We start from the raw sequence: 56,658 nt of genomic DNA on the forward strand, positions 1-56,658 counted from the left end.
GCGCGGTGCGCGCGGTGGGGCGGTGGTACGGCGGGCTCCTGGTCCGGCGGGTCAGAAGCCGGCGGTGATCCGGGTGAACTCCCAGTCGGCCTGCGAGATGCCGCTGCAGTTGGACACGACGCCGCCGCCGGGGCACGGGCGGTCACGGTTGACGGCCCAGTAGGCGAGCCTGGTCAGGCCCTTGCCCTTGGCCCAGTCGCGGATCTGCGTCCACGTGGCCGGCGAGGTCAGCTCCTGCTGGTCGGACAGTCCGTTCATGCCGGAGATGCCCATGTGCGCGTACGCCTGGGAGTCGCTCCAGCCGAAGGCGTTCTTGAGGGCGTTCTTCAGGCCCTCGGAGGCGTTGACCGTGTCCTGGTAGATGTTGGTGCCGCCGAAGTCGAACGGCATGATCGTGTAGTTGTCGATCGGCACGCCGAGGGCCTTCGACTGGTTGATCAGCCGGACGCCGTGCGCGTTGGGACCGGCCTTGGTCGTGCCGAAGGTGACGACGACCTTGACGCTCGGGTTGTTCTGCTTGACGATCTTCAGGCCGTTCAGGATGCGATCCTGGACGGTGTAGTTCTCGAACTCGTCGGTGTTCTCGATGTCGAAGTCGACCACGGCGGGGCCGACGGCGTTGATGACCTGCTGCACCGCGCCCGCGAACGCCTGCGGCGTCGAGCAGTTCGGGCCGAGCTTGTTGCCCTGCCAGCCGCCGAAGGAGACCTGGACGCTGCCGCCCGCGGACTTGACGGCCGAGATGGCCTGCGCGTCGGCGCCGCCGGTCAGCGGGCGCTGCCCGTCCCACGCGGGGGTGCAGCCGCCGCTCGACAGGATGAACGCCATCGTGAACGACTTGACGCCGGTCGCGCTCATCACCGAGGCGGGGGCGGGCGGGTTGCCCCAGCCCATGTAGAGGTAGGGGGCGCCGGGCATCCTGGTGCCGCCGCCCGTGCAGCCGTTGGTGGTGCCCGTCACCGAGGCGCCGGCGGACTCGCCGGCCGAGTTGTAGGCGCGGACCGTGTACGTGTGCGTGGTGCAGGTGCCGAGCGAGCCGATCGTGGCCGAGGTGCCGGTGACCGTGGCGCGCACCGTGGAGCCCTCGTAGACGCGGTAGCCGGTGACGGTGCCGGTCGAGGCGGTCCAGGACAGGGCGATCGAGCTGTTGGTGGTCGAGGTCACCCGTGGGGAGCCGGGGGTGGAGGGGGCGCCGGGCGTGCCCGGGTCGCCGCCGGTGACGGGCTTCCACAGGGCCGGCACGATGGGCGGCTCCCAGCCGACCTGCGAGGTGTGGGCCTGGATGCACTCGTAGTCGACGCCGTTGTAGGTGACGCGGGCGCCGACGGCGTAGGAGACGTTCGGCTGCCACTGGGCGGCGAACGCCGCGGAAGTGCTCGGGACGGCGGTGGCGCCGGCGGCGGGCACCGACGTGGCGGCTCCGGCGCCGATCATGGCGACGGTGGCGAGTAAGGCGAGGAACATGCGACGGAATCTCATGGCATTTCCCTGGAAGTGCGGCTTCACGGGTTGGGGGGTGCGCACGGGTTGGGGGTGCGCGGGGCGCCCGGTCCGGCGCCTTCCGCCCGGGGTGCCGTACGGCTCGCACCGGGGGGTGAGAGCGCGAGCCGTACGGCACGGCCCGCACGGGTGGGGCGGGCTCCTGGAGAGGCGGGGTGGTGGCTCGCTGGGGCTGTCAGGTCAGGGCGGGGGGTGGCGGCGAGCGGGTCATGGCTCCCCGGTTCAAGATTTCTTTTAGGAAAGTTTCCTAAGAGTTGGGGTGATCGTAGCCTTGACACCCGGTCCTTACAAGACCCAAAGAAGGGGGACATGCGAAGGCGCCGCGGCCCGGTCGGCCACGGCGCCGGTGGTCCCGCGCCCCAGGGGATCAGGGGCGGCGGGTGATGCGGACGTCGTCCACGCCCGCCTCGACCAGCGAGGCGCCTGAGACGTCCGCCGCGTCGATCACGACGCGGACCGTCTGGCCGGCGAACGCCGTCACGTCCGCCGTCGCCGCGCTCCACGAGCCGTTGCGGTTGGCCGCCGCTCCCGCCTGCTGCAGGACGGTCGCGGTGGTGTCGCCCACCACCCGCACGCGCAGGTAGTCCGCGCTGGAGCTGTTGGAGCCGTGCGCGAGGTACCACGACAGCGACAGGCTCAGCGTGCCGCCCGAGGGCAGCGTGATCGGCGGCGACTGGATCGAGGTGACGCCGCCGTCGACGTCGTGGTCACCGGCGGCGGTGCCGGCGAGCCGGCCCGTCACCAGGTCGTTGGCGCCGCTGACGGTGGTGCCGAGCTGCTTGGCCCCGGACGAGGTGGTGTCCGCGGGGTCGCCGCGCTCCCACTGCCCGGCCGTGGCCGTGTCGGTGCCGGACGGGTCGGCGGTCCAGGCCGTGGCCGACTCGAACGTGTCGGAGTACACGGTCTCCCCCGGGGTGCCGGTGCCGCAGTACTGGGAGTCCTTGCCAATGATCCGGTAGACGCAGTCGGAGTACTCCAGGAAGCGGAGCACGGCCTCGCGGTTGCGGGTGGTCTGCGGGCCGATCTGCTCGTCGGGCGGGTAGAAGCCCGGGCTGGTGCCGGTCGGGTACATCTCGAAGGTGAAGCTGAAGATCTTGTAGACGCCCCACATCCAGTCGTCGATGGTGCCGTCGGTGATGTAGAGGTCGCTGGCCTGCTCGGGCGTGTAACCGTTGGAGGAGGTCATGCTCCTCCCCAGCGCCGCGTGGGCGTCCCGGTCGTCCTGGGTCAGGCCGGGCGCCGTGTCGGCGTAGGTGTAGCCGTACGGCCACAGCACCAGCTCGCTGTAGGTGTGCCAGTCGATGTGCGCCTTGATCTGCTGGACACCGCCCACGACCCGGCCGCGCACCCAGTCGGCGACCGCCCTCACCTCGGTGGCCGACTCTCCGGACGAGCCGCGGTACGTCTCGCTGGACGTGGAGCCGGACGAGCCGCCGCAGCAGCCCCAGTTGTAGGCCCAGTTGCGGTTGAGGTCGGTGCCCACGGCCGAGGAGCCGCCGTTCGGCTGCCGGTTCTTCCGCCAGGAACGGTAGGAGCCCGTCGCGATGTCGTACTCGCCGCCGTCGGGGTTGAGGTCCGGCATGATCCAGATCTCCCGGGTGTTCACCAGGTCGGTGATCCGGCTGTCACTGCCGTAGTTGTCGGCCAGCAGGTGCATGATGTACAGCGCCATCTCGACCGTGAGGTGCTCGCGGGCGTGCTGGTGGGCGGTGAAGAGCACCTCGGGCTCCGCCTCGTCCGTGCCCACGTTGTCGCTGATCTTGACACCGACGAGCTTCCTGCCCTCGTACGACGTCCCGTACGTGAACGTGCCGGCGATCCCGGGATGGGCGGCGACCAGCGCGTTCACGTCGGCGGTCATCTCGGCGTAGGTGTGGTAGCCGGAGTCCGACGGCGGGAAGTCGGCGGTCCCGGCGTCGGACCGGGGTGCGGGGCGCGGCATCTCCGTCACCCGGTAGCCGAGGCGCGTGATCGCGGTCACCTCGGCCTCCGTGGCCGTGACCAGGACCGAGTTCTTCGTCACCTCCTCGATCGCGGCGCCGGTGGCGGCGACGGCGCTGCGCTGCCGCGCGTCGGACGGGCCCTGTACGCGGTACTGCCGGTTCGGCGGCGGCTCGGCGGAGGCCCCCGCCCCGGTGGCGCCGGTCAGGCAGAGCAGTCCCAGGACGGCTAACAGGATGACAAAACGGCGTTGCACCTCGTCCTCCTCGGACGCGTGGGCTGGATGTTGACACGCGCCTGAACTGAGAGTGAGGACAGTCCCTTGCCAGGAGAAGGCCCAATTCTCCGCCCGGTGCCGCGCGCCTGCCGAAGCGGTGCGAGCATGGCAGACGCGCGGCGGCTGAGCCGGCGTCATTCCAAGAAGTTGACCGGTCAGAAGTCGTCGGCCGTCCGGATCCGGTCACGCACCCACACGCCCGCCGGCTTGAGCCGGGAGGTGCCGGTGAAGGGGCCGCTCGGGCAGGTGCCCTCGGTGAAGACCGCGCCGGAGCGCTCGTCGTCGGAGTAGTTCCAGTTGACCCAGCTGATCTTCTTCTGGGCCATCAGGTCGAGGTACTGCTGCACCCGGGTGAAGGTGTTCGAGCCGTCGCCGGAGGCCGTCTGCGTGCCGTACTCGGTGACGAACATCGGGATGCGGTCGGCGGCCCGGCCGCGAGTTCGAACGTTTGTACGTCACCCTGAGTACGGACGCGGTAACTTTCCGCCATGCCCACCGCAAAACACGAGGCACTCCATCGGATCTTCCGAGAGGACTCTTCGTTCTTCGCCCGCACGTTCAAGCTGCTGGACATCCCCTTCCCCTCCTCCTGCGCCGTCTCGGTCATGGACACCGATGTCACGGAGCTGGAGCCCATCACCCGGCGCGTCGACACGTTGCTGTACCTGGAGAGCGAGCAGGGAGACCACCTGCTGGTGATCGAGTCCCAGATGCAGGACGACCCGGACAAGACGAGCGCCTGGGCGTACTACATCGGCTACCTGCACGCCAAGCACGAGTGTCCGGTCATCCTGCTGGTCGTGTGCCAGGACCTGACCACCGCCCGCTGGGCGCGGCGCCCCAAGGGGATCGGGCTGGCCGACCGTCCGTCCCTGGTCGTCCACCCCATCGTCCTGGGACCGGACAACGTGCCCGCCGTCACGGACCTGGGCGAGGCGGCGGCCGACGTGGTCCTGACCGTGTTCTCGGCGCTCACACACGGGCGATCTCCGCAGGTCAGTGCGATACTGGAAGCACTTGCCGCAGCCCTGGACACCGTAGACACCCAAACCGCCGGATACTTCGCCGAGTTCACCGAGGTAGGCCTCGGTGACACCGACGCCCGATACCTGTGGAGAGACTTGATGTCCACCAAGACGTACCGCTACCAGTCCGAGTACGCCCAGCAGATCCGCGCCGAAGGTGTCGCCGTCGGCAAGGTCGAGGGCGAGGCCATGATGCTCATACGCGTCCTCGAAGCGCGGGCCGTGGAGGTCACGCCGGCCGTACGGGAGCGGATCATGAGCTGCACCGACACCGACGTCCTCGAAGCGTGGGCCGCACGCGCCGTGAGCGTCACCACCGCCGACGAGCTCTTCGACTGAGGGGTCAGCCCAGAGACGTGGTCGCCAGTTTGGCGCCGAAGCCGAGGAAGAGGGCGCCGACGCCGGAGGTGAGGCCGGCGCTGAGGCGACGGCGGGAGCGGAACTGGGCCGCCAGGAAGCTGCCGCCGAAGATCAGGGACGTCAGGTACAGCAGGCTGAAGACCTGGACGATCGCACCCAGGATGAGGAACGACAGCGCGGGCGTCCCGTAGTCCCGGTCCACGAACTGGATGAAGAACGAGACGAAGAAGAGGATGGCCTTCGGGTTCAGCAGGCTGATCGTCAGGGCCTTGCGGAAGGGGCGCGGACGCCGGTCCGCCCGCTCGGAGAGGGCGGCGGTGCCGGTGCCGGCACTGGCGGCGGCGGTCTCCGGGGTGGTGGGTGAGGAGGAGGCGCGCCAGGCCCGCCAGGCGCCGCGGAGCATCTGGAAGCCGATCCATGCCAGGTAGCCCGCCCCCGCGTACTTCACCACCGCGAACAGCACCGGGTTCGAGCGCAGCAGCGACGCCGCCCCGGCCGCCGCGAGGGTCATGAGCACCGTGTCGCCCACGAACACGCCAGCCGCCGCGCGGTACCCCTGCCTGACGCCCTGCTGCGCCGCGAGGCTGAGCACGTACAGGGAGTTGGGGCCGGGCAGGAGAACGATGAAGAACGCGCCGATGACGTAGGTCCAGACGTCGGTGATGCCGAAGAACATGCCGATGACTCCCGCGAGATGGTGACATATCACGGTATCGCGTGCTCAGCCGGTCGAGGGGCGCCGTGACGGTTACGGTGCCGCGTTCCGGATCGTGTACGTCCGGCCCGCCCGGGCGTCCCAGCTCAGGACGTCGCCGTCGCGGCGCGCGCCGGGTTCGTGGCCCCGCTCGTCGTGGACGCGGTGGCGCCCGGCGACGACGGACGACCTGACCTTGATCGGCCCGGTCCTGCCGGTCCGGACGGTGATCGTGTCGGGGGCGCCGTTCGTCCAGGTGGCGCCCACGGTGACGTCGCCGCGGGCGCGCAGTCCCGCCACCGAGCCGTCCTTCCACGCGGCGGGCAGCGCGGGCAGCACGTGGACCACGTCGTTCTGGCTCTGCACCAGCATCTCGGCGATCCCGGAGGTGGCGCCGAAGTTGCCGTCGAGCTGGAACGGCGGGTGGGTGTCCCACAGGTTGTCCAGGGTGGAGGTCTTCAGCTGCTCGACGAGCATCCGGTGGGCGTGGTCGCCGTCCAGCAGCCGGGCCCAGAAGTTGATCTTCCATGCCTTGCTCCAGCCGGTGCCGCCGTCGCCGCGCCCGGTCAGGGAGACCTCGGCCGCGCGGGCCTCCGGGGTGCCCGCGACGATCTGGTGTCCCGGGTGGAGGGCGTACAGGTGGGAGACGTGCCGGTGGGTGTCGGTCGTCGCGTCCCAGTCCTCCTTCCACTCCTGGAGCTGGCCCCAGGAGCCGATCCGGATGCCCGGGTCGAGCTTCGCCAGCGCGGCGACGGTCTCCGCCTGGAAGTCCTCGTCCACGCCGAGGGTCTTCGCCGAGGCCAGCGCGTTGGTGAGGAGCTCCCGCACGATCTGCTGGGACATCGACGCCCCGGCCGAGAAGTCGCCGTGCTCGGGCGAGTAGCTGGGCGAGACGACGAGCCTGCCGTCACGCGGGTCGGTGTGCAGGGAGTCCAGCCAGAACTCGGCCGCCCCCTTGATGACCGGATAGGCGATCTCGCGCAGGTAGTCCACGTCGCCGGTGAAGCGGTAGGTGTCGTAGAGGTGCTGGGTGGTCCAGGCGGCGGCCTCCGGGAACCAGAACGCGGTGGCCCAGTCGTGCACGCCTGTGAAGCCGAACGGGTTGGTCTCGTTGTGCACCACCCAGCCGCGCGCGCCGAACATCTCCCGCGCCGTCCTGCGCCCCGGCGCGACCAGGGCCGTGATGTAGCGGTCGTAGGGCATCGTGGTCTCGTGCAGGTTGGTCTGCTCGGCCGGCCAGTAGTTCATCTGCAGGTTGATGTTGAGGTGGTAGTCGGCCGACCAGGGCGGGCTCGTCGAGTCGTTCCACACACCTTGGAGGTTGGCGGGCAGCACGTCGTTCTCGCGGGAGGAGGAGATCAGCAGGTAGCGGCCGTAGGCGAAGAACAGCGCCTCCAGGGCCCGGTCGTCGGCGGAGGAACCGCCGGTGTAGTTCGCGCGGAGCCGGTCGGTGGGGATCGCCGGGGTGGCCTGACCGAGGTCCAGCCGCACCCGGTCGAACAGCTCTCGGTAGTCCGCGACGTGCGCGGCCCTGAGCTCGTCGTAGCTCCTGGCGGCGGCCGCGTCGACCGCCGCGGTGACCTTGGCGTGCGGGTCCTCACCGCGGTACGCCGGGTGGACGTCGGCGTAGTCGGTGCCGGCCGACAGCACGAACACCGCGCTGTCGGCGCCGGTGACGGTGATCCTGTCGCCCGCGTCCGTACGGGTGCCGCCCTCGGCGATCACCTGCACCTGGGCCTCGAACCTCATCCCGTTGTCCGGCAGCCTGCCGCGGATGGTGAGCCGGCCGCCGGAGGCGGTGACCGTCTTGTCGTGGTGGGGCGAGGTGTGGCGGAGCGTGAACGAGACGCCGCCGCCCCGGTCGGCCGAGAGGCGGCCGACGATCACGTTGCCCGGGTTGCCGGCGAAGTACTCGCGCGTATGGGTGACGCCGTCGGCGGTGTAGCCGACCCGGGCCACGGCCTCGCCCAGGCTGAGCTCGCGGCGGTAGCCGGTGTGGTTCCGGGGAGCGCCGGCGACGTCCAGGTACAGGTCGCCGAACGTCTGGTAGGCGCCGAACCCGGTCTTCGGCCGGCCGAGCGCGGCCGCCACCTCATCGGGCGTCACCCTGCCGTCGCGGTCGATCCGCCGCCGGACCTCCGCGACGGCGTCCGGGCGCGGGCTCGTCCAGTTGCCGGAGTCGTAGCCGCCGTGGCCCGGGCCGCCGGTCCACAACGTCTTCTCGTTGAACTGGATCCGCTCCGTGGCCACGCCGCCGAACACCATGGCGCCGAGCGGGCCGTTGCCGATGGGCAGGGCCTGGGTCTCCCAGTCGGTCGCGGGCTCGTCGTACCAGAGGGTCAGGCTTCCTGATGGGGGGTGGACCACTCCTAGGGAGTTAGCACCCCGAGGTGCCCCGCGGCAAGAGGCGGGAGTTCGAGGCCGAACGCGTCAAAAGAGGCGGTCCCATTCCGGTGCGTCAGGTACGGTAAGCCACCGGCGCCGGGTCGCGCGGCGCCGGGGTAAGCAGCAACTCACCCCGAACGGTCCATCCGGCACGCCTGGTCGCGCGAGGCGCGGGTAGTCGCCGGTCAACGGCCTACCTGCGGAGCAACCCGTGAACCATCCTGCGGTCACCCTGCCACGCCTCACCTCTCTGGCCCGCCAGGCAGTGCCCCGGCTGCTGGAGGGCGTGGTGGCGCCGCTCGCCGTGTTCTACGCGGCTCTGGCTCTGCTCGGGCTGACGGGCGCGCTGGTGGCGGCGGTGGCCTGGGTGTACCTGGGAGTCGCCTGGCGGCTGGTCCGCGGTGTCCGGGTGCCCGCCACGATGGTCCTCGCGGCCATCGCGATCACCGCGCGGGCCGCGGTGGGCCTCTGGACGGGGAGCTGGGTGGTGTACTTCATCCAGCCCGAGCTGGGCACGATCTGCATCAGCATGGCGTTCCTGGCCTCGGTGCGGCTCAACCGGCCGCTGGTGCAGAAGCTCACCCTCGACTACATCCACCTGCCGTCGGCCGTGCTCAAGCACGAGCGGATGCGCAGGTTCTTCGCCCGGATCACGCTGCTGTGGGGGTTCGTGCTGCTCGCCAACTCGACGGTGAGCATCTACCTGGCGCTGCACGAGTCGCTCGGCACGTTCATGCTGCTGCGCACCTCAGCCGTGGCCGCGATCAGCGGGCTGGCCGTCGCGTTCTCGATCTTCGCGTTCAAGCGGGTCCTCCGCCGCCTGCACGTGTCCCACGCCTGACCGCTCGGCCAGCAGGAACGCCCCGCACATCCCCATGACGAGACCTGTCAGCGTCTCGAACAGCTGCACCAGCCCGAGCGCGCCGCCGGGCTCCCCGCCGAGCGGGGCACCCGTGACCGTGATGATCATCGCGTACAGGCCCCAGCCGAACATCGTGCCGCTGCCGAGCCAGGCCATCGCCACGGGCCGCCAGATCGGGCCGCGCCCCCGCGCCCGGACGACGACGAGCAGCGCCACGCCCGCGCCGATGGCGAGCAGGCCCTTCAGCCCGTCCTGGACGGCGCCGACGAAGGAGCTGGGAGCGCCCGCCACGGCGGCCGGGAGCCCGGCGTCGCCACCGAACGCCCAGTACAGGCGCGCCCCGCCGAGCAGGACCGTCATTCCCAGCGCCCCCACGGCCACGACCCGCTGGAACGACGCCGACGGGCCGGCGTGACGCCGTAGGGCCGGCGCCGACAGCGGGTACGCCCAGCGGTCGCGGGCATACAGGGCGAACGCCGTCAGCAGGCAGACGCCCTGGCCGATGAACCCGCCGTACACCATGGCGTACACCCACGGCCGGATCGGGCCGCCGGTCTCCAGCAGGGACGGGCCCTCGACGAGGAGGGCGAGCGGCACCGTCGCGACGACGATGCCGAGCAGGCCGGACGCCACCCAGAGCGGCAGGAGCACCAGCCACGCGGGCAGACGCCTGCCCCAGCGCATGGTGAACGACAGGGCCAGCACCAGGGCGACGGCGTCCATGGCGAAGGTCATGGCGTTCAGCCCCACCATGGCCGGGTCGTCCAGGAACGCGGGGTCGTCGACGCCCACCGCACGGCCGGTCAGCCAGAGGGTCTTGATGGTCAGGTACGGCAGCGTGGCCGCCATGGCCACGATCGCGGCGGTGATCCGTCCGATCCCCGGCGTCCCGGGCCTTCCCGGCGCGCGGTGGTGATCGGTCGTGGGCTGTGTCATGGCCCCAGGCTCGCGGCCGGCGCGGGGCCGGACCTCCCGGTGTGAGGGGATCGCCCTCCCCCGCCCGGGGGAGCCGGTCAGATGAGGGGGAAGCCGCTCAGGGCAGCTTGACGGTCAGCTCGAAGCCGGTGTCCTCGCGGGGCCCGGCCGTGAGGGTGCCGCCCGCCAGCCGTACGCGCTCCCGCAGCCCCTCCAGGCCGAGGCCGCCCGGCACGGCGACGGGACGGGCCCGCGAGGGCCCGTTGCGCACGGTGACACGGCCGGGCGAGACCTCGACCGTCACCGGGGCGCCCGGCGCGTGCTTGGCCGCGTTCGTCAGGCCCTCCTGGACCACGGCGTGCGCCAGGGCGGGCGCCGCTCCCTCCGCCGGCCGCAGAGTGATCACCATGCCGGAGGCGCGGGCCCGCTCGACCAGCGCCGCCACATCCTCCCCCACGGGCGTCAGCGGCGGCGGCCCGGCGTCGTCGCCGAGCAGCCCGATGATCTGGCGCAGCCGCTCGGTGGCGTCGGCCGCCGCGACCCGCAGCTCGCCCGCCGCCCTGACCTGGGAGCCGTCCAGGCCGGGCGACATCTCCAGCCCCGCGGCCCGCACCGCGATGAGTGCCAGGTCGTGACCCAGCGAGTCGTGCATGTCACGGGCGATCCTGGCCCGCTCGCGCAGCCGGGCCTGCGCCGCGACCGACAGCGCCGCCTGCTCGCGCTGCTGGAGGAGCCGCCACCGCACCAGCCCCAGCGTGTACGGCAGGGCGTAGGTGCCGAGGAGCCCGCTGGCCATCGTGATCCACGTCGCCGCCCCGCTCCCCCGCGAGACCGCGAGCCCCGCGCCCACGAGCGCCACCACCGCGAACACGGCCAGGACGCGTCCCCGCCGCACCGGCCGCCGCCCGCACAGGTACGCGTACCCCATCACGAACGGCGAGGCCGTCACGAAGGGAAAGATCTTCACGCCCGGCAGCGCCAGCGGCCAGACGAGGTCGGAGGTGGCGAGCCCCTGCTCGAAGTGCCACGGCCCGAAGGGCAGCAGCAGCAGCACGGCGATCTCCGGCCGGCGCCTGCCGGCGGCCACGGCGAGCGCGGCGAGTGCCATCCGCGGCACGGTCCGGAGGGCGAACGCGCCCGCGTCCTCCAGCGGGTCGGGGCCCGCGGCGGCGAGCGCGACGGACAGCAGCGACCAGAGCAGCACGCAGGAGACGAGCCGGCGGCGGCTCTCGTGGCGCTGATCCTTCACGGGGACGACCGTACCCGCCGCGCCCGGGACGGCGGCCCCGCCGAAAGGCACGCGGGCCCCCTGACGAAGGTCGGGGTAGGGCGCGGGCCCCCGCGGGGGTGGGGCTGGCACCACCTCGGATCCGGATACCCACCCTGCTGTCCTCCCGCCTCCCGGCCGCTTTGATCGTAGGTGTCAGCGGCGGTCGCACCACCGACCCCCACGAAAGTCGGGGGCCTGGTGTGCCGATCGTCGGATGTGCCGTGACCTGCGGGCTTCCTATCGTGCCTGGGGTGCGGGCCCTACCCCGTCCCAGGGACATGCCCGCGCCGGACCGGGGGTTTCCCCGATGTCCCACGGCTCCTCCCGCCACCAGGCTGTGAGGCACGACGATCGGAGTCCCACGCATGTCGCACGCCATCCTCGACCTGGTCCAGCAGGCGATGTCCTCGCCCTGGCTGTACGCCGCGCTGTTCGCCCTGGCACTGCTCGACGGGTTCTTCCCGATCGTGCCCGCGGAGACGTCGGTGATCACCGCCGGGGTGTTCGCCGCGACGGGCGAGACGAACCTGGCCCTGGTCGTGCTGGTGTCCGCGCTGGGGGCTTTCGCCGGTGACCACGTGTCGTACCTGATCGGCAGCAGGGCCGCCGGCCGCCTGCGCGAGCGCAAGGCGCTCGTGTGGGCGCGGCGGGCGCTGGCCGAGCGGGGCGGGCTCGTGCTGGTGATCGCCCGGTACATCCCGGGTGGACGCACCGCGACCACGCTGACCATGGGAGCCGTACGGCACCCGTTGCGCTCGTTCACGTTCTTCGACGCGATCGCCGCCTCCTCCTGGGCGGTGTACTCCGCGCTGATCGGGTTCTTCGGCGGGATGGCGTTCGAGAACGACCCGGTCAAGGGGCTGCTGCTCGGCCTCGGGATCGCCCTGTCCGTCACCGGGGTGGTCGAGCTGGTGCGCTGGGCGCGGAAGCGACGCGCCATCCAGCCTTCCCCGGAACGCCTTCCGGTGGACACGTCCGTTTGACCCTGCCAAGTGACCATCCGAAGCGAGAGGTGAGGACATGACGCTGCTGGCCGCGGTGACAGCCCTGGTCGGTTCGCTGTTCTTCGCGCTGGGCGCCGCGCTCCAGCAGTTCGAGGCGGCCGGCGCGCCCGGCGCGCGAGGGCTGCTCGCGCTGCTGCGCAGGCCGCGCTGGCTGGCGGGCGGCGCGAGCATCCTGGTGGGCGGCGGCCTGCACATCGTGGCGCTCGGCCTCGGACCGCTGACCGTGGTCCAGCCCATGGGGGTGGCCAGCCTGCTGTTCGCGCTGCCCATCGCGGCCACCCTGCACGGCCGCCGGCCCTCGCGTGCCGAGCTGGGCGCCGCCGGCCTGGTGGCGGCGGGGCTCGTCGGCCTGGTGCTGCTGGTGCCGGAGTCGGCCGGGCCGACCGCGCTCAGCCCGGCCGGGGTGGTGACGCTGCTCGCGGTCTCCGGGCTGGCGGCGGCGCTGCTGTGGGCGGGCTCCCGGGTCGCCTCTCCGGCGGGCCGGGCCGCCCTGCTCGCCACCAGCTCCGGAGTCCTGTACGGCGCCACCGCCACGCTCATGCGGGTCCTGGTGGACGGCGCGTGGAACTGGTGGTACCTGCTCGCGCTCCCGGTGCCGGCGCTGCTGGCGCTGGCGATGCTCCAGCGGGCCTACGCCGTCGGCCACTTCGGCGTCTCGTTCGCCTCGTTGCAGATCGCCGACCCGCTCACCGCGGTGGCGTTCGGCGCGCTGCTGCTGGGCGAGCCGCTGCCGACGGGGCTCGCCCCGGTCGCCGCCGCCGCGCTGACCGCGGCGGGCACCGTCGCGCTGGCCAGGACCACCCCCCTGGAGGCGCGCCCCTGACGCACCTCGTCCCTGCCCTTCCTCCTTCCCTCCCTCGACGACCGTCCCCCCTGAAACGGAGCTCCTCCCCATGGCCATGCCCCTCTCCACCGCCGCCACCATCACCCACAGCGCCGACGTCGCCGAGGCCGGGCTCGCCCCCGTCGCCGAGCGGCCGCGCCGCGTCCTCATCTCCACCGACACCTATCCGCCCGACGTGAACGGCACGGCGTACTTCACCCACCGCCTGGCCACCGGCCTGGCCGCGCGCGGCAACGAGGTGCACGTGATCTGCCAGTCGGACGCCGGCCCCGCCGGCGCGGACGTGGTCGACGGCGTCATCGTCCACCGGCTGCGCTCCGCCCCGCTGGTCGTCCACCCCACGATGCGGGTCACGGTCCCCACACGCCTGGACCGGTTGATGGACTCCATCGACCCCGACGTGCTGCACAGCCAGGGCCATTTCGTGGTGGGCCGCGCCGCCATCGCCGCCGCCCGCCGCCGCGGGGTTCCCGTCGTCGCCACCAACCACTTCATGCCCGACAACCTCTTCCAGTTCGGCCACATCCCCACCGGGCTGCGCGAGCGCGCGGGCCGGCTCGCCTGGCGCGACTTCAACCGGGTCTTCCGCCGGGCCGACCGCGTCACCACGCCCACGCCGCTGGCCGCCGGGCTGCTGCGCGACCAGGGCTTCACGGGCGACGTCGAGCCGGTGTCGTGCGGCATCGACCTGGCCCGCTTCCACCCTCACAGCGAGCCGAAGCAGTGGGCGCGCAGGCTGTTCGACCTGCCGGACCGGCCCACCGTGCTGTTCGTCGGCCGCCTGGACGAGGAGAAGCACCTCGGCGAGCTGGTGCGGGCGCTGCCGCACGTGCTCAACACCACCGACGCGCAGGTGGCGCTGGTGGGCCGCGGCAACCAGCGGGAGGTGCTGGAGCGCCTGGCCGCGCGGATCGGCGTGGGCGAGCGGGTGCGCTTCCTCGGGTTCGTGCCCGACGAGAACATGCCGCAGGCGTTCGCGGCGGCCGACGTGTTCGCGATGCCGGGCGTGGCTGAGCTGCAGAGCATCGCGACGCTGGAGGCGATGGCCTCCGGGCTGCCCGTGGTCGCCGCGAACGCGATGGCGCTGCCGCACCTGGTGAACGGCAACGGCTACCTGTTCGAGCCCGGCGACGTCGTCGGGCTGGCGAGCCACCTGACCGCCGTCCTCACCGACGGCGAGCTGCGCGCCCGCCTCGGCCGGACCAGCCGCGAGCTCGCCCGGACGCACGACCACCAGGTGTCGCTGGCCCGCTTCGAGCAGATCTATGACGAGGTGACGCGATGAGCGAGCCGTCCCGGGCGACGCTCGGCGGAGCCGTGGCGGCCACGGTCGCCGCCGCCGGGGCGCTGGCCTACACGGAGGTGGCGCTGCCCGCGCAGCCGCTGGTCAGCGACTACGCCCTGGTGCCCGGAGGGACGATCCCGGTGCTGGGCGGCATGCTGGCCCTCGCCGTGGCCTGCGTCTTCCTGGCGTACGGGCTGGCGCAGCGCGAGCCGTCCCGCTCCGCCGCCGCCCGGGTGCTGCTGGTGGCCGCGGCGGGCGGCCTGATGCTGGGCGCGGTCTTCCCGACCGATCCGGCCGCCTCGGAGATCTCCTCGATGGCCGGCGAGATCCACCGGTGGGCGTCCGCCGTCGTCTTCACCGCCCTGCCGGTCGCCGGCTGGACCCTGGCCCGCGACGCCTCGGTGCCGCGCCGGCGCTCGGGCCCGCACGGCTCCGGCGCGTCCCGCTGGAACGCCGTCCGGGCCGTGAGCGTCACGTCCGCGCTGGTGCTGGCCGCGTTCCTGGCCGCCCACCCGGCCTCCTTCCTGTCTCCGCTGATCGGCGGCGACGCCTACTACGGGCTGCTCGAACGGGGGCTGGTGGTCTCGGAGATCGCCCTCGTCGCCCTCATGGCGGTAGCCGCGGCCCGCCGCGAGCGCACCGCCGTCCCGGACAACGCCTCCTCCCTGACCTCCTCACCGGCTGAGCCCACCCTTCCTGAGCCCGTCGTCCCCCGCGTCCCCGAGACCGGGCGTGATCGGGGCGGGAGCGTGGCGGCCTGACCTTCTCCGGCGCCCCCGGGCACGCGGCATGCTTCGGCCGTGGTCGAAGGATTCCGCGCCTAACGTGGAGCGCATGGTCATCACACGTCACGCCGAGGCCCGGGCAGTGCTCGCGGACACCCGGTACGTCCCGCCGCCCGTACGCCAGGACGCGCCGCCGTACACGCTGGGCTGGCTCAGGGCGCGGGTGTCGCGGTTCAGCAGCGGCGAGACGCACGCGGAGCGGCGCCGGGCCCTGGAGGACCGGCTGGCGGAGCTCGACCCGGCCGCGCTGCGGAGGCGGGCCCGCGAGGCGACGCTGGAGCGGGGCGGCGAGTGGAGGGGCGTGCCCACGCGGGTGCTGGCCGCCGCCCTCGGAGTCCGCGCACCGGTCCCGCTGGTGGAGGCGGTCGCCGCCGGCTACCTGTCCGGCGAGGAGAGCCCCGCGGCGGACGCGGCGGTGGCCGAGCTGGCCGGGCTGCTCGGCGACGGGCCGTCCGTGATCACGGACCTGACGTTGTTGCTCCAGGCCCACGCCGCCACCGAGGGACTCATCGCGAACACCCTCACCCACCGCGAACCCGCCGGCGTCGAAGGGCTGCTGCGCGAGACGCTGCGCCACGACCCGCCGCTCAGGGCGACCCGCCGGGTGGACCGGGCCACCGGTGAGGAGATCGTCATCGACCTCGTCGCCGCCAACCGCGACCCCGCCGTGTTCGCCGAGCCGGAGCGGTTCGACGCCGCCAGGGATGAGACCCCGCATCTGACGTTCGGCCACGGCGTGCGGCCCTGCCCGGCCTCGGCCCACGCGCTCGCGCTCGCGGCGGGCGTCCTCGACGCGCTCCGCCCCGCGCCCACCGCCCCGGCGGGGTCCCCGGCCCCGATGCCCGCTTCCGCGCCCAAGGAGAACTCGTGAGCTTCCATGACCTGCACCGGCCCGGCGACCCGCTGCTGCTCCCCAACGCCTGGGACTACGGCTCCGCCGCCGCGCTCGCCGCCCAGGGGTTCGCCGCGATCGGCACCACCAGCCTCGGCGTGGCCGCCGTGCACGGCCGGCCGGACGCCGCGGGCGCCACCCGGGCGGAGACCGTCGAGCTGGCCCAGCAGATGTCGGGCCTCGATGTCATGGTGACCGTGGACATCGAGGGCGGCTTCAGCGACGACCCGGCCCAGGTGTCGGACCTGGTGGCGTCGCTGGCGGCGCTCGGCGTGGCCGGGGTGAACCTGGAGGACGGCCGGCCCGACGGGACGCTCCGCCCCATGGCCCTCCAGCAGGAGATCATCGAGGCCGCGCTGGGTCACGGGGTGTTCGTCAACGCCCGTACCGACACCTGCTGGCTCAAGACGGGCGACACGCTGGAGCGCGTGCGCGCCTACGGGCACGCGGACGGCATCTTCGTCCCCGGGCTGGGCGACCCCGGCGAGATCGCCGAGGTGGTCGCCGCCACGCCGCTGCCGCTCAACGTCCTATACCAGCCCGGCGGGCCGTCGCTGGCGCGCCTGGCCGAGGCCGGCGTGGCGCGGGTCAGCACGGGGTCGCTGCTCTACCGCGCCTCCCTGCAGGGGGCGCTGGCCGCGGTGCTGGCCGTACAGGGGCGGCCGAGCCCGCCCGTGCCGTCGTACGCGGACGTCACCGCGCTGCTCCCGCGGTCCTGACGCCCGTCGGAGACCGGCCACGGCGGTCGGCCGCTCCCGAGGAGCCCCGCCGTCGCCGGGTCCGGCCGCGATAATCGGGCTATGCGCTTCGAGATCCTTGGCCCGGCGCGGGTCCTGGGCGAGGACCGGGAGCCGGTCCCGCTCGGCGGCCCCCGTCTGCGGGCGCTGCTCGCACTGCTGGCGCTCGACGCGGGCCGGGTCGTCGGAGCGGACCTGCTGGTCGACGGCCTGTACGGCGAGCTGCCCCCGGAGGGCGTGGCGAACGCGCTGCAGTCCCAGGTGTCGCGGCTGCGCCGGGCCCTCGGCAGGGAGCGGGTGGAGTTCCACCCGGCGGGCTACCGGCTGGTGGCGGACCCGGAGGACGTGGACGCCCACCGCTTCGCGCGGCTCGCCGCCGAGGGCAGGCGGGCGCTCGCCGGCGGGGACGCCCGCCGCGCGGCCGGGCTGCTGCACGAGGCCCTGGGCCTGTGGCGCGGCAGGCCCCTGGCCGACGTCCCGCACGCCGGGCCCGCCGCCGCCGGGCTGGAGGAGCTGCGGCTGGCGGCCACCGAGGACCGTGTCCAGGCCGACCTGGAGCTGGGGCGGCACCGGGAGCTGGTGGCCGAGCTGCGCCGGCTCACCGCCGCCCATCCGCTGCGCGAGCGGCCGCACTCCCAGCTCATGCGCGCCCTGTACGGCGACGGGCGGCAGGCGGAGGCGCTGAACGCGTACGAGCAGGTCAGACGGGTCCTCGATGACGAGCTGGGCGTCGAGCCCGGCCCCGAGCTGTCGGCCACCCACGTGGCCGTCCTGCGGGGCGACCTGTCCCTGACGCCGGCCGCGGGTCACCCCGTGGCCGGACTGGTGCGCGCCGGGGAGGGGGGCGAGGCCGGAGAAGGACGGCGGTACGGGGTACGGGCGCAGCTCACCAGCTTCGTGGGCCGGGCCGAGGAGCTGCGCCAGGTCGGCGCGTACCTGCGGGAGACGCGGCTCGTCACCCTGGTCGGCGCGGGCGGCGCCGGCAAGACGCGGCTGGCCCAGGAGGCCGCCGGCCGTGCGGACGGCGACGTCTGCGTCGTGCAGCTCGCGCCGCTGGCGGTCGGCGGGGACGTGCCGAAGGCGGTGCTCACGGCCCTGGGCGTCCGCGAGCCGCTGCTGTCCGGCCCGGGACGCCCGGCCGGTGACCCGGTCGCCCGGCTGGTGGCCGCGCTGGCGGGCCGGGACCTGCTGCTCGTCCTCGACAACTGCGAGCACCTCGTCGAGGCCGCCGCCGAGCTGACCGACGCGCTGCTGGCCGCCTGCCCGGCGCTGCGGGTGCTGGCGACGAGCCGCGAGGCGCTCGGCATCACCGGTGAGCGGGTGCTGCCCGTGGCGCCGCTGAGACTGCCGCCGCCCGGCGCGGCCGGCCTGCTCGGCCACCCCGACGACCTGCTCGGCTACCCGGCCGTCCGGCTGTTCGCCGACCGGGCGGCGGCGGTGCGGCCCGGCTTCTCCGTGGACGTGGCCAACGCTGCGGTGGTGGCGGGCGTGTGCCGGGCGCTCGACGGGCTGCCGCTGGCGATCGAGCTGGCCGCGGCCCGGCTGCGCACGATCAGCCTGGACGATGTCGCGGCGCGGCTGGACGACAGGTTCCGCCTGCTGGCGAAGGGCAGCCGCACCGCGCTGCCCCGGCACCAGACGCTGCGCGGCGTGGTCGCGTGGAGCTGGGACCTGCTCGGCGAGAGCGAGCAGCGGCTGGCCAGGCGGCTGGCCGTGTTCGCCGGAGGCGCGACTCCCGAGGCCGCCGAGCGGGTGTGCGGGGTGTCCGAGGAGGTGCTGTTCGCGCTGGCCGACAAGTCGCTGGTCGAGGTCGTGGACGGGCGCTACCGGATGCTGGAGACGATCCGGGCCTTCTGCGCCGAGCGGCTGGCCGAGGCGGGTGAGACCGAGACGGTGCGCGCCGCCCACGCCACGTACTACCTGGACCTGGCGCTCACCGCCGACCGGCACGTGCGCCGGGCCGAGCAGCTCGCCTGGCTGGCCCGCCTCGACGCGGAGAGCGGCGACCTCGACGCGGCCGTGCGCTGGGCCGCCGAGACGGGCCGCACCGAGCTGGGCCTGCGGCTGCTGGCGGCCGCGGCCTGCTACTGGTGGATGCGGGGACACCGGCTGACCTGCGCGGAGCTGGCCCAGGCGGTGCTGGCCGCGGCGCCCGCGCGGGCGCCCGAGGGGCTGGAGGAGGAGTACGGGATGTGCGTCCTCGTCGCCGCGTGGGGCGGCGAGCCGGACACGTCGCTCCAGGCGCGGCTGGCGGAGCTGCGGCTGCTGCTGCCGCCGGACCTCCTGCCCGCGCGGGTGGAGTTCCTCGCCCTGGTGCTGCCGATGTTCGTCGGTCCGCCGGAGGACGTGGAACGGTTGCGGGAGCTCTGGGCCGGCGCCGGGCAGTCGATGACGCCCTGGTCGCGGGCGCTGTCGCACTGCGGGATGGCGCTGGTCGAGCAGTTCGCGGGCCACCTGGACGAGGCGAGGACGGAGTTCGAGCGGGCGCTGGCCGCCTTCCGGGAGCTGGGCGAGCGCTGGGGGACGACCCTGGTGCTGTCCGGGCTCGGGGACCTGGCGTTCGCTCAGGGCGACTACGTCACCGTGTACGAGCTGGCCGGGCAGGCGCTGGAGACGGCGCGTGAGCTGGGCGCCGTGCCGGACGTGGCGCAGAGCCTGTGCCTGCGCGCGGACGCGGCGGTACGCCTGGGCGACGCCGAGGGCGGGCGGGCCGGGTACGAGCACGCGGACGAGCTGGCGCGGCGGGTCGCCTCCAGCGAGACGACGGCCCGGGCGCAGGTGGGACTCGGGGAGGTGGCGATGCGGCGGGGCGACCTCGCCGAGGCGCGGGCCCGCCTGGAACAGGCGCTGGCCGAGTGCCCCCACGGCTGGTACAGCGCCGAGGACACCCGCGCCCGCATCCTCGCGAGCCTGGAGGAGCTGGGCGAGCTGGAGCGGTCGCCGGCCCCGCCGAGGCACGTGACGGAGGCCGCCGAGGCGGCGGGTGCGTAACCCGGGGTGGCTCAGGGGGCGGCGCCGGCCGGGCAGGTGTGGGCGCGGAAGGGGGTGAGGAGGTGCAGGCGGCGGCCGATCGCCCACAGCGCGCCGGCGGCCTCGACCACCGGCGGCAGAGTCCTCGTCGCCTGGTGCTCGCAGGCGCCCGCCTCGCCACACCTCCTGCCGCTCCACGGCAGGAGCGCTCAGAGGTGAGCGTCGAGGAACGCGGCGGTGGCCTCCACGGCCTGGGTGACGTAGGGCTCCTGGTCGTAGAGGTCGATGTGCCGCTTGGCGTCCAGCCAGACCAGCTGCTTCGGCTCGTCCAGCCTCCGGTACGCCTCCTCGGCGCCCTCGGGCGAGCAGAACCGGTCGACCACCCCGTGGACGATCAGCGCGGGCTTGGGCGACAGGAAGTCGGCGCCCATCATGTTGTCCACGGTGATCAGCTCTCGCACACTGGCCCGCGTGACCTCGTTGGACCAGTGCGGGGAGGCGCCGCGCGGGCCGCCGTAGTAGGCGTACGGCTCGTCGCCGGGCATGGCGGCCTCCCCCTCCTCCGCCACGGCGGGGAGGTACTCGACCGGCCCGCCGTGGTCCTGCCGCTCCAGGGTCTCCCCCAGAGTGGCCAGCGCCGCCTGGTAGTCCATGCCGGAACGCATCGTGTACGGGTTGTTGTACGCCCCGGCGATCCCGGCGAAGACCTTCACCCGAGGCTCGAAAGCCGCAAATTTCAGGGCATATCCGGCGCCAAGGCAGATGCCCACGGCCCCGATCCGCTCCCCGTCCACCTCCGGCCGCGACCGCAGCAGCGACACCGCCGCCCGCAGGTCGTGCAGCTTGCCCTGCGGGTCCTCGTGCCGCCGGGGCCGCCCGCCGGACTCGCCCCAGTTGCGGTGGTCGAAGGCCAGCGTGACGTACCCGAGGCGGGTCAGCCGCTCCGCGTACAGCCCGGTCACCTGGTCGCGCACCCCGGTGAAGGGGCCGGTGAGCACCAGCCCCGGACGCGGCCCCTCGGCCTCCGGCACCTTCAGCTCGCCGGCCAGCGTGACCTCGTCGGCCTGGAAGTCGATTCTCATGCCCCCAGTGTGCGGGCCGCGGGGATCGCCCGCGGCCCGCACAGCGAGCGGATCAGGAGTCGAAGCCCAGCCCCATCCGGTCGAGGGCGCGCAGCCACAGGTTGCGCCGGCCCTCGTGCCGGTCGGCCTGCGCGATCGACCAGCGGGTGAACTGGATCACCCCCGACCGCATCGGCTCCGGCGGGAACGGCACCGGCTTCTCCTTGACCATGCGCAGCTCGGTCCGCTCCGTGCGCTCGCCCGACAGCAGGTCCAGCATCACGTTGGCGCCGAACCGGGTGGCTCCCACGCCCATGCCGGTGTAGCCGGCCGCGTACGCGAGCCGCCCGCCGTGCGCCTGCCCGTAGAAGGCGCTGAACCGGCTGCACGTGTCGATCACGCCGCCCCAGCGGTGCGTGAAGCGCACCCCGGCGAGCTGCGGGAACGTGGCGAAGAAGTGCCGCGCCAGCGTGGTGAAGGTCTCGTCGCGCTGGTCGTACTCCGGCTTGACCAGGCCCCCGTTGTAGTAGACGGCGTCGTAGCCGCCCCACAGGATCCGGTTGTCCTCGGTGAGCCGGTAGTAGTGGAACCGGTTGGCCGAGTCGCCGACGCCCTGCCGGTTGCGCCAGCCGAGGGCGCCGAGCTGGGACGGGGTGAGCGGCTCGGTCATCAGCGCGTAGTCGTAGACCGGCACCACGAAGTGCCTGAGCCGCCGCAGCAGCGGCGGGAACACCCCGGTTCCGAGCGCGACCCGGCGCCCGGAGGCGACGCCGTGCGGAGTGCGCAGGCTGAGCGTGACGCCGTCGTCCTCCAGCGAGCGCACCGGGCTGCGCTCGTACACGCGGACGCCGAGCCGCAGGCACGCCTCGCGCAGCCCCCACGCCAGCCGGGCGGGGTCGAGCATGGCGCAGCCCCTGCGGTCCCACAGGCCGCCCAGGTAGGTGGGCGAGTCCAGCTCGGCCCGCACCTGGTCGCGGTCCAGCGGGACGTGGTCGAGGCCGAGGTCGGCGATGAGGCCGAGGTGCTCGTTCAGGCCCTCCAGCTGCCAGGGCTCGGTGGCGACGTTCAGCTCACCGGTGCGCTCGAAGGCGCAGTCGATGCCGTAACGCCCCAGGGTCGCCTCGATCTCGTCGAGGTTGTCCACGCCCAGCCGTTCCAGCCGGGCGATCTCGTCCGGCCAGCGCTCCAGCCCGTTGGCCAGGCCGTGGGTGAGGGTCGCCATGCAGAACCCGCCGTTGCGGCCCGAGGCCGCCCAGCCGATCCTGCGCCCCTCCAGCAGGACGACGTCCTGCTCCGGGTCGCGTTCCTTGGCCAGCAGGGCGGTCCACAGCCCCGAGAAGCCTCCGCCGACGACGACCAGGTCGGCGCTCGTGTGTCCGAAGAGCCGCGGCAGCGGCTCGGGTCTGGCCGGCGTGTCCAGCCAGTACGGCTTGCGCTCCGCGTCAGCAAGCGCCTTCAGCGGATCCACAAATCCCACTTCCCTACGAAAGTCAGAGTTCTATGAAAAATTGCGGGATCTCAAAGGGTTGATCACCGCGCGGGTTCCCCCCGCCGGTATCCGATCTCGCCTCCCTGTTCTTGGCCGGAGTACGCCGAACCCCCCGCGGGACCGCGGGGGGACGCCTGGTGAAAATGGCAGGGTCAGGTACGGCGGCGGGCCGCGACCGCGTTGGCGATCGCGATGAGCACGCCGATCCCGAAGATCAACGTTCCCATGACGTTGACCTGGGGCGGGATGCCCGTCTTCACGGACCCGATGATCCACAGCGGGAACGTGATGGTGGAGCCGTTGACGAAGCTGGTCACCACGTAGTCGTCGATCGACAGCGCGAAGGCCAGCATGGCCCCCGCCAGCACGCCGGGCAGCACCGCCGGCAGCGTGACCTGCCGGAAGGTGCCCCAGCCCGTGGCGCCGAGATCCCTGGCCGCCTCCTCCAGCGACGGGTCGAGGGTGACCACCCTGGCCCGCACGGTGACGGTGACGAAGGACAGCGAGAACAGCACGTGCGCGATGATGATCGTGCCGGCGTCGCGCGGCAGGTTGGCGGAGACGAACAGCGACAGCAGCGACGCCCCCATGACCAGCTCGGGCGTGGAGATGGCGGCGAAGACGAGGAAGTTGGTCACCCCGCGACCGCGGAAGCGGTGGCGGCCGAGCGCGAGACCCAGCATGGTGCCGATGACGACGGTGATGACCGTGCTCACGACCGCGACGACGAGGGAGTTCTTCAGCGCCGTGGTCAGGTCGGAGATGCCGAACAGCTCGTGGTACCAGCGGAGCGTGAAGCCCTGCCAGCTCGTGTTCGACTTGCTCTTCTTGTCGTTGAACCCGAACAGGATCATCACGGCGATCGGCGACGACAGCCAGACGATGATCAGCCAGGTGTAGGCGTGCAGCAGGCGGTCGCCGATCCGCCGCCGTGGCCCGGCCGTCAGGGTGGCGCTCATCGGGCCGCCGCCTCGAGGACGTTCTCGGTGCCGAGCGCCCGGGCGTAGATGAAGATCCCGACCAGCAGCACCGCCATGAGCGTGAACGACAGCGCCGAGGCCGTCGGGTAGTCGAGGTTCGTGAGGTACTCGGTCTGGATGATGTTGCCGATCATGGTGTTGCCGGTGCCGCCGAGCACCTGGGCGTTGACCGGGTCGGCCGTGGCCGGCACGAACGTCATGAGCACGCCGGCGAACACCCCGGGCAGCGACAGCGGCAACACCACCCGCCGGAAGGCCGCCGCCCGCGAGGCGTACAGGTCCTGGGCGGCCTCGACGACCCTCGGGTCCACCCGCTCCAGCGCCACGTAGATCGGCAGAATCATGAACGGCAGGAAGTTGTACGTCAGCCCGCCCACCACGGCCACCGTGGTGGCCAGCACGTGAAACTCGGGCGGCAGCACCCCCCAGCCCTTCAGGGTGCCGAAGACGATCCCGTCGTCGGCCAGCAGGAACCCCCACGAGATGGTCCGCAGCACGAACGACACGAAGAACGGCAGCAGCAGCAGGAACAGGTACACCGACTTGCGGCTGCCGCCCTTGAAGGCGATCCAGTACGCCACCGGGTAACCGATGACCAGCATCGCCGCCGTGGCCAGGCCGCCGTACCAGAGGGACCGGACGAGCTGGGTGCTGTACCTGCTCAACGCGTCGGTGTAGTTGGAGAAGCTGAACGTCATCGCGAAGCCGTCGATGGCGTTGCCGGTCTGCAGCGACACCGAGGCCATCGCGGCCAGCGGCACCACCAGGAAGACCGCCAGCCACATCCAGCTCGGCAGCGCGAGCAGGTAGGGAGTCAGCCGCTTCATCGTCTACGCCTGGGTGATCGACTGGAAGATCGGGTTGAACACCTGCTCCTGCTGGGTGGTGAGCTTGGTGTAGGTGCGGAGCTTGGCGTAGTCCGCCTCCGACGGGAACATGAGGGGGCTGTCCACCATCTCCTCCAGCGCCTTCTTGTCCTCGCCGGTGGCCTTGGCGGCCTTCTCCCGCAGGAGGTCCTGCACGGCGGGCACCGGGGTGACGAACTGGATGAACTCGTCCAGCTCGGCGGCGACGGCCGGCTGGTAGAGGAAGTCCATGAGCATGAGCGCGTCGACCGGGTTGGCGGCGCCCTTCGGGATGAGCATGTTGTCGGTCCAGATGGTGCCCCCCTCCTCGGGCACCACGAACTTGACGGGCTCACCGGCGAGCTGGCGCTGGAAGACGTCGCCGGACCACGCCATGCTCAGCCAGACGTCGCCCTTGGACACCGCGTCGATGTACGACTGGTCGTAGTACTTGCGGACGATCCCGGCGTCGCGCTGCGCCTTGAGCTTCTCCCCGGCCTTCTTCCAGTCGGCCTCGGAGGAGTTCTCCGGGTCGATGCCGAGGGAGATCATGCCGAAGTTGGCGATCTCCTGGGCGTCGCCCATCATGCCGACCCGGCCCTTGTACTTCGGGTCGAACAGCGCCTCGATGCTGGTGATGTCGTCCTTGACGTACTTGGTGTTGTACGCGATCCCGGTCACGCCCGAGGTGTACGGGACCGTGTAGGTGCTGCCCGGGTCGTAGGAGCGGTTCTTGTACTTGTCGCCGGCGTTGGCCGCGAAGTTCGGCAGCTTGGAGTGGTCCAGGGCGACGCAGTAGCCGAGATCGATCATGTGCTGGAGCTGGACGCCGTTGGTCATGACGACGATGTCGTAACCGAGCGACTGCCCGGCCCGCAGCACCGGGTCGGCCTTGCCGAAGAACTCCGCGTTCTCCTGGATGACCTCCTTGTACTGGTAGGAGATCCCGGTCTCGCCCTGGAACTTCTTCAGCGGCGCCTGGTCCTCGGGCATGTACTCGGGCCAGTTGGCGAACACCACGCGGCCGTGCTTGGTCTGCTGCGACCAGTAGTCCTTGACCGCGTCGGCCTTCGGCGGGGCCGCCTTCTGACCCTGCACGCCGCAGGCGGCCAGCGCCAGGCCGGCGGCGGACAGGCCCGCGAGACGGAAGGCGTCGCGGCGGGTACGGGGCCGGGTCATGCCCCTCAGCAGGGCGGGGTCGTGCTGGTGGTCCATGGGGTGGTTCAACTTCCTATCGCGTAAGAGTGCTGCGCCGGCCACGACAGCCAGACCGGGTCGCCCCGCTCGGCCGTGGTGGTCGCGTCGTGCGCGTTCTGCTGGAACACCGTGACCTCGGCCCCGTCCCCGACGCGCACGGCGTAGCTGTTGTACGTGCCCAGGTAGACCACCTCGCTGACGGTCCCCGGCACGACGCTCACGTCGCCGTCCGGCTTGTCCAGGGTGATGGTGATCTTCTCCGGCCGGACGGTGAGGGTGACGTCCCCGTCACGGTCCGGCACGAGGACCCGGCCCCCGCCGACCTCCAGCACCCCGCCGGCCGCGGTGCCGGTGAGCAGGTTGGAGGTGCCGATGAAGCCGGCGACGAACGCGGTGGCCGGCCGCTCGTAGATCTCCCTCGGCCCGCCGAGCTGCTCGACCAGCCCGTCGTTCATGACGGCGATCCGGTCGCTCATGGTGAGCGCCTCGTTCTGGTCATGGGTGACGTACACGAAGGTGATGCCGACCTCGCGCTGGATCCGCTTGAGCTCGATCTGCATGGCCTGACGCAGCTTGAGGTCGAGCGCGCCGAGCGGCTCGTCGAGCAGGAGCGCACGCGGCCGGTTGACCAGGGCGCGGGCCAGCGCGACCCGTTGCTGCTGGCCGCCCGACATCTCGCGCGGCCGGCGCTTCTCCCTGCCGGTCAGGTCGACGATCTCCAGCATCTCGCCGACCCGCCGCCTGATCTCGTCCTGCGGCGTGCGCCGCTGCTTGAGGCCGAACGCCACGTTGTCCCACACGTTCATGTGCGGGAACAGCGCGTACGACTGGAAGACCATGTTGACGTCACGCCTGTTCGGCGGGACGTTCGTGACGTCGTGGCCGTGCAGCCTGACCACGCCGCTCGACGGCTCCTCGAAGCCGGCGATCATCCGCATGGTCGTGGTCTTGCCGCACCCGGACGGGCCGAGCAGGGAGAAGAACTCCCCTTCGGCGATGCCGAGCGTGACACCCTTCACCGCCTGAACGACCTCGCCGTGCGAGAGGTACTCCTTGACGACGCCGTCGAGTTCGATCGCGTTCAGCTCGGCCATGTTCCGGATCTGTCCTTGTCGCGCTTATTCGCCGATGTAGTGCATGACGTGCTTGACCCTCGTGTAGTCATGCAGACCGAACACCGAGAGGTCCTTGCCGTAGCCGGAGTGCTTGAAGCCGCCGTGCGGCATCTCCGACACGAACGGGATGTGCGTGTTGACCCACACCACGCCGAAGTCGAGACGGTTCGACATGCGCATGGCGCGGCCGTGGTCCGAGGTCCACACCGAGCCGCTCAGGCCGTACCTCACGTCGTTGGCCTTGGCCAGCGCGTCTGCCTCGTCGGTGAACGTCTGGACGGTGATGACGGGCCCGAAGACCTCGTTCTGCACCATCTCGTCGTCCTGCCGCAGCCCGTCGACGATCGTGGGGGCGAAGAAGTAGCCCTTGTCGCCGACGCGGTGACCGCCGGTCAGCACCTTGGCGTGCGCCGGGACCCGCTCGACGAAGCCCTGCACCTTGGCGAGCTGGTCGGCGTTGTTGAGCGGGCCGTACAGGGCGTCCGCGTCGGACAGGTCGCCCGTGACGGTGCCGGCCGCGGCCTCGGCGAGCGCGGCCACGAACTCGTCGTGGACGCTCTCCTGGACCAGCACGCGGCAGGCCGCGGTGCAGTCCTGGCCCGCGTTGTAGAGGCCGGCGGTCGCGATGTCCGAGGCGGCCTTGCGCAGGTCCTTGACGTCGTCGAAGACCACGACGGGCGCCTTGCCGCCGAGCTCCAGGTGGACGCGCTTGAGGTCGTCGGCCGCGCTCCTGGCCACCGACATGCCCGCGCCGACGGAGCCGGTGATGGCGACCATCGCGGCCGTCGGGTGGCCGACGACCAGCGCGCCGGTCTCCCGGTCGCCGGTGACGACGTTGAAGACGCCGGCGGGCAGCACGTCGCCGAGGATCTCGGCCAGCTTGAGCGTGGAGGCCGGGGTGGTGTCGGACGGCTTGAGCACGACCGTGTTGCCGGCGGCCAGCGCGGGGGCGATCTTCCAGACGGCCATCATCATGGGGTAGTTCCACGGCGTGACCTGACCGACCACGCCGATGGGCTCGTGCCGGATGACGCTGGTGTGGTCGGCGAGGAACTCACCGGCGGTCGGCCCCTCCAGCGTGCGTGCCGCGCCCGCGAAGAACCGGAAGTGGTCGGCGGCGACCGGGGTCTCGTCCTCGGCCATGCGGGCGCGCGGCTTGCCGGTGTCACGGCACTCGGCCTCGTTGATCTCGTCGGCCCGCGCGTCGATCGCGTCGGCGACCTTGAGCAGCAGGTTCGCCCGCTCGCCCGGGGTGGTCCGCCCCCATGACTCGAAAGCGGCAGCCGCGGCGGCGTAGGCAGCGTCGACGTCCTCGGCTCCGGAGATCGGGGCCTGGACGTAGGCCTCGCCGGTGCACGGGTCGATGATGTCGGAGAATCGGCCGCTCTTGGCGTCCACGAACTCACCGTTGATGAAGTTCTGCAGACGGGTGGTCAAGGTGATGACCTCCTGGTGAGGTGGCTGAGATGCCGCGACTCTTACAGAGTGGTTGCATCCGGGACAAGGGATTTCGTGGCGAAGATACCAAATTGCTACGAATTCGCTTGACAGGGCGTCGAGAACTGACAACATGTCGCACCAGGACGGCAATGGAACGGGAACGCGCCCGTAACGCGCGCCGCTAGGAGGACTCGCTCGCGATGACGACCCCGCCACGCGCACGCCGCGGCAGTGACACGGCGCCCGGACAGTTCACGCTCGACGACCTGTCCAAGCGGATCATCGAGCAGCTCCAGATCGACGGGCGCATGCCGTACGCGGCGATCGGCAAGGCCGTCGGCCTGTCGGAGGCGGCCGTCCGCCAGCGGGTGCAGCGCCTCCAGGACTCGGGGGTCATGCAGATCGTCGCGGTGACCGACCCGCTGACCCTGGGGTTCCCGCGCCAGGCCATGATCGGCGTGAACATCGAGGGCGACCTGGAGTCGGTCGCCGACGAGCTGGCGGCCATCGACGAGATCGACTATGTCGTCCTCACGGCCGGCTCCTTCGACGTGATCGTCGAGGTCGTGTGCGAAGGCGACGGCCACCTCCTCGACATTCTCAGTAAAATTCGGGCAATTCCTGCGGTTCGCGCCACGGAGTCGTTCGTCTACCTGAAACTCCGGAAGCAGACGTACTCATGGGGCACCCGCTGACCCTTTGTCACACAGGTCCCAATCGCGCCACCGCTCTCACCGGTGCGCCGTCGGCCGCGGGCAGTCGCAGCGGCATGAGCCAGACCTCCACCGCCCTGCCCTCCACCTGAGCCGCCAGCACGCGGTCGAGCCCGGTCAGGTTCTCCGCGATGACGGCGTGGGCGCCGCACAGCACCCGGTGCGCCGGGAAGTCCTCCGCGGGCGTCGGGTCGACGCTCAGCGCGTCCACCCCGACGGTCGTGACGCCCCGCTCCACCAGCAGCCGCGCCGCCTCCTCCGTCAGGTACGGGTGCGCCGCGTAGGCGCCGGTGCCCCAGTGGACCGACCAGCCCGTCGCCACCAGCACGATCGGCGGGACCCCGCCGGCCGGCACCGCAACGAACGCCGCCGGCCCGATGGCCGCGCGCGGCTCCAGTCCCCGGGCGTCCACCACGACCGCCGGGCCGGCGAACCGCTCCAGCGGCAGCTCGTCCAGCGCCGGCAGCGCGTCGTCGATGTGGAAGGGTGCGTCCACGTGGGTGCCCGACTGGGAGCCCAGGTGCAGCGCCAGCACGTTCACGCCGTCACGCGCGGCCGTGAGCGCCGGTCCGACCGTCACCTCGGGGTCACCGGGGTAGACCGGCATCCCGGTGACGATCGGCACCGACAGATCCACGAGTTCAGCGGTCATGGCGCCATCGTCACACGGGCCGCTCGGCCGCCGCGCCGACGATCGGGGGACCGGGCGTGTCCGCCGCCGCCCGCACCAGGCGCGTCTCCTTCACATTCAGTTGCCGAGCTGGATGGTGGCGATCTCCCAGGGCCGGAGGGGGAGGCGCACGGTGCCGTCCGTGATCGGGAGCGGGTCGCCCGGGCGGCCGCGGAGGTCGGCGTGGCGCGCTCGGGTGAAGGAGCCCTCCACCACGGCCTCCGTCGGCTCCGGGGTGAGGGCGACGATCCGCAGCTCCCTCCAGTCGTCGCGGAGCCGCAGGGAGGTCATCACCACGCCGTCGCCCGTGACCGACAGGCCGGGGGCGGCCGGGGGCAGCGCGAGCGACGGGTCGCCCGTGCCGGGCACCGGGAGCAGGTCGTGGCGGAAGGTCTCCGCCGCCGGCGGCACCGCCTCCCAGCCTCCCTCCTCCCCGCCGCCCTCGTACGGCATGAGCGCCAGCGTGACGGAGCGCAGCCCGCGCGACTGGGCGGCGGGCGTCGGGAGCTGGGGACCGGCGGGCTCCGGGCGCAGGGCGTGGCGGTTGCGCGACAGGTAGCCGATGGAGCGGAGCAGGGTCAGCGCCAGCTCCGTGCCCTCGCCCTGTCCCGCGCCGCCCCAGGCGGAGCCGTCCACGAGCTCGTACTCCGTGACGTGCTCCAGCAGCGCCGCCACTCCCCCGGCGGCCACCCACGACGAGGCCGGGAAGGTGGGCAGCGGCTCCTCGCCGCAGCCGCCCTCGGCGGTCAGGCCGCGGGTGACGACCGCGAACTGGCCCTCGGCGTGCGAGGCCGTCGCCGGCGCGGGCAGCGGCACATGCAGCCTGACCCGGTGGTCGTCGCAGCGGTTGTCGAATGCCACCCGCAGGCGGACGAACGGCTCGCCGGTCCGGAGCTCGACGCGGGTGTCCACGACGATCTCCTCGGTGGCGCCGCTCCGAGCGGGCGCGGGCAGCTCGGGCGTGCCCTCGATGCCGGCTCCCGCCGCGGGCCACCGGTACGTACGGCGCACGTCCAGGGCGGCGACCAGCGGGCCGGAGCAGACCGGGACGACCTCGACGGTCTCGGGGGCGGAGACGATCCGGTCCTCGGCGGGAGGCGCGTGGTTGTAGCTGTCGCCGACGTCGCCGCCGTCCACGACGCGGGCGGCGCCGGTGAGCGTGACGCCGCCGGCGGAGGTCAGCGTCAGGGTTCCGTCCTCCGCCACCTCGACGCGGAGGAGCCCGTTGTCGAGCGCCCCGTCCTCGATCCGTACGCCGTCCGGCGCCTCGTGGGTCTGCGGGGCGACGGCGGAGCCGTTGGAGCCGGCCCGGACGGCGACCGGCGGCTCCGGGCGGAGGCTCGTGTGGCCGAGCGGCGGAACCTCCACCAGGGCGGCCACCTTGCGGCGGGGCTCGGCGACGATGCGGACCCGCGTCACTCCCTCGACCGCGTCCCGCACCTCGGCCACGTTGAAGGCGGTGCGCGGCTCCCGCGCCACCTCGAAGGTGAGCACCCCGTCCTCGACCGACCAGCCCGTGATGTGCTGGCCGTACAGCTCGGTCCCGTGGACGAACGTCAGCGCCGTGGCCGGGTCCATCTCCTCGTCGAGCAGCAGCGTGGGGGCGTACTCCAGCGGCTGGACGGGCACGGGGGCGCCCGTGGCGTCCACCAGCGGGTCGTGCCCGGCCATGTCCACGTGGACGACGCCGCGCCGGGTGGCGGGCGTGGGGTTGACGACGAGCACCCCGCCGGAGGGGACCGTGGCGGCCAGCTTGGCGGTCACCATGTCGCGGACTGCGTGCCCGAGGTGCTCGGCCTCGGCGATGCGCGCGGCGACCTGCTGGGCGGTCTCGTCCACGCCGCAGCCGGTGACGGAGTCGTGGCCGCTGGCGTCGACGAGCCGCCACCACGCCATGTCGAGGAACCGGCCGGGCCACGCGTCGCCCCAGAGGGCGGCCAGCGGCTCGGCGTAGCGCTCGACCATGCGCTCGGCGCGGCTCATGGCCTGCTTGACGTGGGCGCGGACGGAGATGACGCCGGGCAGGATGTTGGCGCGGGCGTGGGAGCGCAGCTCGCCCTCGACGCGCGGCAGGCCCTCGACGGACCCGCCGTCGCCGTACGCCGTGACGTAGCCGGACAGGGTGTCCATGCGGGCCCCGATCGCGGCCACCATGCCGGGCAGCCCGCGTACGGGTGCCGAGTGGTCGGTGCCGTACATCGCGAGCAGCGCGCCCTCGGGCCCGTGCCACTCACGCATGCGGCGGGTGAACACGGCCGCCCGCTCGGCGAGGCGCTCCGGGTCCTCGAACAGGTGGGCGCCGTTGCCGTAGCCGCCGATGGGCAGGTACTGGGCGCGCACCGCGGTGCCGTCGGGAGCCGTCCAGGCGAACGCGTCGGACACCACGGACGACGGCACCCCCCGGTAGACGCAGGCGTACAGGAGCCCGGCCTTCCGCAAGATCTGCGGCATCTGCGCGGTGTGGCCGAACATGTCCGGCAGGTAGCCCACGGGCATGGCGCCGCCGAGCTTGTCGGCCCGGTCCATGCCGAGCTCCAGGTTCCGGATGATGTTCTCGCCGGAGCACAGGAACTCGTCGAGCAGGATCTGCCACGGTCCGACGGCGAGACGCCCCGACTCGACCAGCGCCGCCACGCGGTCGCGCTGCTCGGGCCGGACCTCCAGGTAGTCGTCCACGCAGGCGAGCTGCCCGTCGAGGGTGAAGTGGTAGCCGGGCTCGCGCTCCATGGTGTCGAGCACCTCGTCCAGCAGCGCCACGAGCCGAAGCCGGAAGCGCTGGAACGGCTCGTACCACTCGCGGTCCCAGTGCGTGTGCGGGACCACCACAATGTCGTTCGAGCCGGTCACGCTGCTTCCCCTCCGATCGGCAGTCCGTGCTGTACGGCGTAGCGGGCGGCGATCCGCTGGGCCGTGACGATGTCCTCCAGGGCGCCGGCCGCGCCGGTGAGCGGCTGCTCGCCCTCGGTGACGTAGGCGTGGAAGGCGGCGAGCTGCGTCTCGAACGCCTCGGTCACCTCCCGCCACTCGGTGCGTCCCTCACCGCCGGGATCGGCGCCCGGCGTGACGACGGTGAGCGTGGTGGGCGCGTTGACCAGGTACGGGGCGGGGAAGGCCAGCTCCAGGGTGCCCCGGTCGTGGTGGATGGCGACCGTCTCCCGGTAGGCGGGGTAGTCCTCCAGGTAGTGCCAGCGGATGGAGAACCGTCCGGCGGCCGGGAGCGTGCCGGCGATCTCCACGGAGCCGGGGGCGGGGCCCCAGGTCTCGACATGGGAGATCTCGGCCGGGGAGCCGGTGAACCTGCGCAGCAGCGACAGGTCGTGGCAGACGGAGCCGAGGGCCACGCCGTACAGGGCGCGGACGGACTCGGGGGCCTGCTCGCCGAGGGCGCGGGAGACCAGGGCGTCCTCCTCGGCGCGCAGCGAGGCGAGCAGCGCGGGGTCCAGGTCGCCGGCCCGGGTCAGGCCGGCGAAGGCGAGCTGCGACCCGGCGCTCGGGTGCAGCACGGTCACCTCGACGGACCGGACGGCCTCGGGCCCGCCCAGCTCGGCCAGCAGCCGCTCGGCCCGCCGCACGGCGGGGTCGTACTGCTTCATGTAGCCGACCATGAGCCGCCCCTCGGGCAGCGCGGCCACCTCCGCCCGGGTCAGCGCCAGGGGCTTCTCGCACAGCACGGCGTGACCGGCGGCCAGCGCCTGCCGTACCGGCTCGCCGTGGGAGCCCGAGGCGAGCATGACCAGGGCCTCGAACCCGCCGCCGGCGAGCATGTCCTCCAGGGACGTGTAGCGGCCGGGGGCGCCCAGGCGGTCGCCCACGGCGCCCGCGAGCGTGGGCGACAGGTCGCACACGGCGGTCACCTCGAACAGGTCGCGGCGCCTCGACAGCAGCGGCGCGTAGACCGCCTGCGTGACGGCTCCGCATCCGACCAGCGCGATCTTCAGAGTCACAGTCCCAGCTCTCTCAGCTTCTCCCGGTTGGCTGCCTGGTCGGCGATGTTGCGCTCGACCGTGCGGCGGCCGGGCAGGGTGTCCTGCTCGATGATCACCCAGCCCTGGTACCCGATGTCGTCCAGCGCCCGGACCACTCCGGGCAGGTCAAGCTCGCCCTCGCCGAGCTGGGCGAACCCGCCGCGGCCCATCAGCTCGCGCAGGTCCGCGCCGTCGGCGATCGCCTGGGCGAGGATCTCGGTGTCGCCGTCCTTGATGTGGACGTGCCCGACGCGGCCCGCCCAGTCGCGCAGCGCCGCCACCGGGTCGCCACCGGCGAGCAGCAGGTGGCCGGTGTCGAGGCAGAGCGGCACGTCGGTCAGCTCCAGCAGCCGCTCCACGTCCTCGGGGGTCTCGACGTACGTGCCGAGATGGTGGTGGAAGACGGGTTCGAGGCCGCGGTCGCGGCAGCGCTGGACCGCCTCCTGGACGCGGGCGGCGTACGCGGGCCACTCGGAGGCGGGCAGCCCTGGAGCGTTCCCGCCGGGGCGGGCGAAGCGCTCGGGCGAGCCGGAGCAGGCCAGCGTCGGCCGGGGCGCGAGGTGCGCCGGGGCTGGTGGCGCGGCGGCGAACACGTCGAGCGTGGCGTCGAGCGTGACCAGGCTGCGCCGGAACGCCTCCGCGTCGTGGTAGGCCAGGTCGGCCCAGCCGCCGGCGAGCAGCAGCCCGCCGAGCCGGTCCGCGATGTCCCCGGCGGTGCCGAGGTAGCCGAGCGGGCCCAGGTCGATGCCCTCGTAGCCGGCGTCGGACAGCGCGCGCACCATCTCGCCGGCGCTCAGCGGCGGCGCCTCGGTGGCCAGCTCGAACACTCCGAAGCTCACGGGGGCGTTGGCGACGCTGATCATTCGCGTGTTCATGGCTGCTTGTTCACTCGCATAGCGCGATCACCTCGTTCTCGTAGGTTTCCAGCCGGTGCCGGCCCTCGCCGGCGGGCACCAGGGTCCGGGCGCCGCGGATGACCTGCCGGGCGCCGCCGGGGCGGACCAGGACGAGGCCGTCGGCGTCCAGGGCGAGCAGTTCGTCGCCGAGCCGGAGCAGCAGCGGCTCCCCCGGCCCCGCCGAGATCGCGGTACGCCCGGCGGCCACGGCCCCGAACGCGGCGGCCGGGTCCTCGGCCAGCACCCACGTGGTGGGCGAACCGGGCAGGCCGTCGTCGCCCGGCCGGTGGAAGTCGCTGGCCCCGATCGCCACCAGGTCGTCGCGCCAGGCGTCGGCCCAGGCCAGGGGCGCTCCCCAGCGGCGGTCCCACCAGCCGGAGTGCCACACCTCGGCCACGTGCGGCCGCTCGGCGAGGGGCTGCAGCCAGGCGCAGTCGCCGCCGAGCGGATGGTTGATCGACATCAGGCCGCCGTGGTCGCGGGCGTGCCGGGCCCAGGAGTCGGCGGGCCGGCGGAAGTCGACCCAGCCGACGTCGCCGAACACGTTGGCGTGGCCGCGGTCGGTGGTGACCTCCTGGCCGGGCAGCAGGGTGATGCCCCGGTCGGCCGAGGTCAGCTCGGGGTGGTGGCTGACCGTGTTGTGGTCGGTGACGGCCAGGAAGTCGAGTCCCCGGCCGCGGGCCAGCGCGGCCAGCTCGCCGACGGTCAGCGAGCCGTCACTGTGGACGGTGTGCGAGTGGAAGTCTCCGGCGTACCAGCGCAGGCCGTCCACGGCGGGGATGTCGCGGCGCGGCGGGCGTTCGGCGACGGGCGGCTCGGCCGTGACCGGGGCGGGCGGCGCCGTGTCCGCGACGGTGATCTCCAGCGTGCAGTCCAGGCCCTCGGGAGGGACGCGGTGCAGCCGCAGCCACACCTGCCACGGGCCGGGCTCCAGGGGGCCGGGCAGGTAGCCGGGCGTCGCCCACTCCTCCGTGATCGTGTACGTGTCCCGGGCGCCGCCCGACCAGCCGCGAAACCCTCGCGGGCTCCCGCCGCCGAGGTCGAGCACGCCCCGGGACCGGTCGTAGGACAGCGCCACGGTCACCGCCGCGGCCCCGGCCGGCACCTCGAACGGCACTTCCCGGAGCATGCTCTCCAGCCGGTCGTCGAGGGTCCAGTGCCCCCGGATCACGCTCATCCCACCAGCTCCCCGTCGCGGTAGACCAGCGCCCGGTCGCGGCGCGGCACGGCGAAGCCCTCGTCGCCGACGGCCGGCTCGCTGCCCTCGGGCACGACGGCCTGCACGGTGACGTCGTTGACGTCGAGGGTCACCAGGTGGGAGGCGCCGAGGTTCTCCACGATCACCACCTTCCCGGCCAGCGAGCCCTCCGACGAGCCGTCCGCGGGCTTTGCCGCGTAGGCGTTGTACTCGGGCCGTACGCCGTAGACGACCTTCTCGCCGTCCGTCAGCAGCCCGGCGGCCGAGGTGGGCACGGGCACGGTACGGCCGGCCACCTCCAGCGTGTCACCGCGGACGACGGCGTCGAGCAGGTTCATGGGCGTGGAGCCGATGAAGGACGCGACGAACGTGTTGGCGGGCCGCTGGAACACCTCGGCCGGGGTGCCGATCTGCCGGATCACGCCGGCCTCCATCACGGCCATCCGGTCGGCCATAGCCAGCGCCTCGGCCTGGTCGTGGGTGACGAAGACGGTGGTGACGCCCAGCTCGCGCTGGAGCTTCTTCAGGAACGTACGGGCCTCCAGGCGCAGCCGGGCGTCCAGGTTCGACAGCGGCTCGTCGAACAGGAACGCCTGCGCCTGGGTCGCCATGACGCGGGCCAGCGCGACGCGCTGCTGCTGGCCGCCGGAGAGCTGGCCGGGCCGCCGGTCCATCAGGTGCTCCAGGCCGAGCCGGGCCGCGACCTCGCCCGCCCTGCGGTGGCGCTCGGCCTTGGGGACCTTCTTGATGCGCAGCGGGTAGGCGACGTTGTCGGTGACGTCCATGTGCGGGAACAGCGCGTAGTCCTGGAAGACCATGGCGATGTCCCGGGCGCCTGGCTGCACGGAGGTCACGTCGCGCTCGCCGATGACGACCGAGCCGCCGGTGGCGGTCTCCAGCCCGGCGATCGTGCGCAGCAGGGTGGTCTTGCCGCACCCGGAGGGGCCGAGCAGCGCGAAGAACTCGCCGTCGGGGATGACCAGGTCCAGCGCGTCGAGCGCCTTGACGCCGCCGGGGTAGACCTTGGTCAGCCCTCGCAGTTCGATTGCCGCCATTACCGCTTGATCCCTCCGTGGAAGCGGAAGCCGTACTTCTTGCTGACGAACAGGTACATGAGCACCACGGGCACCGAGTAGAGCAGTCCGAACGTGGACAGCAGCCGCAGGTTCGCCTGGCCGCCCTCGGTGTAGAGCGTGTACATGATGACCGCCGCCGGCTGCTTCTCCACGTCGCTGAGCAGCAGGTACGGCATGAGGAAGTTGCCCCAGACGTTGGCCACGGCCCACACCGCGATCGTCGCCAGGCCGGGCCGTACCAGGGGGACGACCACGTGCGCGACGATCTGCAGCGGCGAGGCGCCGAAGACCCGCGCCGACTCCTCGTACGACTTCGGCGTGGAGTCCATGAAGTCCTTGAGCATGAAGATCGCCGCGGGCAGCAGGCCGCCGGTCAGGATGAGGATCAGCCCGAACTGCGAGTCGATGAGGCCGAGCTCGACGGCGAGCTGGAACAGCGGCACCATCGCGGCCGTGCCCGTGATGATCGACGAGAGCAGCAGCAGCGCGTAGAGCAGCGCGTCCCGGCCGGGCAGGCGCACGCGGCTGAGCGCGTAGGCGGCCAGCGCCGACAGCAGGACCACGAGCAGGGCCGTGCCGACGGACAGCAGCAGCGAGTTGTACAGCGACGGCAGCGCGTAGGGGTGATCCAGGATGGCCTGGAAGTTGTCGAAGGTGAAGTCCGGCATGCGGACCTCGTAGGTGGGGTCGCTGGTCAGCGGCGCCGACGCCAGCCACAGCAGTGGGATGGTGAAGAAGGCGAGCAGCACCGCGGTCAGCGTGTAGAAGCCGATCCGGCCCAGCACGAAGCGCGTCATTTCTTGCTCCTGAGCAGGCGCAGGTAGAACACCGCCACGACCAGGTTGATCAGCAGGATGGCCGTGGAGACCGCGGCGCCGTAGCCGAGCTGGCCGCCCTGCAGGGCGACCTTGTAGACGTGGACGGCCAGCACCTCGCTCTTCCCCTCGGGGCCACCCGCGGTGATCATGAACGGGGTGAAGTCGTTGAACGTCCAGAGGCTGATCAGCAGCAGGTTGGTGAGGATGTGCCCCTTGATGTGGGGGAAGACCACGTCCCTGAGCTGCTGCCAGCCGGAGGCTCCGGCCAGGCGGGCGCTCTCCAGGTGCGAGGGCGGCACGTTCCCGAGGGCCGCGCCGTACAGCATCATCGAGAACGCGGTGCCGCGCCAGGTGTTGAAGATGACGATGGACAGCATCGGGTGTTCGAGCAGCCAGGCGTAGTCGCCGGTGGCGAGCAGCGCGTTCAGCGTGCCGCCGTCGGCGTCGAGCAGGGCCACCCACAGGAACGACACGACGGCGCTCGGCAGGATCCAGGCCAGGATGACCAGGCCCTCGACGATCCGCCTGAGCGGCCCGCGCCTGTCGCGCAGCAGCCAGGCGATCGTGAACCCGAGCCCCACCTGGCCGATCACCGCCGAGCCGAGCACGAACTGGACGGTCAGCCAGGTCGAGTTCCAGAACGACGGGTCGCCGATCGCCGACAGGAAGTTGTCGAGCCCGACCACCTTCGGGTCGGCGGCGGCGACGCCGGTCAGCCGGTAGTCGGTCAGCCCGAGATAGAGCACCCACAGCGCGGGGAAGACGAGGAAGACCGCGATGAGCAGCAGTGCGGGGGCCACGAAGGCGCCCGCACGCCACCGGCCCAGGCCCGCCGCGTCGACGCTGTAGCGGCGGGCCGTGGAGTCCGTGGCTTCCCCGGCGAGGTCAGGAGGAGACGTTACCTGCGCCACCGACGATTCCTTCGAGCTTCTTCTGGTAGTCGGCGGCCGCCTCGTCCGGCGTCTTGCCGCTGACCACCGCCGAGGTGGCCTCCTGGAGCGCCACCGACACCTGCGGGTAGACGGCGACCGGCGGCCGGTAGGCCGTGAGCGGCAGCACCTTCTCCGAGATGAACGTCAGCAGCGGCTCGCCGGCCAGGATCTCCTTGTTGACGTCGCTGCGCGGGGTGATGCGCACGTTGCCGTCCTTGGTCTCCTCCTTCAGCGCCTCGGGCGACAGCGTGAAGGCCAGCAGCTCGAAGGCCTCCTTCGGGTGCTTGCTGTTCGGGTTGACCGTGCGCAGCGCGCCGCCCGACATGCTGACGAAGTCCTGGCCGCGGATGCCCTTGCCGGGCTCCATGGCGGGGATGAGGGCGTAGCCGACGCTCTGGTCGCGGTCGGCCATCTTGGCGACGCCGTCCTTGGGGTTGACGACGCCGCGCCAGAAGTAGTCGCCCTCCAGCAGGATGCCGATCTTGCCCTGGGCGAACTGCTGGAACGACTTGTCACGGCCCTTGGCCTCCTGCTGGAGCCGGGGGTCGCCGAGGCCGCTGCCGCCGTAGATCTTCTGGTAGAGGCCGAGGACGTCCTTGACCGGCTGCGAGGCGCCGGCCCACTTGCCGTCCTTCTGGACCTCGCCGCCCGCCCCGGCCAGCAGCGGCAGCACGCCCTGCATGGTGGTGGCCTCGCCCATCGCGGTGCCGGCGTTGACCTGGATCGGGACGGGCACGCCGGCCGCCTTCAGCTTGGCGCCCGCGTCGAGGATCTCCTGCCAGCTCTTCGGCTGCCAGTCGGCCGGCAGGCCGGCCTTCTGGAAGAGCGGCTTGCTGAAGTAGAGAACGCGGCCGTCGGTGCCGACGGGCAGCGCGTACTTCTTGCCGTTGAAGGTGGCCAGGCCCTGCACGGACTCGGGGATCTGGGCCCAGCCGTCCCAGCTCTCCGCCTCGGGCCCGACCAGCTCGGCCAGCGGCTTGATGTAGCCGGCCTCGGCGAACTCACCGGCCCAGATGCCGTCGATGTCGATCACGTCGGCGCCCTTGCCGGACTTCAGATCGAGGGAGAGCTTGGTCTTGTACTGCTCGTCGTCGACACCGCTGGGGACGAACTTGACCTTGACGTCCTTGCCCTTGGCCTTCTGGGCCTCCTCGAACTTGGGAACCACCCAGTTGGCGACGAAGTCCGCCGCCTTCGCGTTCTTGCCGCCGGCGATGGCGTTCTGCGCGATCGTCAGCTCTATCGTGCCGCCGTCACCGTCACCGGACGACCCGCCGCACGCGGTCAGCGCCAGACCGGACGCGGCCAGAACCGCGACCACGCTCACCGATCTTCTCCGCAATCCCATCGATACCCTCCGACTCATCCGTAACGGAGCCCACGCCAATATGTCATGACATCTAGATGACGTAAAGGTTTGGCTATATTTCAGGGATGTGTCGACAGTACTCCGTGGCCCCGGCCCGCTGACCGGTGAAGACGGCCCGGGTTCGGACGATCCGGTGGTGGCACCTACCCAGCAGGGATTCGGACTGGCAGAATGCACCACTGAACGGACATCGGTATGTCAGGACAATAGATCATACTAGGGAGTGGGACTCTCACTGGAGGTGCGTTGTTCGACCTGATCACGATCGGCCGCTGCGGCGTCGACGTCTACCCCCTGCAAACAGGCGTGGGCTTGGACCGCGTCGAGACCTTCGGCAAGTTCCTGGGCGGCAGTCCGACGAACGTCGCCGTGGCGGCGGCCCGGCACGGCCTGCGCCCCGCGGTGATCACCGCCACGGGAGCCGACCCCTTCGGCGCGTACGTACGGCGGGCGATCCGCGACTTCGGCGTGGACGACACGTTCGTGGCCACGGTCGAAGGATCGCCCACGCCCGTCACGTTCTGCGAGATCTTCCCGCCCGATGACTTCCCGATCTACTTCTACCGGGGCGAGCATCCACCCGACCTCCAGGTCGGCGCGGACTCGCTGGACCTGGACGCGATCCGCGCGGCCACGGTGTTCTGGTTCACCGCCACCGGCCTGAGCCAGGAGCCGAGCCGCTCGGCCCACGCCGCGGCCCTGGCCGCCCGCGGCTCCGGGTGGACCGTGTTCGACCTCGACTACCGGCCCGTGCTGTGGGAGTCGCCCGAGGCGGCCCAGAGGGGCGTGCGCGAGATGCTGCCCCACGCGAACGTCGCCGTCGGCAACCTCGACGAGGTCGAGAACGCGGTCGGCACACGCGACCCCGAGGCCGCGGCGCAGGCGTTGCTCGACGCCGGGATGCGGGTCGCCGTGGTGAAGATGGGACCCGAAGGCGTCCTGGCCCGCTCCGCGGACGAGCGGGCCGTGGTGGAGCCGGTCAAGGTCGAGGTGGTCAACGGCATCGGCGCCGGGGACGCCTTCGGCGGCGCCCTGTGCCTCGGGCTGATCCGGGGCTGGCCACTGGAGCGTACCGTCCGCTTCGCCAACGCGGCCGGCGCCTACGTGGCCGCCCGCCTGGCCTGCGCCGACGCCATGCCGACCACGGACGAGGTGCTTGCCCTCCTATGAGTGACGTGATCCTGCCCACCGACGCCGTCTCGAACGGCTCCCCTGCCACCACCGAATCCCGCTACGAGCAGCTCACCCGCATCCGCTCCACCCGGCCCGGTGAGATCGCGCGGGCCGCGGCGCGACGACGCCGGCGCGGGCTGCCCGCCGAGGACGAGCGGCTGCTCGTCATCGCCGCCGACCACCCGGCCCGCGGCTCGCTGTCCGTACGCGACCGGCCGCTCGCCATGGCCAGCCGCACGGACCTGCTGGACCGGCTGTGCACGGCCCTGGCCAGGCCCGGCGTGGACGGCATCCTCGCCTCCCCCGACGTGCTGGAGGACCTGCTCCTGCTGGGAGCCCTGGAAGGCAAGCTGGCCTTCGGCTCGATGAACCGGGGCGGCCTCCAGGGATCGGTGTTCGAGGCCGACGACCGGTTCACCGGCTACGACGCCGCCTCCATCGACGCCATGCGGCTCGACGGCGGCAAGATGCTGTGCCGCATCGACCCCGACGACCACGCGACCGTGTCCACGCTGGAGTCGTGCGCCCACGCCATCACCGACCTGGCCCGGCGGCAGCTCGTCGCCATGGTCGAGCCGTTCTGGTCCAGGCGCTCCGACGGCGGGCCGCTGCGCAACGACCTGTCGCCCGACGCGGTCATCCGGTCGATCAGCGTCGCCCAGGCGCTCGGCGTCACCTCCGCCTACACCTGGCTGAAGATCCCCGCGGTCGCGGAGATGGAGCGCGTCATGGCGGCCACCACGCTTCCCGCGCTGCTGCTCGGCGGCGACCCGCCCGACATGGACGCCGCCTACGCCGACTGGGGGCGCGCGCTGCGCCTGCCCGGCGTGCGCGGCCTCGTGATCGGCCGCGCCCTGCTCTACCCTCCGGACGACGACGTCGCCACGGCCGTGGACGGTGCGGCCGCGCTGATTCGAGAGGTTGGCTGATGACATACCTTCCGTACGGCAAGGCCGCCAACGGGCCCTGGTCGGTGGAGATCACCCCGGACGTGGCCGGCTGGACGTACTCAGGGCTGCGGGTGGTCGAGCTGGGGGACGAGCCGGTGTCGTTCGCCACGGGCGGGGAGGAGATGATCGTCCTGCCGCTGTCGGGCTCCTGCACCGTGCGGTGCGCCCCCTCGGGCTCGGCCGAGGCCGTGTGGCGGCTGGAAGGGCGGGAGTCGGTCTTCCACGGGCCCTCGGACTTCGCCTACCTGCCGATCTCCTCGGAGGTGACGCTGGAGGGACGGGGCCGGATCGCGCTGCCCTCCGCCCGCGCCGGCCGCGCGCTGGAGCCACGGTACGTGCCCGCCTCGCGGGTGCCGGTGGAGCTGCGCGGCGCCGGCCAGGCCAGCCGCCAGGTCAACAACTTCTGCGCGCCCGGCGTCTTCGACTGCGACAAGCTGGTGGCCGTCGAGGTGCTCACCCCGGGCGGCAACTGGTCGTCCTATCCCCCGCACAAGCACGACACGCAGGGCGAGGGCGAGGCCGTGCTGGAGGAGGTGTACTACTTCGAGGTGGCCGGCGAGGGCCAGGGCTACCAGCGGGTCTACTCCTCCGAGCGGGGCCGCGTCGACACCCTCGCCGAGGTGTCCTCCGGTGACGTGGTGCTCGTGCCCTACGGCTACCACGGCCCGTCGATGGCGGCGCCCGGCTACGACATGTACTACCTGAACGTACTGGCCGGACCGGCCGAGGAGCGGACCATGGCCTTCTGCGACGACCCACGGCACGCCTGGATCCGCGCCACCTGGCAGGACCAGGCCATCGACCCGCGCCTGCCGTTCGGGGGCGGGCGATGACGCGCCTGACCGTCGCCCAGGCGGTCGTCCGCTTCCTGGCCGCCCAGTGGACCGAGCGCGACGGCGCCGAGCACCGGCTGTTCGGCGGCTGCCTCGGCATCTTCGGCCACGGCAACGTCGCCGGGCTCGGCCAGGCCCTGGCCACGTCGGAGGAGGACCTGCCCTACCGGCTCAGCCGCAACGAGCAGGCGATGGTCCACACGGCCGCCGCCTACGCCCGGGCCGCCAACCGCCTGTCCACGCTGGCCTGCACCACCTCCATCGGCCCCGGCGCGACCAACATGATCACGGGCGCGGCGGGCGCCACCATCAACCGGCTGCCCGTGCTGCTGCTGCCCGGCGACGTGTTCTCCACCCGCGTGGCCAACCCGGTGCTCCAGGAGCTGGAGGACCCGCGCTCGTACGACGTGTCGGTCAACGACTGCTTCCGGCCCGTGTCCCGCTTCTGGGACCGCGTCAACCGGCCCGAGCAGTTGCCCTCGGCGCTGCTCGCGGCCACGCGGGTGCTCACCGACCCGGCCGAGACCGGCGCGGTGACGCTCGCGCTGCCGCAGGACGTCCAGGCGGAGGCGTACGACTGGCCGGACGAGCTGTTCGAGCGGCGCGTCTGGCACATCCCGAGGCAGCGGCCGGAGCGGGCCGCCGCGGCCAGGGCCGCCGAGCTGGTCAGGTCGGCCGCCCGGCCGGTCATCATCGCCGGCGGCGGCGTCCTCTACAGCGAGGCCGCCGAGCGGCTGCGCGAGTTCGCCGAGGCCCACGGCATCCCGGTGGCCGAGACGCAGGCCGGCAAGGGCGCCCTGCCGCACGGTCATCCGCTGGCGCTGGGCGCGGTCGGCGCGACCGGCACGACGGCCGCCAACACGCTGGCCCGCGAGGCCGACCTGGTCATCGGCGTCGGCACCCGCTACAGCGACTTCACCACGGCCTCCCGCTCCCTGTTCGGGGCCGGCACACGGTTCGTGAACCTCAACGTCACCGCCTTCGACGCGGCGAAGCTGTCCGGGCTGCAGCTCGTGGGCGACGCCCGCGAGGGTCTGGCCGACCTGGGCGAGGCGCTGGCCGGCTGGGACACCGGCGCCGCGTACCGCGAGCGGGCCGCCGCGCTGATCCGCGCCTGGGACGCCGTGGTGGACGCCACGTACGGGCCGGAGCGCTCCGGGCAGGACGGATCGCCGCTGCCGCAGGGCGCCGTGCTCGGCGCGGTCAACGCCGCCGCCGGCGACGACGGGGTGGTGGTGTGCGCGGCCGGCTCCATGCCGGGCGACCTGCACAAGCTCTGGCGGCCCAGCGGCCCCGGCTCCTACCACGTCGAGTACGGCTACTCCTGCATGGGCTACGAGATCGCCGGCGGCCTCGGGGTCAAGCTGGCGGCGCCCGAGCGGGAGGTGTTCGTCCTGGTCGGCGACGGCTCCTACCTCATGATGGCCCAGGAGCTGGTCACGGCCGTGGCCGAGGGGATCAAGCTGGTCGTGGTCCTGGTCGACAACTCCGGCTTCGCCTCGATCGGCGCCCTGTCGGAGAGCGTCGGCGCCGAACGGCTCGGCACGTCGTACGCCTACCGGGGCGCCGGCCGCTACGACGGCGGGCCGCTGCCGGTGGACCTGGCCGCCAACGCCGCCAGCCTGGGCGCCACCGTCCTGCGCGCCGACTCGGTGGAAGGGCTGCGCGAGGCGCTGCGGGAGGCGCGGGCGGCCACGGCCACCACGGTCGTGTACGTCCGCACCGACCCGCTCAGCCAGTCGCCCTCGTCGGAGGCGTGGTGGGACGTGCCGGTGGCGGAGGTCACCACGACGGCCGCCGGCGAGCAGGCGCGGCAGGCGTACGAGTCGGGCAAGAAGGAGCAGCGGCAGCACCTGGCGCCCCTGGAGTGAGTGGTTGCCCGGAGAGATCCGGGGAACGCCTCTGACCGAGCACGACGTCGGGAGGCGGGGATGGCCGGGAGCCGGGCATGAGGGTGTGGCGCACGCTGGGATGGATCGCGCTCATCGCGGTGGGGCTCTACCTCTTCTCCGTCCTGCGCACCGTGGCCCTCTCGATCATCGTCGGCCTCCTCCTGACCGCGCTGCTGCACCCGCCGGCCGAGTGGCTGCGGCGGCGCGGCCTGAACCGCGCGCTGGCCACCACGGTGGTCTTCGTCGGCGGCTTCCTGCTCGCCGGGGCGTTCGTGGCGCTCGTCGTGCCGCCCACCGTGGCCAGCGTCGCGGAGCTGCACGACAGCGTGGGAAAGGCCGTCAACGACCTGAACGGTCTGGCCTCCCGGCTGGGCCTCAAAGGCGGGTCCCTGGCCGCGCAGGTCAGGGACTACCTGTCCACGCAGGGGCGGCAGATCGCCAGCGGGGCGCTCACGGGCGTGCGGACGGCCGGGGAGATCGTCGTCGGCGCCGTGGTGGCCGTCGTCCTGGCCATCTACTTCATCCACGGCGGCGACCACCTGTGGCGGTGGCTGGTCGAGCTGCTGCCCGTCCCGGCCCGCCCGCGCGCCGAGCGGACCGGAGAGCTGATCTACGGCATCGTCGGCCGCTACATCCGGGGGGTCGCCCTGGTGGGGCTGGTGGACGGGTTCTTCATCGGGCTCGCGCTGTGGATCCTGGGCGTGCCCATCGCGCTTCCGCTCGCGGTGCTGACGTTCGTCGGGGCGTTCCTGCCGGTGGTGGGGGCGTTCGTGGCGGGGCTGCTGGCCGCGGTGGTCGCGTTCGTGGCCAAGGGCTGGGTGGTGGCGCTGATCGTCGTCGCGGTGACCGTGCTCGTGCAGCAGCTGGAAGGGCACGTGCTGGCGCCGCAGATCTACGGGCGGGCGCTCGACCTGCCGGCCCCGGTCATCCTGATCGCCATCGCGGTGGGCAGCCTGGTCGGCGGGATCACCGGCGCGTTCCTCGCCGCGCCGGTCGCGTCGGTGATCGTGGCCCTGCTGCACGACCGCGGCCACGACGCCGCGCACGAGCCGCCCGCGGCTCTGCCCCCCGCTCCACCGGCCGCTCCTGCCCCCGCCCGGCCGGCCGAACCGGCCGGCGACGCCGGAGACGCCTGAGACGGGACATGATGGTCACCATGCGATGGGTGACGTTCGACTGCTTCGGCACACTGGTGGACTGGCGGCACGGCATCGCGACCAGCGCCGAGCTGGTCGCGCCCGGACACGGCGGGCGGCTGCTCGACGCGTACGGCCCGCACGAGCGCGCGGTCCAGCAGGAGTCCCCGCGCCTGCGCTACCGCGAGGTGCTGGCCGAGGCGCTGCGCCGCGCCTGCGCCGAGGAGGGTGTCGCGCTGCGGCCCGACGACGCCGGGGTCCTGGCCGCCACGCTCCCCTACTGGCCCGTCTTCCCCGACGTCGGCGCCGAGCTGGCCCGGCTGCGGGAGGCCGGCTGGCGGATCGCGCTGCTGACCAACTGCGACCGCGACCTGATCGCCGGGACCCGGCGGCGGCTGCCCGTGCCGTTCGACGCGGTCGTGACCTCCGAGGACGCCGGCGCCTACAAGCCGGACCTCGCGCCCTTCACCGTGTTCAGGGACTCGTTCGACCCCGAGCGGTGGGTGCACGTGGCGCAGAGCTACGTCCACGACATGGTGCCGGCGCACCGGCTGGGTTTGCGCCGCGTGTGGATCAACCGGCAGGGTGAGCGGCCCGCCGACCCGTCGGTGCCGCAGGACGTCCTGCCGGACCTGCGCGGCCTGGTCACCCTGCTCTGACCGGCCTCAGGGCTGCCCGCGCTGCTCCAGCACGTCGGAGATGCCCGCCAGGAAGGCGTCCACGTCCGAGATGAGGTAACCCGACCTCAGCAGCACGGTCGAGAACTTCGCCTCCCGCACCTCCTTGGCCGTCACCGGGTACTCGGTGGTGCCGCGCAGCGTGGCCACGATCCGGTCGAGGAACGCGTCCACCTCGTCCTCGTTGTAGCCGGTGCCCATCCGGCCCGGCCGGAACGCCACCCGCTCCACCCGCGCCGCCTGGGTCTCGAACCACTCCTCGCGCAGCATCTCCCCGGTCGGCTCCGCCAGGGCAGCCAGCCTGACGGGGCTCCTGGCCTGTGTCTCCAGCGCCACGACGAACGCCTCCAGGGCGAAGTCCACGGCCGTCTCGTGGTAGCCGCCGCGTCTGGGGCGGAACGTGGCCCGGCGGACGTCGTCGGCGGTCACGGGCTCCGCCTCACCCGCTCCCCGGCCCAGCGCCGACTCGATGCGCCCGATGAGGGCGTCGACCTCGGCCGGGTCATATCCGGAACGCATGCCCATGACGCGCGGAAAGCGGTTCAAGCCCACTCCTCCCGGAAGCTGCTGAGGGGTATCGATCTCTATTGTGGGGTTCTTTATCCCGATGATGCGAGCCGCCTTATACCGTTACAGCACCATGTGGCTCGCTCAGGTCTCATTCCGCTACCGAAGACACGACCGTTACGTCATCGAGGCCGCCGAGGCCCGCCTCGCTCCCGGTGACGTGGTGGAGCTCGCCGGCTCGAACGGCGCGGGCAAGTCCACGCTGCTGCGCCTGATGGCCGGTCTCACCCGGCCCACCTCCGGGACCGTCACCGGACGGCCCGGCGTCGTCGGGTACGTCCCCGACCGCTTCCCCGCCGGTCAGCCGTTCACCGTTGCGGGCTACCTGGGTCACCTGGCGCGCGTGCGCGCCGCCGCCCGCTGGGAGCCCTGGGCCGAGCGCCTCGGCCTGGACCGGTTCGCGGGGGTGCGGCTGGGCGAGCTGTCGAAGGGCACGGCGCACAAGGTCGGCCTGGTGCAGGCGCTCATGGCCGAGCCTGGGCTGCTCGTGCTGGACGAGCCGTTCGCCGGCCTGGACCGGGACACCCGCGACGCGCTGCCGGGCATCGTCACGGAGGTGGCCGCGCGGGGCGGCGTCGTCGTGGTGAGCGACCACCAGGGCGGGCTGCGCGCGCTGGCCGGGCTGCGCCTCTGGTCGTTACGCGACGGCCACCTGAGCGAGCACGCCGGCCCACCGCCCGTGCCCTCCCCCGATGCCGCTTCCTGGAACGGGGACGAGGAGAGGACGATGACCGTCGAGGTGAGCGTGCCGGCCCGCGACCTGGAGGCGTTCCTCCGCCGGGCCCGCGACGACGGCTACCGGGCCCGCGCCCTCACCGGCGAGGAGGCCCCGTGATCGCCCTGATGGTCTTCCGCCTCGCCGCCTACGTGCGCTCCCACCGCGTTCACCAGGCCCTGCTGCCCATCATCATCACGCTCTCGATCGTCTACGCCAGCCGCGCGCCGCGCGGCTCCGAGGCGGCCGCGCTGACGGACGGGGCCGTACTCATCATCCCGTTCCTGGCCTGGGCGGCGCGGAGCCTGCTGGACACCGAGCCCGACGAGCAGCGCGCCATCTCGGCGACCGCCGTGGGCGGGCGCGGGCGCGAGACGGCCGCCGGGCTGCTGGCGGCCCTGGTCGCGTGCGGCGCGTTCGCGACGCTGGCCCTGGGGTGCGGGCTGGCGCTCGGCCTGTCCGCCGCTCCTCCGCCAGGGGTCTCCGTCGCCGGCGTGGTGGTCCACGCCCTCGCCGCCCTGGCCGGGGTCGCCCTCGGCGCTCTCACCAGCCGGGCCGTCGTGCCGTCACCGGCGTTCTCGATCATGGGGCTCGTGGGCGGGTTCCTGGTGATGCTCGTGCTCAGCGTCTCTCCGGCGTACTGGCTGACGGTGCCGGTGGCGGCCTGGATGAAGGCGGCGGCGGCGGGTCGGCTGGTGGCCGAGCTGCCGGGGCTGAGTGCCATCTCGCTGGCGTGGTGCCTCGTCGGGCTGGGCGTGTACGGGTACCTGCGGCGCACTCGGCCTTGAGGGACCCCGGCCGGGGCGCCCCTGAGCTGAGGCGCCTCGGGTCCATCCGGTGACGCGGACGTCTGGGACGGGTGAGTCAGGCGTCCGCGGCGGCGAGCTGGCCGCACGCGCCGTCGATCTCGCGCCCGCGCGTGTCGCGCACCGTCACCGGCACCCCGTGGAACTGCAGCCGGCGCACGAACGCCCGCTCGTCCTCCGGGCGCGAGGCCGTCCACTTGGAGCCCGGCGTGGGGTTGAGCGGGATCAGGTTGACGTGCACCAGCTTGTTGCGCACCAGCTTGCCGAGCAGGTCGGCCCGCCACTCCTGGTCGTTGATGTCCTTGATCAGCGCGTACTCGATCGACACCCGCCGCTTCGTCCTGGCCGCGTACGCCCACGCCGCGTCGAGCACCTCGGCGACCTTCCACCGGGTGTTGATCGGCACCAGCGTGTCGCGCAGCTCGTCGTCCGGCGCGTGCAGCGACAGCGCGAGCGTCACCGGCAGCCCCTCCTCGGCCAGCTTGCCGATCGCCGGCACCAGGCCGACCGTGGACACCGTGACCCCGCGCGCCGAGATGCCGAGCCCGTGCGGAGCCGGCTCCACCATGCGGCGCACCGCGCCGATCACCTGCTTGTAGTTGGCCAGCGGCTCGCCCATGCCCATGAAGACCACGTTGCTGACCCGGCCGGGCCCGCCCGGCACCTCGCCGGCCGCCAGCGCCCGAGCGCCCGACACGACCTGCTCGACGATCTCGGCGGTCGACATGTTGCGGGTCAGCCCGGCCTGGCCGGTGGCGCAGAACGGGCAGTTCATGCCGCAGCCGGCCTGTGACGACACGCACATCGTGACCCGGTCGGGGTAGCGCATGAGGACCGACTCCACCAGCGCCCCGTCGAACAGCCGCCACAGCGTCTTGCGCGTGGTGCCGGCGTCGGTCGTCAGCTCCTTGACCGGGGTGAGCAGCGACGGCAGCAGCGACGACAGCTTCTCGCGCGAGGCCGCCGGCAGGTCCGTCATCGCGTCCACGTCGGCGGTGAGCCGCTCGAAGTAGTGGCGCGACAGCTGGTCGGCGCGGAACGCCTTCTCCCCCAGCTCGGTCACCGCCGCCCGCCGATCGGCCATGGACAGGTCGGCCAGGTGCCGGGCGGGCTTGGCCCTGCGCGGCGCGACGAACGTGAGCTGACCTGGCTGCTGGGACACGGGACTGCCTTCTGCTAGAGGGGGTTACCGACCAGGGTAATGAACGCTCGGCGCGAAGGCGTCATTCCGGGGGTCATCTGTTCCGACGCGGTGCGCCGAGGGGAGCTCCCGGTCGCGGTACCGCTCGCACAGGGGCACTCCGCCGATCTACAGTCGTCTCGTATGACGATTTTCCGGTCGGCGTCTGGCGAGGGGCGGGCCGAGATCGTCCTCACCGCCGTCAACCCGTACGGCAGCCGCGAGCTCGTGGTCGAGCGCGACGAGGACGCCTCGGTGGCCTACCTGCGCGCGCCCGGCGGCACCGTGCACGGCGCGGTGTGGCTGGCCAACCACCGCGCCGCCCCACCCGTCATGGACCTGGCCCGCGTCAACTCCGGCCGGCCGCCGCTGATGCCGAGCCCGGGCACGACGCACCCCGCCGGGCGCGGCCCGCTCGGCAGGCTGGCCGTCCTGTGGTTCGAGGAGGGGGACGGCGTGGCCCTCTACGAGGACGACGACCTGCTGGCCGTCATCCCGGGCTGGGCCGACATGAGCAGGGGCATGCCCGGCTACGCGCGCGACGCCGTGGGCGAGTCGCCGTTCGCGTGGGCGCTGTCGGAGGCGCTGGAGGGTCTGGCGCCGCGCATCTCCAACGCCCGCTCCTACTGGCTGTGGCGCCACGCGGAGGGGTCATGGCCGTCGTTCCAGCAGTTCGCGATGAGCCACCTCGACGCGGTTCTGGGCCGGGCCGGGCGCTACTGGGAGGCGAGCGGCGACCGGCTGCCGACCGTCGGCATCACCGAGCGCCCGCCGCGCGAAGGTCGGCCGTTCAGCGTGCTGTCCACGGTCGGCATGAGCTGCCAGCGCATGCCCACGGTCGAGCAGTGGATCGACCAGCCCGGCGCGTACGCCCGGATCGAGCTGGCCGTGGCCACCCGCGACGACCCCCGCGAGGCGGCGCTGCTGCTCGTCTGGCTGGCGCAGTACCCCTGGCACTCGGTCACCTGGCTCGGCCACGGGCACACCGCCAAGTGGTACCACGAGCCGGCCACGTTCCCGCTGGGACCGCAGTACGCGGGAGTGCTCATGCTCGCCGATCCCCCCGACATGCCCGCCTTGTCGGGATTCACGTTCGGAGGTGAGGCGGTGCGCTGGCTCTGGCTCACGCCCATCACGGCCGAGGAGCTAGAAGAACACCGTCATTAGCAGCCACACCGGCACCAGCGTGGTCACCAGCGAGTCGAGCCGGTCCATGAGGCCGCCGTGGCCCGGCAGGATGGTGCCGAGGTCCTTGATGCCGAGATCCCGCTTGATCATCGACTCGATCAGGTCGCCCACGGTCGCCAGCAGCGCGGCCAGCGCGCCGATCAGCGCTCCCTGCCAGAGCCGCCCGTCGAAGAGCCAGGTCACCAGCCACGCCCCGACCACCGTGCAGGCCACCACCGACCCGGCCAGGCCCTCCCAGGTCTTCTTCGGGCTGATGACGGTCAGCTGGTGCTTGCCGAACAGCACACCCGCGATGTAGCCGCCGATGTCGCTGGCCACGGTCACCGCGATGAACACGATCACCCGGTCGCGGCCGTCGCCCGGCGCCAGCAGCAGCGCCACGAAGCCCGCCAGCAGCGGCGGGTAGACGAGCAGGAAGGCGGAGCCCGTCGCGTCACGGACGTACCCCGCGGTGCGCCCGCCCTCGCCGTCCCCGCCCGTGAACATGCGCCAGATCAGCAGGACGAAGACCGACACCACGAACACGCCGAGCAGCCAGACCGGCCCGCCCCAGTACGCCCCGGCCTGCATGGCGGCCATCGAGACCAGCACCGGCACGACGGGCACCCGGATGCCGCGGGACGCGAACGCCTGCGTCATCTCGACCACGCCGACACCCACGGCAGCCACGACCACGACCAGGAAGAGCTCCTTGACCGTGTAGAGGGAGGCGATGACGAGCGCGCCCAGCCCCACGCCCACCGCGATCGCGGCGGGCAGGTTGCGTCCCGTACGGCCGCCGCCGCTCGGGCTGCCGCCAGCCGTACGTTCTTCCACAGAGACTCTCCATAAGCCACGGCCCCCGCCATCGGGCGAGGGCCGTGCGGCGGGCGCCGCTCAGACCTCGAGCAGCTCGGCTTCCTTGTGCTTGAGCAGCTCGTCGATCTTCGCGACGTGCTTCTGCGTCACGTCGTCGAGCTCCTTCTCGGCGCGCCGGACCTCGTCCTCGCCCGCCTCGCCATCCTTGATCATCTTGTCAAGGGTCTCCTTGGCGGAGCGGCGGATGTTGCGCACCGACACCTTGGCGTGCTCGCCCTTGTTACGCGCCACCTTGATGTACTCCTTGCGGCGCTCCTCCGACAGCTCGGGGAACGACACACGGATCAGCTGGCCGTCGTTGCTCGGGTTGACGCCGAGGTCGGAGTCGCGGATCGCCTTCTCGATCGCGGCCATCGAGCCCTTGTCGTAAGGCTGGATGATGACCATGCGGGCCTCGGGCACGTGGAACGAGGCCAGCTGCTGGATCGGGGTGGGCGAGCCGTAGTACTCGGCACTGATCTTGTTGAACATCGAGGGGGTGACACGGCCCGTGCGGATGGCCGCGAAGTCCTCCTTCGCGACCGACACGGCCTTGTCCATCTTCTCCTCGGCTGCGAGGAGGGTTTCGTCGATCACAGCGGCTCCCTGTCTTCTGGCTGGCGGATCGGGCTCGCTCACTTGCCTGCGGGACTCACCAGCGTGCCGATTTTCTCACCGCGGACCGCTCGCAGGATGTTGCCCTCACCCATGAGATCGAAGACCACGATCGGGAGGTCGTTGTCCTTGCACAGGCTGATCGCGGTCGCGTCCATGACCTGCAGGTCCCGGATCAGCACCTCGCCGTAGTCGAGGTGGTCGAACCGCACCGCGTCCGGGTTCTTGCGCGGGTCGGAGTCGTAGACGCCGTCGACCTGGGTGCCCTTGAGCAGCGCCTCGGCGCCGATCTCCAGGGCACGCTGCGACGCGGCGGTGTCGGTGGAGAAGAACGGCGAGCCGAGCCCCGCCCCGAAGATCACCACGCGGCCCTTCTCCAGGTGCCTGATCGCCCGGCGCGGCAGGAACGGCTCGGCCACCTGCTGCATGGTGATGGCCGTCTGCACCCGCGTCTCCACGCCGCGCCGTTCCAGGAAGTCCTGCAACGCCAGGCAGTTGATGACCGTGCCCAGCATGCCCATGTAGTCGGCGCGGGCCCGGTCGATGCCCTGCTCCGACAGGGCGGCCCCGCGGAACATGTTGCCACCGCCGACCACGACCGCGACCTGCACGCCTTCACGGACGGCCTCGGCGATCGAGTCGGCCAGGTGGTCGACCACGAGCGGGTCGATCCCCAGCGGGTCACCGCCGGCGAACGCCTCACCCGACAGCTTCAGCATCACTCGTTTCCAGCGCAGCGGACTCTGCGGCGAACCCGGACGCGAGGAAGCCGCCGGCGTGGCTGGCTCCTGATTGTCCTGCACGGCGGCGGCCTCCTTCTTAGAAGTTTCGGTGAGCTGAGGGTTCGCTCAAGCCTAAGCCTGACCGACCTTGAAGCGGACGAACGAGAGCACCTCGGCACCGTTCTCCTCGGCGTACTTCGCCACGCTCTTCTTGTTGTCCTTGACGAACGCCTGCTGGAGCAGCGTGAAGTCCTTGTACCAGCCGTTGACGCGACCCTCGACGATCTTGCCGATGGCGGCCTCGGGCTTGCCCTCCTCGCGGGTCATCTCCTCGAAGAGCTTGCGCTCCTTCTCGACGACCTCGGCGGGCACGGAGGCGGGGCTCAGGTACTGCGGGGCCATCGCCGCGGCGTGCTGGGCGATGTCCTTGGCGACCTCGGCGTTCGGCTTGTCGAGCTGCACGAGCACGCCGACGGCCGGCGGCAGGGCCGGGTCGGTGCGGTGCATGTAGGCGCCGATGTAGCCGCCCTCCAGCACCGCGAAGCGGCGGACCTCGATCTTCTCGCCCAGCGCGGCGTTGGCCACGTCCAGGTGCTCCTTGACGGTCTTGCCGTCGAAGGAGGACTCGAGCAGGGAGGCCACGTCGGCCGGCTTGGTGGCCAGCACGTGGTTGACGACCTGGGCGGCCAGCTCCTGGAAGCGCTCGCCCTTGGCGACGAAGTCGGTCTCGCAGTTGAGCTCGAGCAGCGCGGCGGCGGAGTCGCCGTCCTGCTTGAGGGCGACCAGGCCGTTGGAGGCGGTGCGCGCCTCGCGCTTGCCGACGTCCTTGGCGCCCTTCAGGCGCAGCAGCTCGATGGCGCGGTCGAAGTCACCCTCGGACTCCTCCAGCGCCTTCTTGCAGTCCATCATGCCGGCAGCGGTGATCTCGCGAAGCCGCTTGACGTCGGCCATGTTCACGGAAGCCATTGCTTTTTCCTCGTGGGATTTCGTCGTGGATCGGATGGGCGCCGGGTCCGGCACCCACCCTGGGGTGGAACGGCCGGCGCGTGCCGTGCGGAAGCTTGGCCTTGCTCGGTGTGTAACCCGAGCCGGTGGGCGCTAACCCGGGCGGCGGGCCCGGTTCGGCGTCCTTGTGCTGCTGGCCGGTGCGGTGCCTCAGGCGCTCTCTCCCGGCACGTCGCCCGGAGGCGCTTCCTGGGAGAGGGTGTCCCCGGCGGTGCGGCGGCGGTGCGCCGGCACTGCCTCGGGGAGGCTCGCATCTCACCGAGGCGACGTCCTGAACCTCGCCCCTCACCGAAGCGACGTCCTGAACCTCGCCCCTCACCGAAGCGATGTCCTGAAACCTCGTCCCGACCGGAGCGACGTCCGAAGAGACGCCCAGCCGGAGCGGCGGCGTCCGGCGGTGCGATGCCCGGCCGGAGTGGCGTCCGGCGGCTCGGCCCGGCCGCCTCGATCGGTTCGCCCGTCGAGGTGCCCTGGCCGAGCTGCTGCCGCTTCGTGACGCGGGGGGCGTGGATCTCCCCCCGCGTCGCCATCGCTCCGACGAACACGCGCTCACCGGCGACGCCACCTGTGGCCCTCATCCCGTCCGCCCCGTAGAGACGGCCGGGCTGGGAGCCAGGCGACTCGGTCGGTCAGGCCTGCGGCTGCTCGGTGCCGGCCTCGGGCGCGTCGGCCTCGGTCGCGGCGGCCTCAGGCGCGGCGGCCTCAGCCTCAGGAGCGGCCTCAGCCTCGGGCGCGGCCTCAGCCGGGGCGGCGGCCTCGGCGGGAGCGGCCTCGGCCTCAGGAGCTGCCTCGGTCGCGGCGGCCTCGCCGGTGCCCTGCTCGATGAGCTCGCGCTCCCATTCGGCCAGCGGCTCGGCGGCGGCGGGCTTCTCGTCACCACGGGCGGCGCCCGAGCGGGCCATCAGACCGGCGGCGACACCGTCGGCGACGACCCGGGTCAGCAGGCCGACGGCGCGGATCGCGTCGTCGTTGCCGGGGATCGGGTAGTCGACCTCGTCGGGGTCGCAGTTGGTGTCGAGGATCGCGACGACAGGGATGCCAAGCTTCTTGGCCTCGCTGATCGCGATGTGCTCCTTCTTGGTGTCGACGATCCACACGGCGCTGGGCACGCGGCCCATGTCACGGATGCCGCCGAGCGTGCGCTCGAGCTTGTCCTTCTCACGCCGGCGCATGAGGAGCTCCTTCTTGGTGAGCCCCGAGGCGGCGACGTTGTCGAAGTCGAGCTCCTCGAGCTCCTTCAGGCGCTGAAGCCTCTTGTGCACGGTGGAGAAGTTGGTGAGCATGCCACCCAGCCAGCGCTGGTTGACGTACGGCATGCCGACGCGGGCGGCCTGCTCGGAGATGGCCTCCTGAGCCTGCTTCTTGGTGCCGATGAACAGGATCGTGCCGCCGTGGGCGACCGTCTCCTTGACGAAGTCGTAGGCACGGTCGATGAACGACAGCGACTTCTGCAGGTCGATGATGTAGATGCCGTTGCGCTCGGTGAAGATGAAGCGCTTCATCTTCGGGTTCCACCGGCGAGTCTGGTGTCCGAAGTGAACGCCGCTCTCGAGCAGCTGTCGCATGGTGACGACGGGGGCCATCTGCTGGTCCTCCAGGTCAGGGCGCCCGGCAGGCGGGCGCGATTCTCGGTTGTGACGCGGCGGCCAACGGCCACCGCCCTGATGCCCCGAATCACGCCAGCCGGGCCAGGCCCGGACCGATGGTGTGATCCGTGACGGGGCATGCGAAGTCGGCCTGTGGTGACAGGCCACCAGAAAGTCTACCTTGCATGCCGCCCCCGCCTGACCGCCTGCGGTCAACCGGTCGCCTCACCCGGCGTCGTGGTCCTCCGTGGGGAGACCCGGCACCGGCCTCCGCACATGCGGAAACAGGTTGAACTGCGCCTCCGCGACCCGGGCCCCCGCCGGCGCCGCCTCGGGCGGCCGGTGGCGGGCGACGTACGGCCGCAGCAGCTTCTCGATCTCCTGCGCGAGCCGGGCGAGCTCCGCGGCGTCGACGCGGAGAATGGTGCGCGCGAAGGTGGTGGCGTCACGCCACTCCGGCGGCTCCTGGTCGTGGTTGGCCAGAGCCCGCCGCGCCTCCTCGTCCGCCTCCTTGCGCAACGCCTCGATCAGCAGATCCTTGGCCTCACGCACCTCCGGCCGGTCGTCGGGCAGCCGCCCGATGGCGAAGGACTTGTCCACCGCCTTCCACAGGCGCTCCCTCCCGTCCCCCCGAGGCGGCGCGTCCTCCACGAATCCGTACTTGGCCAGCATGCGCAGGTGATAGCTGGCCGCGCTGGGCGTGATGCCCGCCCCCTCGGCGACGTCGGTGGCCGTGACGCTGCCTCCGGCGCCGAGCCGGTTGAGGATCGCCAGCCGTGCCGGATGCGCCAGAGCCCGCATCGCCTTGGGATCGCTGAGGCTCTCCATCTCCCGCGTCATGGGCACAAGGTACCCGGATCTGATGTGAAGCATTGCCTTCAGAACTGTGAAGCGTTACTTTCACATAATATGAAGCGTTCCCTTCACACTTTTCCCGCTGTGACGCCCCTCCGAAAGCAGCGCGACTACCGCTTACTGTGGGGCGCCCGGACCGTCTCGGTCACCGGCTCGGAAGTGTCCAAGCTGGCGATCCCCCTCACCGCCGTCACGCTTCTCACGGCGTCTCCCACCGAGATGGGCCTGCTCACGGCCGCCGCCTCGGTCCCCGCCCTGGTGTTCGGCCTCCAGACGGGCGCGATCGCGGACCGGCTCACCCGGCACCGCCCGGTCATGATCGCCTGCGAGCTGGTGGCGGGCCTGGCGGCGGCGACCGTTCCGGTGGCGTGGCTGCTGGGAACGCTGAACGTGATCTGGCTGATCGCCGTC

Annotated in this window: 50 protein-coding genes and 1 pseudogene (1 of these 51 only partly in view); 20 read left to right on the top strand and 31 right to left on the bottom strand. The window is 72.4% G+C overall.

Translation table 11 applies throughout. The annotated features are described in order from the left end of the window. Positions 1-51 precede the first annotated feature (51 nt). The 3 genes and pseudogenes from ABZS51_RS17640 to ABZS51_RS17650 form a co-directional block, all read right to left on the bottom strand. Positions 52-1,479 (bottom strand): carbohydrate-binding protein, encoded by a 1,428-nt coding sequence (locus ABZS51_RS17640; RefSeq protein ID WP_355441734.1) that lies wholly within the window; start codon positions 1,477-1,479, stop codon positions 52-54. Positions 1,480-1,867: 388 nt separating this feature from the next. Next, the gene (locus ABZS51_RS17645) at positions 1,868-3,697 is read right to left on the bottom strand and encodes a M14 family zinc carboxypeptidase (protein WP_355441737.1); all 1,830 of its coding nucleotides are present in this window, start codon (positions 3,695-3,697) and stop codon (positions 1,868-1,870) included. A gap of 176 nt (positions 3,698-3,873) precedes the next feature. Next, a pseudogene (locus ABZS51_RS17650) lies at positions 3,874-4,146 on the bottom strand (cellulase family glycosylhydrolase); the annotation flags it as partial. Between the two features lie 60 nt (positions 4,147-4,206). Here ABZS51_RS17650 and ABZS51_RS17655 point away from each other — a divergent pair. Continuing rightward, on the top strand, positions 4,207-5,082 hold the full coding sequence (locus tag ABZS51_RS17655) for a hypothetical protein (protein WP_355441740.1): 876 nt from the start codon (positions 4,207-4,209) through the stop codon (positions 5,080-5,082). 4 nt (positions 5,083-5,086) lie between these two features. On the opposite strand, the gene leuE is transcribed toward ABZS51_RS17655, so the two are convergent. Together leuE and ABZS51_RS17665 are read right to left on the bottom strand one after the other, a co-directional pair. After that, complete coding sequence (gene leuE / locus ABZS51_RS17660) at positions 5,087-5,779, bottom strand: leucine efflux protein LeuE (protein WP_355441743.1); 693 nt, start codon at positions 5,777-5,779, stop codon at positions 5,087-5,089. Positions 5,780-5,851: 72 nt separating this feature from the next. Then, positions 5,852-8,164 carry a glycoside hydrolase family 95 protein gene (locus ABZS51_RS17665; protein WP_355441745.1) on the bottom strand — a complete coding sequence of 771 codons (2,313 nt, stop codon included), beginning with the start codon at positions 8,162-8,164 and terminating at the stop codon, positions 5,852-5,854. A gap of 229 nt (positions 8,165-8,393) precedes the next feature. Here ABZS51_RS17665 and ABZS51_RS17670 point away from each other — a divergent pair, with 229 nt between their 5' ends. Continuing rightward, a complete protein-coding gene (locus ABZS51_RS17670; RefSeq protein WP_310710770.1) occupies positions 8,394-9,023 on the top strand; it encodes a VC0807 family protein in 630 nt (209 codons plus the stop codon). On the opposite strand, the gene ABZS51_RS17675 is transcribed toward ABZS51_RS17670, so the two are convergent. Beyond that, complete coding sequence (locus ABZS51_RS17675; protein WP_355441748.1) at positions 8,931-9,980, bottom strand: DUF3995 domain-containing protein; 1,050 nt, start codon at positions 9,978-9,980, stop codon at positions 8,931-8,933. The genes ABZS51_RS17670 and ABZS51_RS17675 overlap by 93 nt on opposite strands. A 97-nt stretch (positions 9,981-10,077) precedes the next feature. After that, a complete protein-coding gene (locus tag ABZS51_RS17680; protein WP_355441751.1) occupies positions 10,078-11,208 on the bottom strand; it encodes a histidine kinase in 1,131 nt (376 codons plus the stop codon). Positions 11,209-11,594: 386 nt separating this feature from the next. Between ABZS51_RS17680 and ABZS51_RS17685 the strand changes: the two genes are divergently transcribed. The 7 genes from ABZS51_RS17685 to ABZS51_RS17715 all read left to right on the top strand — a co-directional run bounded on the left by ABZS51_RS17685 (position 11,595) and on the right by ABZS51_RS17715 (position 19,767). Then, positions 11,595-12,212: a DedA family protein gene (locus ABZS51_RS17685; RefSeq protein ID WP_355441754.1), complete on the top strand. Its 618-nt coding sequence runs from the start codon at positions 11,595-11,597 to the stop codon at positions 12,210-12,212. 37 nt (positions 12,213-12,249) lie between these two features. Continuing rightward, entirely contained in the window at positions 12,250-13,056 is an 807-nt protein-coding gene (locus ABZS51_RS17690) for a DMT family transporter (RefSeq protein ID WP_355441757.1), read from the top strand. Between the two features lie 76 nt (positions 13,057-13,132). Then, positions 13,133-14,362: a glycosyltransferase gene (locus tag ABZS51_RS17695; RefSeq protein WP_355441883.1), complete on the top strand. Its 1,230-nt coding sequence runs from the start codon at positions 13,133-13,135 to the stop codon at positions 14,360-14,362. Continuing rightward, positions 14,359-15,123: a DUF998 domain-containing protein gene (locus tag ABZS51_RS17700; protein ID WP_355441760.1), complete on the top strand. Its 765-nt coding sequence runs from the start codon at positions 14,359-14,361 to the stop codon at positions 15,121-15,123. The genes ABZS51_RS17695 and ABZS51_RS17700 overlap by 4 nt, the downstream gene beginning before the upstream one ends. A gap of 73 nt (positions 15,124-15,196) precedes the next feature. Continuing rightward, positions 15,197-16,018 carry a cytochrome P450 gene (locus ABZS51_RS17705; protein WP_355441763.1) on the top strand — a complete coding sequence of 274 codons (822 nt, stop codon included), beginning with the start codon at positions 15,197-15,199 and terminating at the stop codon, positions 16,016-16,018. Beyond that, positions 16,015-16,758, top strand: coding sequence for an isocitrate lyase/phosphoenolpyruvate mutase family protein (locus ABZS51_RS17710; RefSeq protein ID WP_355441766.1), 744 nt, complete (start codon positions 16,015-16,017; stop codon positions 16,756-16,758). Before ABZS51_RS17705 ends, ABZS51_RS17710 begins: the two co-directional genes overlap by 4 nt. An 81-nt stretch (positions 16,759-16,839) precedes the next feature. Further along, a complete protein-coding gene (locus ABZS51_RS17715; protein WP_355441769.1) occupies positions 16,840-19,767 on the top strand; it encodes a BTAD domain-containing putative transcriptional regulator in 2,928 nt (975 codons plus the stop codon). Positions 19,768-19,955: 188 nt separating this feature from the next. Here the strand turns inward: ABZS51_RS17715 and ABZS51_RS17720 are convergent, their stop codons facing one another. From ABZS51_RS17720 to ABZS51_RS17750, 7 genes are all read right to left on the bottom strand, one after another. Beyond that, positions 19,956-20,828, bottom strand: a complete 873-nt coding sequence (locus ABZS51_RS17720; RefSeq protein WP_355441772.1) for an alpha/beta hydrolase — start codon at positions 20,826-20,828, stop codon at positions 19,956-19,958. Positions 20,829-20,880: 52 nt separating this feature from the next. Beyond that, entirely contained in the window at positions 20,881-22,275 is a 1,395-nt protein-coding gene (locus tag ABZS51_RS17725; RefSeq protein WP_355441886.1) for an FAD-dependent oxidoreductase, read from the bottom strand. Positions 22,276-22,448: 173 nt separating this feature from the next. Further along, the gene (locus tag ABZS51_RS17730; RefSeq protein WP_310710759.1) at positions 22,449-23,255 is read right to left on the bottom strand and encodes an ABC transporter permease; all 807 of its coding nucleotides are present in this window, start codon (positions 23,253-23,255) and stop codon (positions 22,449-22,451) included. Continuing rightward, a complete protein-coding gene (locus ABZS51_RS17735; protein ID WP_355441776.1) occupies positions 23,252-24,103 on the bottom strand; it encodes an ABC transporter permease in 852 nt (283 codons plus the stop codon). Before ABZS51_RS17735 ends, ABZS51_RS17730 begins: the two co-directional genes overlap by 4 nt. 3 nt (positions 24,104-24,106) lie before the next feature. Further along, a complete protein-coding gene (locus ABZS51_RS17740; RefSeq protein ID WP_355441779.1) occupies positions 24,107-25,336 on the bottom strand; it encodes a spermidine/putrescine ABC transporter substrate-binding protein in 1,230 nt (409 codons plus the stop codon). An 8-nt stretch (positions 25,337-25,344) separates the two neighbouring features. Beyond that, entirely contained in the window at positions 25,345-26,412 is a 1,068-nt protein-coding gene (locus ABZS51_RS17745; protein WP_355441782.1) for an ABC transporter ATP-binding protein, read from the bottom strand. A 24-nt stretch (positions 26,413-26,436) separates the two neighbouring features. Further along, positions 26,437-27,870, bottom strand: a complete 1,434-nt coding sequence (locus tag ABZS51_RS17750; protein ID WP_355441785.1) for a gamma-aminobutyraldehyde dehydrogenase — start codon at positions 27,868-27,870, stop codon at positions 26,437-26,439. A 203-nt stretch (positions 27,871-28,073) separates the two neighbouring features. Between ABZS51_RS17750 and ABZS51_RS17755 the strand changes: the two genes are divergently transcribed. Beyond that, on the top strand, positions 28,074-28,568 hold the full coding sequence (locus tag ABZS51_RS17755) for an Lrp/AsnC family transcriptional regulator (RefSeq protein ID WP_310710754.1): 495 nt from the start codon (positions 28,074-28,076) through the stop codon (positions 28,566-28,568). Positions 28,569-28,575: 7 nt separating this feature from the next. Here the strand turns inward: ABZS51_RS17755 and ABZS51_RS17760 are convergent, their stop codons facing one another. From ABZS51_RS17760 to ABZS51_RS17800, 9 genes are all read right to left on the bottom strand, one after another. Continuing rightward, positions 28,576-29,238, bottom strand: a complete 663-nt coding sequence (locus ABZS51_RS17760; protein ID WP_355441789.1) for a cyclase family protein — start codon at positions 29,236-29,238, stop codon at positions 28,576-28,578. A 96-nt stretch (positions 29,239-29,334) separates the two neighbouring features. Further along, positions 29,335-32,103 (bottom strand): alpha-mannosidase, encoded by a 2,769-nt coding sequence (locus ABZS51_RS17765; RefSeq protein ID WP_355441792.1) that lies wholly within the window; start codon positions 32,101-32,103, stop codon positions 29,335-29,337. Next, a complete protein-coding gene (locus ABZS51_RS17770) occupies positions 32,100-33,200 on the bottom strand; it encodes a Gfo/Idh/MocA family oxidoreductase (protein WP_355441795.1) in 1,101 nt (366 codons plus the stop codon). Before ABZS51_RS17770 ends, ABZS51_RS17765 begins: the two co-directional genes overlap by 4 nt. Continuing rightward, the gene (locus tag ABZS51_RS17775) at positions 33,197-34,096 is read right to left on the bottom strand and encodes a TIM barrel protein (protein ID WP_355441798.1); all 900 of its coding nucleotides are present in this window, start codon (positions 34,094-34,096) and stop codon (positions 33,197-33,199) included. The genes ABZS51_RS17770 and ABZS51_RS17775 overlap by 4 nt, the downstream gene beginning before the upstream one ends. A gap of 10 nt (positions 34,097-34,106) precedes the next feature. Then, the gene (locus ABZS51_RS17780; RefSeq protein WP_355441801.1) at positions 34,107-35,294 is read right to left on the bottom strand and encodes a CehA/McbA family metallohydrolase; all 1,188 of its coding nucleotides are present in this window, start codon (positions 35,292-35,294) and stop codon (positions 34,107-34,109) included. Further along, positions 35,291-36,370: an ABC transporter ATP-binding protein gene (locus tag ABZS51_RS17785; protein WP_355441804.1), complete on the bottom strand. Its 1,080-nt coding sequence runs from the start codon at positions 36,368-36,370 to the stop codon at positions 35,291-35,293. Before ABZS51_RS17785 ends, ABZS51_RS17780 begins: the two co-directional genes overlap by 4 nt. After that, entirely contained in the window at positions 36,370-37,188 is an 819-nt protein-coding gene (locus tag ABZS51_RS17790; protein WP_355441807.1) for a carbohydrate ABC transporter permease, read from the bottom strand. The genes ABZS51_RS17785 and ABZS51_RS17790 overlap by 1 nt, the downstream gene beginning before the upstream one ends. Next, positions 37,185-38,120, bottom strand: coding sequence for a sugar ABC transporter permease (locus ABZS51_RS17795; protein WP_310710746.1), 936 nt, complete (start codon positions 38,118-38,120; stop codon positions 37,185-37,187). Before ABZS51_RS17795 ends, ABZS51_RS17790 begins: the two co-directional genes overlap by 4 nt. Next, positions 38,095-39,468: an extracellular solute-binding protein gene (locus ABZS51_RS17800; protein WP_355441810.1), complete on the bottom strand. Its 1,374-nt coding sequence runs from the start codon at positions 39,466-39,468 to the stop codon at positions 38,095-38,097. Before ABZS51_RS17800 ends, ABZS51_RS17795 begins: the two co-directional genes overlap by 26 nt. Positions 39,469-39,756: 288 nt before the next feature. On the opposite strand from ABZS51_RS17800, the gene iolC reads away from it, so the two are divergent. From iolC to ABZS51_RS17830, 6 genes are all read left to right on the top strand, one after another. Beyond that, entirely contained in the window at positions 39,757-40,680 is a 924-nt protein-coding gene (gene iolC / locus ABZS51_RS17805; protein WP_310710744.1) for a 5-dehydro-2-deoxygluconokinase, read from the top strand. Continuing rightward, a complete protein-coding gene (locus ABZS51_RS17810; RefSeq protein ID WP_355441813.1) occupies positions 40,677-41,612 on the top strand; it encodes a deoxyribose-phosphate aldolase in 936 nt (311 codons plus the stop codon). Before iolC ends, ABZS51_RS17810 begins: the two co-directional genes overlap by 4 nt. Then, positions 41,612-42,466: a 5-deoxy-glucuronate isomerase gene (gene iolB / locus ABZS51_RS17815; RefSeq protein WP_355441816.1), complete on the top strand. Its 855-nt coding sequence runs from the start codon at positions 41,612-41,614 to the stop codon at positions 42,464-42,466. The genes ABZS51_RS17810 and iolB overlap by 1 nt, the downstream gene beginning before the upstream one ends. Continuing rightward, on the top strand, positions 42,463-44,337 hold the full coding sequence (iolD, locus tag ABZS51_RS17820) for a 3D-(3,5/4)-trihydroxycyclohexane-1,2-dione acylhydrolase (decyclizing) (protein WP_355441819.1): 1,875 nt from the start codon (positions 42,463-42,465) through the stop codon (positions 44,335-44,337). Before iolB ends, iolD begins: the two co-directional genes overlap by 4 nt. Positions 44,338-44,414: 77 nt before the next feature. Beyond that, positions 44,415-45,494 carry an AI-2E family transporter gene (locus ABZS51_RS17825; protein WP_355441821.1) on the top strand — a complete coding sequence of 360 codons (1,080 nt, stop codon included), beginning with the start codon at positions 44,415-44,417 and terminating at the stop codon, positions 45,492-45,494. A gap of 20 nt (positions 45,495-45,514) precedes the next feature. After that, on the top strand, positions 45,515-46,153 hold the full coding sequence (locus ABZS51_RS17830; RefSeq protein ID WP_355441824.1) for an HAD family hydrolase: 639 nt from the start codon (positions 45,515-45,517) through the stop codon (positions 46,151-46,153). A 6-nt stretch (positions 46,154-46,159) separates the two neighbouring features. Here ABZS51_RS17830 and ABZS51_RS17835 read toward each other — a convergent pair whose 3' ends face one another. Further along, complete coding sequence (locus tag ABZS51_RS17835; RefSeq protein WP_310710738.1) at positions 46,160-46,717, bottom strand: DivIVA domain-containing protein; 558 nt, start codon at positions 46,715-46,717, stop codon at positions 46,160-46,162. A gap of 94 nt (positions 46,718-46,811) precedes the next feature. Between ABZS51_RS17835 and ABZS51_RS17840 the strand changes: the two genes are divergently transcribed. Beyond that, a complete protein-coding gene (locus tag ABZS51_RS17840; protein ID WP_355441827.1) occupies positions 46,812-47,573 on the top strand; it encodes an ATP-binding cassette domain-containing protein in 762 nt (253 codons plus the stop codon). Continuing rightward, complete coding sequence (locus tag ABZS51_RS17845; RefSeq protein ID WP_355441830.1) at positions 47,570-48,241, top strand: hypothetical protein; 672 nt, start codon at positions 47,570-47,572, stop codon at positions 48,239-48,241. The genes ABZS51_RS17840 and ABZS51_RS17845 overlap by 4 nt, the downstream gene beginning before the upstream one ends. 76 nt (positions 48,242-48,317) lie before the next feature. On the opposite strand, the gene rlmN is transcribed toward ABZS51_RS17845, so the two are convergent. Next, a complete protein-coding gene (rlmN, locus tag ABZS51_RS17850; protein ID WP_310710735.1) occupies positions 48,318-49,421 on the bottom strand; it encodes a 23S rRNA (adenine(2503)-C(2))-methyltransferase RlmN in 1,104 nt (367 codons plus the stop codon). A 162-nt stretch (positions 49,422-49,583) separates the two neighbouring features. Here rlmN and ABZS51_RS17855 point away from each other — a divergent pair, with 162 nt between their 5' ends. Beyond that, complete coding sequence (locus tag ABZS51_RS17855; RefSeq protein ID WP_355441833.1) at positions 49,584-50,606, top strand: suppressor of fused domain protein; 1,023 nt, start codon at positions 49,584-49,586, stop codon at positions 50,604-50,606. Here ABZS51_RS17855 and ABZS51_RS17860 read toward each other — a convergent pair. From ABZS51_RS17860 to ABZS51_RS17885, 6 genes are all read right to left on the bottom strand, one after another. Beyond that, positions 50,586-51,443, bottom strand: a complete 858-nt coding sequence (locus tag ABZS51_RS17860) for a phosphatidate cytidylyltransferase (RefSeq protein ID WP_355441836.1) — start codon at positions 51,441-51,443, stop codon at positions 50,586-50,588. The two genes, ABZS51_RS17855 and ABZS51_RS17860, sit on opposite strands and share 21 nt — an antisense overlap. A 60-nt stretch (positions 51,444-51,503) precedes the next feature. After that, positions 51,504-52,061: a ribosome recycling factor gene (frr, locus tag ABZS51_RS17865; protein ID WP_355441839.1), complete on the bottom strand. Its 558-nt coding sequence runs from the start codon at positions 52,059-52,061 to the stop codon at positions 51,504-51,506. A 38-nt stretch (positions 52,062-52,099) separates the two neighbouring features. After that, on the bottom strand, positions 52,100-52,798 hold the full coding sequence (gene pyrH / locus ABZS51_RS17870) for a UMP kinase (protein ID WP_217709034.1): 699 nt from the start codon (positions 52,796-52,798) through the stop codon (positions 52,100-52,102). A gap of 135 nt (positions 52,799-52,933) precedes the next feature. Then, positions 52,934-53,767: a translation elongation factor Ts gene (gene tsf, locus ABZS51_RS17875; protein WP_310710731.1), complete on the bottom strand. Its 834-nt coding sequence runs from the start codon at positions 53,765-53,767 to the stop codon at positions 52,934-52,936. A gap of 668 nt (positions 53,768-54,435) precedes the next feature. Next, the gene (gene rpsB, locus ABZS51_RS17880; protein ID WP_355441843.1) at positions 54,436-55,389 is read right to left on the bottom strand and encodes a 30S ribosomal protein S2; all 954 of its coding nucleotides are present in this window, start codon (positions 55,387-55,389) and stop codon (positions 54,436-54,438) included. Between the two features lie 228 nt (positions 55,390-55,617). Continuing rightward, complete coding sequence (locus tag ABZS51_RS17885) at positions 55,618-56,232, bottom strand: winged helix-turn-helix domain-containing protein (protein WP_355441846.1); 615 nt, start codon at positions 56,230-56,232, stop codon at positions 55,618-55,620. Positions 56,233-56,331: 99 nt separating this feature from the next. On the opposite strand from ABZS51_RS17885, the gene ABZS51_RS17890 reads away from it, so the two are divergent. After that, on the top strand, positions 56,332-56,658 hold the beginning of the coding sequence (locus ABZS51_RS17890) for an MFS transporter (protein ID WP_355441849.1). The gene runs 954 nt beyond the window's last position; only the first 327 of its 1,281 coding nucleotides appear in the window; it begins with the start codon at positions 56,332-56,334; its stop codon lies off the right edge, out of view.

The sequence above is a fragment of the Nonomuraea sp. NPDC005501 genome (assembly GCF_040605905.1).
Taxonomy (GTDB): domain Bacteria; phylum Actinomycetota; class Actinomycetes; order Streptosporangiales; family Streptosporangiaceae; genus Nonomuraea.

Excerpts from the sequence above, each read along its gene's own strand:
- ABZS51_RS17640 (WP_355441734.1), bottom strand. The coding sequence starts at position 1,479 with ATGAGATTCCGTCGCATGTTCCTCGCCTTACTCGCCACCGTCGCCATG.
- ABZS51_RS17655 (WP_355441740.1), top strand. The coding sequence starts at position 4,207 with ATGCCCACCGCAAAACACGAGGCACTCCATCGGATCTTCCGAGAGGAC.
- leuE (WP_355441743.1), bottom strand. The coding sequence starts at position 5,779 with ATGTTCTTCGGCATCACCGACGTCTGGACCTACGTCATCGGCGCGTTC.
- ABZS51_RS17675 (WP_355441748.1), bottom strand. The coding sequence starts at position 9,980 with ATGACACAGCCCACGACCGATCACCACCGCGCGCCGGGAAGGCCCGGG.
- ABZS51_RS17685 (WP_355441754.1), top strand. The coding sequence starts at position 11,595 with ATGTCGCACGCCATCCTCGACCTGGTCCAGCAGGCGATGTCCTCGCCC.
- ABZS51_RS17690 (WP_355441757.1), top strand. The coding sequence starts at position 12,250 with ATGACGCTGCTGGCCGCGGTGACAGCCCTGGTCGGTTCGCTGTTCTTC.
- ABZS51_RS17695 (WP_355441883.1), top strand. The coding sequence starts at position 13,133 with ATGCCCCTCTCCACCGCCGCCACCATCACCCACAGCGCCGACGTCGCC.
- ABZS51_RS17700 (WP_355441760.1), top strand. The coding sequence starts at position 14,359 with ATGAGCGAGCCGTCCCGGGCGACGCTCGGCGGAGCCGTGGCGGCCACG.
- ABZS51_RS17705 (WP_355441763.1), top strand. The coding sequence starts at position 15,197 with ATGGTCATCACACGTCACGCCGAGGCCCGGGCAGTGCTCGCGGACACC.
- ABZS51_RS17715 (WP_355441769.1), top strand. The coding sequence starts at position 16,840 with ATGCGCTTCGAGATCCTTGGCCCGGCGCGGGTCCTGGGCGAGGACCGG.
- ABZS51_RS17720 (WP_355441772.1), bottom strand. The coding sequence starts at position 20,828 with ATGAGAATCGACTTCCAGGCCGACGAGGTCACGCTGGCCGGCGAGCTG.
- ABZS51_RS17730 (WP_310710759.1), bottom strand. The coding sequence starts at position 23,255 with ATGAGCGCCACCCTGACGGCCGGGCCACGGCGGCGGATCGGCGACCGC.
- ABZS51_RS17735 (WP_355441776.1), bottom strand. The coding sequence starts at position 24,103 with ATGAAGCGGCTGACTCCCTACCTGCTCGCGCTGCCGAGCTGGATGTGG.
- ABZS51_RS17740 (WP_355441779.1), bottom strand. The coding sequence starts at position 25,336 with ATGGACCACCAGCACGACCCCGCCCTGCTGAGGGGCATGACCCGGCCC.
- ABZS51_RS17745 (WP_355441782.1), bottom strand. The coding sequence starts at position 26,412 with ATGGCCGAGCTGAACGCGATCGAACTCGACGGCGTCGTCAAGGAGTAC.
- ABZS51_RS17755 (WP_310710754.1), top strand. The coding sequence starts at position 28,074 with ATGACGACCCCGCCACGCGCACGCCGCGGCAGTGACACGGCGCCCGGA.
- ABZS51_RS17760 (WP_355441789.1), bottom strand. The coding sequence starts at position 29,238 with ATGACCGCTGAACTCGTGGATCTGTCGGTGCCGATCGTCACCGGGATG.
- ABZS51_RS17775 (WP_355441798.1), bottom strand. The coding sequence starts at position 34,096 with ATGAACACGCGAATGATCAGCGTCGCCAACGCCCCCGTGAGCTTCGGA.
- ABZS51_RS17780 (WP_355441801.1), bottom strand. The coding sequence starts at position 35,294 with ATGAGCGTGATCCGGGGGCACTGGACCCTCGACGACCGGCTGGAGAGC.
- ABZS51_RS17785 (WP_355441804.1), bottom strand. The coding sequence starts at position 36,370 with ATGGCGGCAATCGAACTGCGAGGGCTGACCAAGGTCTACCCCGGCGGC.
- ABZS51_RS17790 (WP_355441807.1), bottom strand. The coding sequence starts at position 37,188 with ATGACGCGCTTCGTGCTGGGCCGGATCGGCTTCTACACGCTGACCGCG.
- ABZS51_RS17810 (WP_355441813.1), top strand. The coding sequence starts at position 40,677 with ATGAGTGACGTGATCCTGCCCACCGACGCCGTCTCGAACGGCTCCCCT.
- iolB (WP_355441816.1), top strand. The coding sequence starts at position 41,612 with ATGACATACCTTCCGTACGGCAAGGCCGCCAACGGGCCCTGGTCGGTG.
- iolD (WP_355441819.1), top strand. The coding sequence starts at position 42,463 with ATGACGCGCCTGACCGTCGCCCAGGCGGTCGTCCGCTTCCTGGCCGCC.
- ABZS51_RS17825 (WP_355441821.1), top strand. The coding sequence starts at position 44,415 with ATGAGGGTGTGGCGCACGCTGGGATGGATCGCGCTCATCGCGGTGGGG.
- ABZS51_RS17830 (WP_355441824.1), top strand. The coding sequence starts at position 45,515 with ATGCGATGGGTGACGTTCGACTGCTTCGGCACACTGGTGGACTGGCGG.
- ABZS51_RS17840 (WP_355441827.1), top strand. The coding sequence starts at position 46,812 with ATGTGGCTCGCTCAGGTCTCATTCCGCTACCGAAGACACGACCGTTAC.
- ABZS51_RS17855 (WP_355441833.1), top strand. The coding sequence starts at position 49,584 with ATGACGATTTTCCGGTCGGCGTCTGGCGAGGGGCGGGCCGAGATCGTC.
- pyrH (WP_217709034.1), bottom strand. The coding sequence starts at position 52,798 with ATGCTGAAGCTGTCGGGTGAGGCGTTCGCCGGCGGTGACCCGCTGGGG.
- tsf (WP_310710731.1), bottom strand. The coding sequence starts at position 53,767 with ATGGCTTCCGTGAACATGGCCGACGTCAAGCGGCTTCGCGAGATCACC.
- rpsB (WP_355441843.1), bottom strand. The coding sequence starts at position 55,389 with ATGGCCCCCGTCGTCACCATGCGACAGCTGCTCGAGAGCGGCGTTCAC.
- ABZS51_RS17885 (WP_355441846.1), bottom strand. The coding sequence starts at position 56,232 with ATGACGCGGGAGATGGAGAGCCTCAGCGATCCCAAGGCGATGCGGGCT.